54 protein-coding genes and 1 tRNA gene (1 of these 55 cut by a window edge) are annotated in these 57,535 nt (G+C 68.0%); 28 read left to right on the forward strand and 27 right to left on the reverse strand.

The annotated features are described in order from the left end of the window. Together OXQ95_RS02700 and OXQ95_RS02705 are read right to left on the reverse strand one after the other, a co-directional pair. The coding region (locus tag OXQ95_RS02700) for a PQQ-binding-like beta-propeller repeat protein (RefSeq protein WP_267379307.1) at positions 1-1,319 on the reverse strand (1,319 nt) is incomplete at its 3' end. Beyond that, on the reverse strand, positions 1,316-1,912 hold the full coding sequence (locus OXQ95_RS02705; RefSeq protein WP_346731967.1) for a tetratricopeptide repeat protein: 597 nt from the start codon (positions 1,910-1,912) through the stop codon (positions 1,316-1,318). The genes OXQ95_RS02705 and OXQ95_RS02700, both read right to left, overlap by 4 nt. On the opposite strand from OXQ95_RS02705, the gene OXQ95_RS18780 reads away from it, so the two are divergent. Next, positions 1,853-2,023, forward strand: a complete 171-nt coding sequence (locus OXQ95_RS18780) for a hypothetical protein (RefSeq protein ID WP_346731969.1) — start codon at positions 1,853-1,855, stop codon at positions 2,021-2,023. The two genes, OXQ95_RS02705 and OXQ95_RS18780, sit on opposite strands and share 60 nt — an antisense overlap. Positions 2,024-2,091: 68 nt before the next feature. On the opposite strand, the gene panB is transcribed toward OXQ95_RS18780, so the two are convergent. Genes panB through OXQ95_RS02720 form a run of 3 tightly spaced genes read right to left on the reverse strand, consistent with a single transcriptional unit; the run spans position 2,092 to position 3,821 of the window. Then, a complete protein-coding gene (gene panB, locus OXQ95_RS02710; protein WP_267379313.1) occupies positions 2,092-2,952 on the reverse strand; it encodes a 3-methyl-2-oxobutanoate hydroxymethyltransferase in 861 nt (286 codons plus the stop codon). 24 nt (positions 2,953-2,976) lie between these two features. Then, on the reverse strand, positions 2,977-3,414 hold the full coding sequence (locus OXQ95_RS02715; protein WP_267379316.1) for a hypothetical protein: 438 nt from the start codon (positions 3,412-3,414) through the stop codon (positions 2,977-2,979). Positions 3,415-3,473: 59 nt separating this feature from the next. Next, a complete protein-coding gene (locus OXQ95_RS02720; RefSeq protein WP_242096245.1) occupies positions 3,474-3,821 on the reverse strand; it encodes an ArsC family reductase in 348 nt (115 codons plus the stop codon). Between the two features lie 120 nt (positions 3,822-3,941). On the opposite strand from OXQ95_RS02720, the gene OXQ95_RS02725 reads away from it, so the two are divergent. From OXQ95_RS02725 to OXQ95_RS02740, 4 genes are read left to right on the forward strand one after another with little or no spacing between them, the layout of a single operon-like run. Then, complete coding sequence (locus OXQ95_RS02725; protein WP_267379320.1) at positions 3,942-6,002, forward strand: NAD(+) synthase; 2,061 nt, start codon at positions 3,942-3,944, stop codon at positions 6,000-6,002. A gap of 44 nt (positions 6,003-6,046) precedes the next feature. After that, on the forward strand, positions 6,047-6,928 hold the full coding sequence (locus OXQ95_RS02730; protein WP_267379323.1) for a CDP-alcohol phosphatidyltransferase family protein: 882 nt from the start codon (positions 6,047-6,049) through the stop codon (positions 6,926-6,928). Continuing rightward, on the forward strand, positions 6,928-8,019 hold the full coding sequence (locus tag OXQ95_RS02735; RefSeq protein WP_242096242.1) for an inositol-3-phosphate synthase: 1,092 nt from the start codon (positions 6,928-6,930) through the stop codon (positions 8,017-8,019). Before OXQ95_RS02730 ends, OXQ95_RS02735 begins: the two co-directional genes overlap by 1 nt. A gap of 3 nt (positions 8,020-8,022) precedes the next feature. Continuing rightward, positions 8,023-8,748 (forward strand): NTP transferase domain-containing protein, encoded by a 726-nt coding sequence (locus OXQ95_RS02740; RefSeq protein WP_267379325.1) that lies wholly within the window; start codon positions 8,023-8,025, stop codon positions 8,746-8,748. Here the strand turns inward: OXQ95_RS02740 and OXQ95_RS02745 are convergent. The 16 genes from OXQ95_RS02745 to rpiA form a co-directional block, all read right to left on the reverse strand. Then, positions 8,719-9,177 carry a winged helix DNA-binding protein gene (locus tag OXQ95_RS02745; RefSeq protein WP_242096240.1) on the reverse strand — a complete coding sequence of 153 codons (459 nt, stop codon included), beginning with the start codon at positions 9,175-9,177 and terminating at the stop codon, positions 8,719-8,721. The genes OXQ95_RS02740 and OXQ95_RS02745 overlap by 30 nt on opposite strands. Positions 9,178-9,200: 23 nt before the next feature. After that, positions 9,201-9,656, reverse strand: coding sequence for a hypothetical protein (locus tag OXQ95_RS02750; protein WP_267379328.1), 456 nt, complete (start codon positions 9,654-9,656; stop codon positions 9,201-9,203). A 14-nt stretch (positions 9,657-9,670) separates the two neighbouring features. Next, positions 9,671-10,024, reverse strand: coding sequence for a hypothetical protein (locus OXQ95_RS02755; protein ID WP_267379331.1), 354 nt, complete (start codon positions 10,022-10,024; stop codon positions 9,671-9,673). 59 nt (positions 10,025-10,083) lie between these two features. Continuing rightward, complete coding sequence (locus tag OXQ95_RS02760) at positions 10,084-10,560, reverse strand: helix-turn-helix transcriptional regulator (RefSeq protein WP_242096237.1); 477 nt, start codon at positions 10,558-10,560, stop codon at positions 10,084-10,086. Positions 10,561-10,648: 88 nt separating this feature from the next. Next, the gene (locus OXQ95_RS02765; protein ID WP_242096236.1) at positions 10,649-10,999 is read right to left on the reverse strand and encodes a DUF6481 family protein; all 351 of its coding nucleotides are present in this window, start codon (positions 10,997-10,999) and stop codon (positions 10,649-10,651) included. A 65-nt stretch (positions 11,000-11,064) separates the two neighbouring features. Further along, entirely contained in the window at positions 11,065-12,462 is a 1,398-nt protein-coding gene (locus OXQ95_RS02770; RefSeq protein ID WP_267379334.1) for an APC family permease, read from the reverse strand. A gap of 119 nt (positions 12,463-12,581) precedes the next feature. Then, a complete protein-coding gene (locus OXQ95_RS02775; protein WP_242096234.1) occupies positions 12,582-12,788 on the reverse strand; it encodes a TOBE domain-containing protein in 207 nt (68 codons plus the stop codon). Then, positions 12,785-14,704, reverse strand: coding sequence for a biotin carboxylase N-terminal domain-containing protein (locus tag OXQ95_RS02780; protein ID WP_267379337.1), 1,920 nt, complete (start codon positions 14,702-14,704; stop codon positions 12,785-12,787). The genes OXQ95_RS02775 and OXQ95_RS02780 overlap by 4 nt, the downstream gene beginning before the upstream one ends. A gap of 148 nt (positions 14,705-14,852) precedes the next feature. Next, positions 14,853-16,451, reverse strand: a complete 1,599-nt coding sequence (locus tag OXQ95_RS02785) for a carboxyl transferase domain-containing protein (RefSeq protein ID WP_267379339.1) — start codon at positions 16,449-16,451, stop codon at positions 14,853-14,855. Between the two features lie 22 nt (positions 16,452-16,473). Then, the gene (locus OXQ95_RS02790) at positions 16,474-17,640 is read right to left on the reverse strand and encodes an isovaleryl-CoA dehydrogenase (RefSeq protein WP_267379342.1); all 1,167 of its coding nucleotides are present in this window, start codon (positions 17,638-17,640) and stop codon (positions 16,474-16,476) included. 50 nt (positions 17,641-17,690) lie between these two features. Next, positions 17,691-18,437, reverse strand: coding sequence for an HAD-IIB family hydrolase (locus OXQ95_RS02795; RefSeq protein ID WP_242096230.1), 747 nt, complete (start codon positions 18,435-18,437; stop codon positions 17,691-17,693). After that, the gene (locus OXQ95_RS02800) at positions 18,434-19,246 is read right to left on the reverse strand and encodes a Cof-type HAD-IIB family hydrolase (RefSeq protein WP_267379349.1); all 813 of its coding nucleotides are present in this window, start codon (positions 19,244-19,246) and stop codon (positions 18,434-18,436) included. The genes OXQ95_RS02795 and OXQ95_RS02800 overlap by 4 nt, the downstream gene beginning before the upstream one ends. Continuing rightward, positions 19,243-20,226 carry a phosphogluconate dehydrogenase (NAD(+)-dependent, decarboxylating) gene (gene gnd, locus OXQ95_RS02805; protein ID WP_267379352.1) on the reverse strand — a complete coding sequence of 328 codons (984 nt, stop codon included), beginning with the start codon at positions 20,224-20,226 and terminating at the stop codon, positions 19,243-19,245. The genes OXQ95_RS02800 and gnd overlap by 4 nt, the downstream gene beginning before the upstream one ends. Before the next feature lie 97 nt (positions 20,227-20,323). Next, the gene (tal, locus tag OXQ95_RS02810) at positions 20,324-21,448 is read right to left on the reverse strand and encodes a transaldolase (RefSeq protein WP_267379356.1); all 1,125 of its coding nucleotides are present in this window, start codon (positions 21,446-21,448) and stop codon (positions 20,324-20,326) included. Next, positions 21,448-23,553: a transketolase gene (gene tkt / locus OXQ95_RS02815; RefSeq protein ID WP_267379359.1), complete on the reverse strand. Its 2,106-nt coding sequence runs from the start codon at positions 23,551-23,553 to the stop codon at positions 21,448-21,450. Before tkt ends, tal begins: the two co-directional genes overlap by 1 nt. Before the next feature lie 72 nt (positions 23,554-23,625). Further along, positions 23,626-24,312, reverse strand: coding sequence for a ribose-5-phosphate isomerase RpiA (gene rpiA, locus OXQ95_RS02820; RefSeq protein WP_267379362.1), 687 nt, complete (start codon positions 24,310-24,312; stop codon positions 23,626-23,628). A gap of 191 nt (positions 24,313-24,503) precedes the next feature. On the opposite strand from rpiA, the gene OXQ95_RS02825 reads away from it, so the two are divergent. From OXQ95_RS02825 to OXQ95_RS02835, 3 genes are read left to right on the forward strand one after another with little or no spacing between them, the layout of a single operon-like run. Further along, positions 24,504-25,694 carry an efflux RND transporter periplasmic adaptor subunit gene (locus tag OXQ95_RS02825; protein ID WP_267379365.1) on the forward strand — a complete coding sequence of 397 codons (1,191 nt, stop codon included), beginning with the start codon at positions 24,504-24,506 and terminating at the stop codon, positions 25,692-25,694. A gap of 7 nt (positions 25,695-25,701) precedes the next feature. Continuing rightward, on the forward strand, positions 25,702-29,025 hold the full coding sequence (locus tag OXQ95_RS02830; RefSeq protein WP_267379369.1) for a multidrug efflux RND transporter permease subunit: 3,324 nt from the start codon (positions 25,702-25,704) through the stop codon (positions 29,023-29,025). Beyond that, positions 29,025-30,689: an efflux transporter outer membrane subunit gene (locus OXQ95_RS02835; protein ID WP_267379372.1), complete on the forward strand. Its 1,665-nt coding sequence runs from the start codon at positions 29,025-29,027 to the stop codon at positions 30,687-30,689. Before OXQ95_RS02830 ends, OXQ95_RS02835 begins: the two co-directional genes overlap by 1 nt. 140 nt (positions 30,690-30,829) lie before the next feature. On the opposite strand, the gene OXQ95_RS02840 is transcribed toward OXQ95_RS02835, so the two are convergent. Continuing rightward, on the reverse strand, positions 30,830-31,930 hold the full coding sequence (locus OXQ95_RS02840; protein ID WP_267379375.1) for a DUF2332 family protein: 1,101 nt from the start codon (positions 31,928-31,930) through the stop codon (positions 30,830-30,832). Between the two features lie 63 nt (positions 31,931-31,993). Between OXQ95_RS02840 and hisG the strand changes: the two genes are divergently transcribed. From hisG to OXQ95_RS02905, 13 genes are all read left to right on the forward strand, one after another. After that, complete coding sequence (gene hisG / locus OXQ95_RS02845; protein WP_267379378.1) at positions 31,994-32,644, forward strand: ATP phosphoribosyltransferase; 651 nt, start codon at positions 31,994-31,996, stop codon at positions 32,642-32,644. After that, positions 32,641-33,936, forward strand: a complete 1,296-nt coding sequence (hisD, locus tag OXQ95_RS02850; protein ID WP_267379381.1) for a histidinol dehydrogenase — start codon at positions 32,641-32,643, stop codon at positions 33,934-33,936. Before hisG ends, hisD begins: the two co-directional genes overlap by 4 nt. 6 nt (positions 33,937-33,942) lie before the next feature. Further along, on the forward strand, positions 33,943-34,413 hold the full coding sequence (gene nusB, locus OXQ95_RS02855; RefSeq protein ID WP_242096219.1) for a transcription antitermination factor NusB: 471 nt from the start codon (positions 33,943-33,945) through the stop codon (positions 34,411-34,413). Next, the gene (locus OXQ95_RS02860) at positions 34,410-34,589 is read left to right on the forward strand and encodes a DUF4169 family protein (protein WP_267379385.1); all 180 of its coding nucleotides are present in this window, start codon (positions 34,410-34,412) and stop codon (positions 34,587-34,589) included. The genes nusB and OXQ95_RS02860 overlap by 4 nt, the downstream gene beginning before the upstream one ends. A gap of 37 nt (positions 34,590-34,626) precedes the next feature. Further along, positions 34,627-35,529 (forward strand): thiamine-phosphate kinase, encoded by a 903-nt coding sequence (gene thiL, locus OXQ95_RS02865; RefSeq protein WP_267379388.1) that lies wholly within the window; start codon positions 34,627-34,629, stop codon positions 35,527-35,529. Between the two features lie 87 nt (positions 35,530-35,616). Beyond that, positions 35,617-37,329 (forward strand): DNA methyltransferase, encoded by a 1,713-nt coding sequence (locus OXQ95_RS02870; RefSeq protein ID WP_267379391.1) that lies wholly within the window; start codon positions 35,617-35,619, stop codon positions 37,327-37,329. Between the two features lie 196 nt (positions 37,330-37,525). Beyond that, positions 37,526-37,744 carry a translation initiation factor IF-1 gene (infA, locus tag OXQ95_RS02875; RefSeq protein ID WP_003049127.1) on the forward strand — a complete coding sequence of 73 codons (219 nt, stop codon included), beginning with the start codon at positions 37,526-37,528 and terminating at the stop codon, positions 37,742-37,744. A 4-nt stretch (positions 37,745-37,748) separates the two neighbouring features. Then, positions 37,749-38,333 (forward strand): Maf family protein, encoded by a 585-nt coding sequence (locus tag OXQ95_RS02880; protein WP_267379429.1) that lies wholly within the window; start codon positions 37,749-37,751, stop codon positions 38,331-38,333. Beyond that, a complete protein-coding gene (locus OXQ95_RS02885) occupies positions 38,326-39,258 on the forward strand; it encodes a ribonuclease (protein ID WP_267379432.1) in 933 nt (310 codons plus the stop codon). The genes OXQ95_RS02880 and OXQ95_RS02885 overlap by 8 nt, the downstream gene beginning before the upstream one ends. After that, positions 39,255-39,428 carry a DNA gyrase inhibitor YacG gene (gene yacG / locus OXQ95_RS02890; protein WP_242096213.1) on the forward strand — a complete coding sequence of 58 codons (174 nt, stop codon included), beginning with the start codon at positions 39,255-39,257 and terminating at the stop codon, positions 39,426-39,428. The genes OXQ95_RS02885 and yacG overlap by 4 nt, the downstream gene beginning before the upstream one ends. A 30-nt stretch (positions 39,429-39,458) precedes the next feature. Further along, positions 39,459-39,534, forward strand: a tRNA-Phe gene (locus tag OXQ95_RS02895). Positions 39,535-39,914: 380 nt separating this feature from the next. Next, entirely contained in the window at positions 39,915-42,173 is a 2,259-nt protein-coding gene (locus tag OXQ95_RS02900) for a TonB-dependent receptor (RefSeq protein WP_267379439.1), read from the forward strand. 71 nt (positions 42,174-42,244) lie between these two features. Beyond that, on the forward strand, positions 42,245-43,831 hold the full coding sequence (locus tag OXQ95_RS02905) for an AMP-binding protein (RefSeq protein ID WP_267379442.1): 1,587 nt from the start codon (positions 42,245-42,247) through the stop codon (positions 43,829-43,831). A 10-nt stretch (positions 43,832-43,841) separates the two neighbouring features. Here the strand turns inward: OXQ95_RS02905 and OXQ95_RS02910 are convergent, their stop codons facing one another. Continuing rightward, the gene (locus OXQ95_RS02910) at positions 43,842-45,482 is read right to left on the reverse strand and encodes a carboxylesterase family protein (RefSeq protein ID WP_267379445.1); all 1,641 of its coding nucleotides are present in this window, start codon (positions 45,480-45,482) and stop codon (positions 43,842-43,844) included. Continuing rightward, the gene (locus tag OXQ95_RS02915) at positions 45,479-46,735 is read right to left on the reverse strand and encodes an MFS transporter (protein WP_267379448.1); all 1,257 of its coding nucleotides are present in this window, start codon (positions 46,733-46,735) and stop codon (positions 45,479-45,481) included. The genes OXQ95_RS02910 and OXQ95_RS02915 overlap by 4 nt, the downstream gene beginning before the upstream one ends. Before the next feature lie 256 nt (positions 46,736-46,991). On the opposite strand from OXQ95_RS02915, the gene OXQ95_RS02920 reads away from it, so the two are divergent. Together OXQ95_RS02920 and OXQ95_RS02925 are read left to right on the forward strand one after the other, a co-directional pair. Further along, positions 46,992-47,618 carry a TetR/AcrR family transcriptional regulator gene (locus tag OXQ95_RS02920; RefSeq protein ID WP_242096208.1) on the forward strand — a complete coding sequence of 209 codons (627 nt, stop codon included), beginning with the start codon at positions 46,992-46,994 and terminating at the stop codon, positions 47,616-47,618. A 71-nt stretch (positions 47,619-47,689) separates the two neighbouring features. Next, positions 47,690-48,559: an SDR family NAD(P)-dependent oxidoreductase gene (locus tag OXQ95_RS02925; RefSeq protein WP_267379452.1), complete on the forward strand. Its 870-nt coding sequence runs from the start codon at positions 47,690-47,692 to the stop codon at positions 48,557-48,559. A gap of 94 nt (positions 48,560-48,653) precedes the next feature. Here the strand turns inward: OXQ95_RS02925 and OXQ95_RS02930 are convergent, their stop codons facing one another. Beyond that, positions 48,654-50,834, reverse strand: coding sequence for a xanthine dehydrogenase family protein molybdopterin-binding subunit (locus tag OXQ95_RS02930; RefSeq protein ID WP_267379455.1), 2,181 nt, complete (start codon positions 50,832-50,834; stop codon positions 48,654-48,656). 214 nt (positions 50,835-51,048) lie between these two features. On the opposite strand from OXQ95_RS02930, the gene OXQ95_RS02935 reads away from it, so the two are divergent. From OXQ95_RS02935 to OXQ95_RS02950, 4 genes are all read left to right on the forward strand, one after another. Continuing rightward, positions 51,049-51,879 (forward strand): aldo/keto reductase, encoded by an 831-nt coding sequence (locus OXQ95_RS02935; protein ID WP_267379457.1) that lies wholly within the window; start codon positions 51,049-51,051, stop codon positions 51,877-51,879. 6 nt (positions 51,880-51,885) lie between these two features. Continuing rightward, entirely contained in the window at positions 51,886-52,401 is a 516-nt protein-coding gene (locus OXQ95_RS02940) for a metallophosphoesterase family protein (protein ID WP_267379459.1), read from the forward strand. Further along, a complete protein-coding gene (locus tag OXQ95_RS02945; protein WP_267379462.1) occupies positions 52,398-52,781 on the forward strand; it encodes a DUF1622 domain-containing protein in 384 nt (127 codons plus the stop codon). Before OXQ95_RS02940 ends, OXQ95_RS02945 begins: the two co-directional genes overlap by 4 nt. A gap of 97 nt (positions 52,782-52,878) precedes the next feature. After that, positions 52,879-53,622: a hypothetical protein gene (locus OXQ95_RS02950; RefSeq protein ID WP_267379464.1), complete on the forward strand. Its 744-nt coding sequence runs from the start codon at positions 52,879-52,881 to the stop codon at positions 53,620-53,622. A 15-nt stretch (positions 53,623-53,637) separates the two neighbouring features. Here the strand turns inward: OXQ95_RS02950 and OXQ95_RS02955 are convergent, their stop codons facing one another. After that, on the reverse strand, positions 53,638-54,456 hold the full coding sequence (locus tag OXQ95_RS02955) for a heavy metal-binding domain-containing protein (RefSeq protein WP_242096201.1): 819 nt from the start codon (positions 54,454-54,456) through the stop codon (positions 53,638-53,640). Next, entirely contained in the window at positions 54,456-55,397 is a 942-nt protein-coding gene (locus tag OXQ95_RS02960) for a heavy metal-binding domain-containing protein (RefSeq protein ID WP_242096200.1), read from the reverse strand. The genes OXQ95_RS02955 and OXQ95_RS02960 overlap by 1 nt, the downstream gene beginning before the upstream one ends. A gap of 260 nt (positions 55,398-55,657) precedes the next feature. Here OXQ95_RS02960 and OXQ95_RS02965 point away from each other — a divergent pair, with 260 nt between their 5' ends. Further along, on the forward strand, positions 55,658-57,535 hold the 5' portion of the coding sequence (locus tag OXQ95_RS02965) for a DegT/DnrJ/EryC1/StrS family aminotransferase (RefSeq protein WP_267379468.1). Its footprint extends 594 nt past the window's final position; only the first 1,878 of its 2,472 coding nucleotides appear in the window; its start codon is at positions 55,658-55,660; its stop codon lies off the right edge, out of view.

Raw genomic sequence — 57,535 nt, forward strand, 5'->3', positions numbered from 1 at the left:
CGATAGGCGGTCAGCCGCCCACGCTCGTCGATCACGTACAGCGTCGAATTGGCGACGACCGGCGGCAGCGTATAGCCACCCTTGGTCTCGATCGTATCCGCGATCGATCCGTCGCCCGGGTTCACGAAGGCGATGCCGCCATCCGAATTGGTGAGCACGAGGCGATTGCCGGCGAGCACCGGGCCGTACCAAGTGATCGGATCCTTCTTCTTCTTCACGTTGCGGAACGCGGGAAGCTGCGCGATCCAACGCGCCTTGCCCGTCGCGCGCGCGAGGCAGAGCAGGCGCGCATCGTCGGTGGCCACGAACAGCCATTCACCGGCGATCCAGGGCGTCGAGATGCCGGCGAGATTCTGTTCCCACAGCCGCTGCCCGGTGCCGAGATCCAGCGCGACCATGCGGCCACCCTGCCCGACCGCATAGACCTTGCCCTGATCGATCACCGGATCGGCATCGATATCGGCGAGGCTCGACACCGACGTGCTGATCGAGGTGCGCGACAGCGCGTCCTGCCACAGCACGCGGCCATTCTCGTAACGATAGGCGCTCAGTTCGCCGCTCGAAAAGCCGGTGACGACCGTGCCTTGGCTAGCGGCGGGCGCCGCCACGCCGAACACGCCCTGCGTCTCCAGCGTGCCCGATTGCGCCCATTGCACCTTGCCGTCCGCCTCCGACAGCGCGAACACCTGATTGTCCTGCGTCAGCACGTAGAGCGAACCGTTCGAAATGGTCGGCGCGCCGCGCAACGGACCACCGGGCTTCGCGCGCCACAATTCCTTGCCGTCCGCCGCGTTCAGCGCGACCACGTCGCCCAGACCGTCGCTCGCAAAGACCTTGCCGTCGTCATAGCTGACACCGCCGCCGAACCGCGCGTGACGGTTGCCCTCGGGCGAAGCGGTGGTCTTTTCCCACAGCACCGTGCCGGTGTCCGAGGCGAAGGCATGCACCGTCGATTCGACGTCCACGACGAACAGCTTCTTGTCGGCCACCACTGGCGTCGCGGCGAGCCGGGCGCGGTTCGAGCCGCCGTCGATCGTCGCCTCCCACAGCCGCTTGGGCTGGGTGGCGAGCGCCAACTGGCCCATCGATTTCTGCGCGTTGCCGCCCGATTGCGTCCAACTGTCGTTCACCGCGGCGACCGGCAGCAGCACCTGGACATCGGCCATCGTCTTGTCGGTATCGATGCCGTTTTCGGAAACGAGGATGGGGATCCGGTCGCCCAGCGTCGGCGTCTTCTTGTGGCCACCCTTGAAGATGCCGCAGGCGCTGAGCGCGAGCATGGCGCCGATCGCGATCGAGGCGCGGAGTTCGGTCTTCATTGCGCTTTCACATCCTCACTCTGGGCGACGGCATCGACGCCCAGTACGCCCGCCATCTGAACGCTGCGTTGACGAATCGACTGCGGCACATTGGCGTCGCGCGCGATCTGGCCGAACATCCGGCCCGCCAGGTCGCGACGGCCGCTGCGCAGATAGGCCACCGCGACCATCTCGCCTGCGCTGCCGAACCACGGATTGCCCGGCACCGCGAGCGGCCGGAGGCGATCGATCACCGCCTGCGGCTTCAGCGTGTCATATTCGGCCAAGGTCTGGCGGACGAGCGCCAGATCGCGGAACGGCTTGGCGGCAGCGGAATCATCGGCGATCGCCGCGAACATCGCCGCGGCGCCCTTCTCGTTCTTGTTCTGCAGCAGCAGATCGGCCTGGGTGAAGCGCGCCAGTGTCGCATAGCCCGGGCGCCCCGACGCTGCGAGCGGCGCCAGCGTCGACGACGCCACGTCCTTTTTGCCGTCGCTCAGCGCGTCATAGGCGGATTGGAGCTGTTCGCCGGCCAAGCCCGCAGTCTGCTCCTTATGGTGCTGCCAGTAGAAAAACCCTGCAAGCGCAATGAGGAACGCAACCCCAAGGCCGATCGCGAGTTTCCCGTAACGAGTCCAGAAGCCAACAAGCTGATCGCGGCGGAGTTCGTCATCGACCTCGCGCAGAAAGGCTTCGTTCGTTTTCGGCGGAAGGGCCAAGGATGAGCTCCGGGACATGATCGGGATCGCAAGGCGCAGTCCTTAGCCGCGACGGCGCGGAAACGGAAGCCGGGTCAGTCCCGGGCGGCGTAGGTCTGCGCCTCCCCCGGAAAACTGCGTGCACGCACCTCCTCGGCATAGCGCGTGGCGGCGTCCGAGATGCGGCCCGCGAGGTCATCGTACCGCTTCACGAAGCGCGCAGTCCGCTCGAACATCCCCAGCATGTCCTCGGCGACCAGCACCTGCCCGTCGCAGCGGGCGGAGGCGCCGATCCCGATCGTCGGGCAGGCGACCGCGTCGGTGATGGCGATCGCGATGCCCTCGACCACACCCTCCACGACGACCGCGAATGCGCCGGCGTCGGCCACCGCGACCGCGTCGGCGACGATCTTCTTCGCCTCAGCCTCGCTGCGCCCGCGCGCGCCATAGCCGCCGAGCATGTTCACCGCCTGAGGCGTGAGGCCGACATGCCCCATGACCGGAATGCCGCGCTCGGACAGGAAGCGCACGGTGGGCGCCATCGCCTCGCCCCCCTCCAGCTTCACCGCCGCCGCGCCGGTCTGTTTCAGGAGCCAGGACGCGCTCTCGAACGCTTTTTCGGGCGAAGCCTCATAGGCGCCGAACGGCATATCGATGACGACCAGCGCATGATAACTGCCCCGCACCACCGCGGCGCCGTGCGCAGCCATCATCTCGAGCGTGACGGGCACGGTCGAGGGCAAGCCGTAGACGACCTGGCCGAGGCTGTCGCCGACCAGCAGCATGTCGCAATGGGGATCGAGCAGTTGCGCGGTGCGCACCGTATAGGCGGTGAGCATCACCAGCGGCGTGCCACCCTTCTGCCGCCGGATCGCGGGGATGGTCAGCCGCTTCATCGGCGAAGGCGTCGGGTTCGCGCGGCTGGTGCCGGTGTCGATCGTGTACGTGGTGGACATGGCGCCGGTCCTAACCCGCCCGGCTCACCTGATCCAGCCACGTCGCCGCGCCCGGCCCGAAATCACGAAGCCGCCGATCGCGGTGGCGAGGATCAGGATCGGAAACGGGACAACCGCCAGCGCGCCTTTTACCGCGACGATGTCGGTGGCGGTGAACAGCCAGCCGAACTGCACGACGATGCCGAGGATCGACAGCGCATAGAGCGGTCGCGCCAGCTTGGCGCGCGAGACGAGCGCCAACGCCCCCAGCAACCCGCTGCCGACGGCGAAGGCATAGACCAGATCGTACCACGTCGGCAGCCGGGCGAACAGCGCGCGGTCATAACCGCTCGGCGTTCCCAGCGCCTCAGCGCCCAGCCGCCATTGTTGCGCACAGGCATAGCAGCCGGCGAGCGCCCAAATCAGCAGGGCAACCACCGTCACCTTGAACCAGAAGGGTGCTTCCTGCCTGACATAGCCCATTCGACGCTCCCATTCGCGGGGCGATTGTTGCGCCATTCACCGCCGAGGCGCAACATGGATCAAGCGTTCAGGGCGGCAGCGTAGCGCTGTGGATCGAACCCGACGAGCAGAGCGTCGCCCGAGACCACCACGGGACGGCGGATCGCCGACGGATTGGCGACCATGACGGCGAGTGCCCGATCGCGATCCAGCCCGACCTTGTCAGCATCGGGCAGCTTGCGAAACGTCGTGCCCGATCGGTTGAGCAACGCTTCCCAGCCCAGCCGGTCGATCCAGCCAGCCAGCGCATCGGCATCCACGCCCGCCGTCTTGTAATCGTGGAAATCATGGGCGACGCCGTGCGCGTCGAGCCAATGGCGGGCCTTTTTGACGGTGTCGCAATTGCGGATGCCGTAGAGCGTCGTCATCGGCCTCGTTCCTATGGTTGGCGGGCCGCCATGCCGCGCGCGGGCGAAGCTGCCAAGACGTGCCCCGCGTTTGGCGGATGCGGAACCGCGGCCTAAGGGCTTTGCGTCGAAGGAGTCGCCATGTCCACGCACCCGTTCCATGCGATCCATAGCCATGGGCTGATTCGCGTCGCCGCCGCGACTCCGGTGGCATCGGTCGGCGACACCATCGCAAACGCCGAAGCCGCCATCGCGCTGGCGCGGGAGGCGGATGCCGACGGTGTCGATCTCGTCGTCTATCCCGAACTGAACCTAACCAGTTACGCGATCGACGATCTTCATCTCCAGACCGCGCAACACCGCGCCACCGAAGCGGCGATCGCCGCCATCGCTGCGGCGAGCGCGGATCTCTGCCCGGTGCTGATCGTCGGCGCCGCCCTTTCGCAGGCCGGGCGCCTCTACAATTGCGCCGTCGCGATCGCCCGCGGACGGATCCTGGGGGTGGTGCCCAAGACGTTTCTGCCCAACTACCGAGAATATTATGAAAAGCGCTGGTTCTCGAGCGGTGCCGGCATCACGGGCGATCGTCACGTCACGCTGGCGGGGCAGGCCGTGCCATTCGGCACCGACCTGATCTTTGCGGCGACCGACCTCGAGCATTTCATCTTTCATGTCGAGATCTGCGAGGATTACTGGGCGCCCACGCCGCCTTCCACGATGGGCGCGCTGGCCGGCGCGGTGATCTGCTGCAACCTGTCCGCCTCCAACGTGGTGATCGGCAAGGCACGCGAGCGCGTGCTGCTGTCGGCGTCGCAAAGCGCCCGCGCGCTGTGCGCCTATGTCTATGCCGCGGCCGGATCGGGCGAGAGCACCACCGATCTGGCCTGGGACGGCCAGGGCATGGTCCACGAGCTGGGCGAGATGCTCGCCGAATCGCCGCGGTTCGCCGCCGGAAACGCGTTGACCGTCGCCGATGTCGATGCGGAGCGGATCGTGCAGGAGCGGATGCGCAACGGCAGTTTCGGCGATGCCGCGCGATTGGCGGGCAATCCCGAGACGCGCTTTCGCCGGATCGGCTTCGATCACCAAGCGCCTATCGTCGATCGCGGGCTTCGGCGCGACATGCGGCGCTTCCCGTTCGTGCCCAACGATCCCGGCAAGCGCGACGCGGACTGTTACGAAGCGTTCAACATCCAGGTCGAGGGGCTTGCCCGGCGAATCACCGCCTCGGGCGCGCAAACGCTCGTCATCGGCATCTCGGGCGGGCTCGACTCGACGCACGCCCTGATCGTGGCGGCCAAGGCGATGGACCGCCTCGGCCGGCCGCGCACCGACATTCTGGGCTTCACCATGCCGGGCTTCGCGACGGGCGATTCGACCAAAACCAATGCCTGGGCACTGATGCGCGCGATTGGCGTCACCGCCGCGGAAATCGACATCCGCCCCGCCGCCCGCCAAATGCTGGGCGACATGGACCACGCCTTCGCGCGCGGCGAGCCGGCCTATGATGTGACGTTCGAAAACGTCCAGGCGGGCCTGCGCACCGATTATCTCTTCCGCCTGGCCAATCAACGGGGCGGGCTGGTGGTCGGCACGGGCGACCTCTCCGAACTCGCGCTCGGCTGGTGCACCTATGGCGTCGGCGATCAGATGAGCCATTACGCGGTGAATGCGGGCGTGCCCAAGACGCTGATCCAGTTCCTGATTCGCTGGTGCGTTCGCCACGGCGAATTCGATGCCGCCACCGATGCGGTGCTCGAATCGATCCTTGCCACCGAAATCTCGCCCGAGCTGGTGCCGGTCGGCGCCGATGGCGCAATCCAGAGCACGGAGGCGAAGATCGGCCCCTATGCGCTCAACGATTTCTTCGCGCACTACGTGGTCCGCCACGGGCTCGCCCCCTCCAAGATCGCGTTCCTCGCCTGGCATGCCTGGCGCGACGCGGCGGCCGGGCGCTGGCCCGAGGACATGCCCGCCGACTCGCGCGTCGCCTATGACCTGCCGACGATCGTCATGTGGCTGGATCGTTTCCTCCAGCGCTTCTTCGCGACCAGCCAGTTCAAGCGGTCGGCGCTTCCCAACGGACCCAAGGTTTCGGCCGGTGGCGCGCTGTCTCCGCGTGGCGACTGGCGGGCGCCGTCCGATGGCACCGCGCGGGTGTGGCGCGACGAACTCCGTGCAAACGTGCCGGAAATGCCGTAGGCGAACTTGCAATAGAGGCCTTACAGGCGCATTGTGACCCACCTATGACATCCTCTTCACCGGATGGATCGCGCGACCCCCGGATCGAGGACCCATCCAATCTCAGGATCATCCACCCGGCGGCACGCGCCTTGCTGCCGTCGGCGCTTGCGCTCGGCCTGTCGGCCAATTTGGTCTCGCTGATCGGTCTGATGCTGGGGATCGGTGCGGCCGCGGCCTATGCGCGCTGGGAGAGTCCCTGGGCGGCAATGCTGGGCCTGATCCTGTCGGTCGGCTGGCTGATCGCCGACGGGCTGGACGGCATGGTCGCGCGCGCGACGGGCACGTCGAGCGCGATCGGGCGGATGCTCGACGGGCTGGTCGATCACGGCGTCTTCATCCTCATCTATGTCCGGATCGCGCTCGGCATCGGCACGGTGGAAGGCTGGATCCTCGCCATTTCGGCAGGCGTCGCGCACATGGTGCAATCGAGCCTCTATGAGGGCGAACGCGCGCGCTTCCACCGCAGGGTCCGTGGCGAGGCGCTGATCGCCCTGCCCCGGCTCAGCCGCATGCCGCTGGTGATGCTCTACGACTGGGTCTCCACCAGCTTCGATCGGCTGGCCCAGCCTTTCGAGCGGCTTCTGGCGCGCAGCCCCGATCCGCGGGCGCTCGGCCGCGCCTATGGCGATGCCGCGGTGCCCCCGATGCGGGCGATGGCCTGGCTCAGCGCGAACGTACGCGTGGCGGCGGTCTTCCTGGCCTGCCTCGTCGGCAATCCCCGTTATTTCTGGTGGTTCGAGATCGTGGTCCTCACCCCGATCGCGATCGCCACCATGATCCGTCACCGGCGCGTGGAGCATGGCTTCGTCCATGGTCCGGCAGCCGCCTTTGCAGGCGACGATCGTCTCGCGCCCGCCTTCTCTTCAAAGGAACACCGTCACTGATGTCTAGCATCCGGATCGCCGTCGTGGGTATCGGCAATTGTGCAAGCTCGCTCGTCCAGGGCCTCGAGCATTATCGCGAAGGCGCCAACGACACCGTCGGCCTGATGCACATGGAGATGGGCGGCTATCGGCCGAGCGACATCAAGGTGGTCGCGGCGTGGGACGTCGACAAGCGCAAGGTGGGCAAGGACGTCGCCGAGGCGATCTTCGCCAAGCCCAATTGCACCGCGGTGTTCGCGCCCAACGTGACCGCCACCGGAACCGTGGTGAAGATGGGCCGCAAGCTGGACGGCGTGGCCGACCACATGGCCGATTACAAGGACGACCGCACCTTCCTGCTCGCCGACATGGCCGAGCCGACCAAGGACGACGTGGTGCGCGAACTGCGCGAGAGCGGCACGGACGTCCTGATGAACTATCTGCCGGTGGGCAGCCAAGAGGCGACCGAATTCTATGCCGAATGCGCGCTGGAGGCCGGCGTCGCCTTCGTGAACAACATTCCCGTGTTCATCGCCTCCAACCCCGTCTGGGCCAAGAAGTTCGAGGATGCCGGCGTGGCGATCATCGGCGACGACATCAAGGCACAGCTCGGCGCGACCATCGTCCACCGCGTGCTGACCGACCTGTTCGCCAAGCGCGGCGTAAAGCTCGACCGGACGTACCAGCTCAACACCGGCGGCAACACCGACTTCCTCAACATGTCGAACCATCGCCGACTCGAATCGAAGAAGATCAGCAAGACCGAGGCGGTGCAGTCCGTGGCAGCCGAGCGGCTTGACGACGACAACGTGCATATCGGCCCGTCCGATTACGTGCCGTGGCAGAACGACAACAAGGTGTGCTTCCTGCGCATGGAAGGCCAGCTGTTCGGCGGCGTGCCGATGAATTTGGAGCTGCGCCTCTCGGTCGAGGATTCGCCCAATTCGGCCGGCGTCGCGATCGACATGATCCGCTGTGCCAAGATCGCGAAGGATCGTGGCATCAAGGGCGTGGTCGATCCCGCCTCCGCCTACTTCTGCAAACACCCCCGCGCGCAGATGACCGACGATCTGGCGCAGATCGCGGTCGAAGAGTTCATCAAGGCAGCCTGACGCGTGATCGACACCGCCGTGCTTCTCGCCGCCGGCCAGGGAAGCCGGTTGCGCGGCACCACGCCGTTCAAGCCGCTTTGCCCGGTCGGCGGCCGAGCGCTGATCGATCATGCGATCTATGGGCTGGCCGAGGCCGGTCTGTCGCGCGCGATCGTGACGCTCGGCTATGGCGCGGCCGCGATCCAGGCGCATCTCGCATCCAGACGGTGGCCGATCACCGTGGAAACGGTGGACGTCGCCGACTGGCTTGCGCCCAACGGCGTGTCCCTGCTGGCGGCCGCCGCGCGGCTGGGCAATGCGAGCGCGGTGCTGGCGATGTGCGATCATCTGGTCGACCCGGCGCTCTATGCGCGCCTCGCCCGGGCGGGAGCCGGCGAAGGGCTTCGGCTCGGGATCGACCGGCGGCTCGGCCATGCCTGGGTCGATCCCGACGACGTCACCTGCGTGGCGACGCGTGGCGACGCGATCGTCGCGATCGGCAAAGGTCTCGCACCGCACGACGCCTATGACACGGGTGTATTCGCGGTCGGACCCGCGCTCTTTGCGGCGCTGAAGCGGATTGCCGCACCCTCGCTGACCGAGGGCGTGCGCGCGGTCGCCGCAACCGGCGCCGCGCTCGCGATGGATTGCAGCGACCTCGACTGGATCGACGTCGACGATGCGCCGGCGCTGTTCAAGGCCGAGGCGTGGCTCGCCGATCTAGCGAGCCGCGCGGCCGCGGCGGCCTGAACGCTCCGCCTCGGCACCGCGTTCGCCGTCGAGAAGGTCGACCATGGCATTCCAGCCGCGATCGGTCAGCCGCACATAGGTGCGACGCTTGTCGACCGTATCGGCGATACGGTCCAGCAGTCCCCGGGCGCGCAGCAGCGCGATGTAGCGCAGTGCCGTCGCCGAGGACGCGCGCGCCCCCACGCACACCGAGGTGACGCAGAGCGGTCGCCCTTCACATTCCGAAAGGAACAGGTCGAGCATGATGTTCCAGGCGGGGTCGCCGAACAGCCCCTCGCCCATCAGGGCGGTGCGCCGCTCGTTCAGCGCATAGGCCCGCTGCGCGACGTCGATGATGCCGTCGGAGACGGACCGACGCGGCGCGGCCGAAGGCGTCGGGCGCCGTGGCGCGGGCGCCATGACGTAGGATGATATGGACAATGTGGTCACGGTGATGTTCCGATGAACGCGGCTCAGGCGCCCGGCTGGATGCTCCAGTCCGGATCGCGGCCATTCTGCAGAAGCCGCCGCCGATGTCGCACGGTGGCGACGATCAGGATGACGGTGATCGGATAGGCCCAGGCCTTGGTGAGAATAGCGTAGGCCAGACGCAGCACGGTCGGGTCGACCGCCTTGACGATATGGGCGGTGGTTCCGAGCGCATGAAGCGCCACGATCCAGAGCGGCCAAAATCGATCGGCGTAAAGCGCGAGCACCAGAAGCGCGACGAGCAGCGCGCCATCGACGGCCAGCACGCCCACGTCCGTGTGGACGAACGCCACGCTCGTGCTGGTCTCGACCACCCGTGTCATCAAGGCCGCCAGCAGCAGCAGGCCTCCCCCGATCCGCTCGGGCGCTCCGCCCCTGGCGAACGCGAACAGCGTTGCGCCAGTGGCGAAGACGTTGAAGATGATGACCCGGCTATCCACTCAGCATTCCCTGGTCATGCTACGGCGCTCAGGACCACGGGCTGGGGCGAACGCGCTTGCGCGGGTGGGCAATCGCTTTCGTCGCCATAGGCATAGAACGCGCCGAGACCGATATCGGACCGGACCGTCACCAGCGCCCGGTGCGCTTCCACCAGCCGGTGGCGGGCACGCACCAGATCGGCGGTCGCCTCGGACACTAATTGGATCGCGTCGAGCCCGGTGGCCACCGGCAGGCGTGCATCGGCGCGCTGGCGCAGCATCGTCGCCACGCAATCCGCCGCACAGGTGGCGGCTTCGTCGGCCGCCCGTTCGGCCTTCAGGAAATCGGCCGTCACGAGATCGGCAGCCTGGCGTCGTTCCTTCAACATCGATCATTCCCCCCGTCGCGGCAAGCCGCGTGTCGTTCGCAGAGCGGCGGGGACGTTCGCTAACGATAATGCGCGATCAGGCTGGACAGGGTGAGCGCCATGTTCAGCACGACCATCGACGATACCGCCACGAACAGGGTGAGCGCGACCATCATGCCAAGCCGCTGAAGCTTGGTGAGGTGGTTGCGCATCCTCCCGCCTTGGCGACCGCCGGGTGACAAGCCCAGCAGCCGTCGAGCGAGCCACCACGGCTCGTTCGACAGCGGGATTGGCGCGACATCGGCCGTGTTGGGAACGTCGATCGGCTCCCATGGCAGGCGATCGGACGTCGTACCGCCTTCATGCTCGACCAGCATCCGTGCCGCGGCGAAGCGCGAGCGCGCGTCGAGCATCTGCACCGCGCGCTCGATCCGCTTGTCGACGGCCGACGGCGACACGCCGAGCAACCCGGCGATCTCCTTCGAATTGTGATGGCTGGCTACGAGGCGGAGGCAGGCACGCTGCGGCTCGGTCAAATGCTCGATCGGCGGCGTCATGCAGCCGAACATAGGCGATCGGGCGTACCAAGCAATATTGCTGGCAAAATGAACCGAATTCGCCGCTCCGAAGGGCGGCGAAGATCGTTCAGCGGCGCGCCTTGCGCGCGGCGTAGCGGGCGTCGCGGAGGGCCTTCTTCTCGGCGTCGGTCAGTTCGGGCTTGGCGCTGGCCTTGCGCGCGGCCTCGGCGGCATCGGCCTCTTCCTGCGCCTTGCGCGCGGCTTCGGCCTTGGCATCCTGTTCGGCCTGGATCCGGGCGGCACGACGGGCGGACTGTTCGGCCTCGCGCTCGGCGCGACGCTCGGCGGCGGCGGCGCGTTCGGCGGCCACCGCCGGGTCGATCGGCGGCTTGGCCTTCAGCTTGTCCAGCGCCCGTTGCTTGGCGGCAGCGGCATTCGCGGCGCGTTCGCTGAAAGTCGGGGCCTTGTACGACGACATGCATGTTCCTCTGAGCGACCGGGATCGGACGCGGACCCTGCCGATGGCGCAAGCGCGCCCAATTTTCAACCCGTCGCGGGCTCCGCCGGGTCGCGCACCACCCAAGCGCCGCGGCGACGCAGCACCAGCCGGTAATAAAGCGCGGCGCCGACGATCTGCGCCGCCGTGGCGATCAGGCTGGGGCGCCCCTCATCGAGATCGAGCCAATTGGTATACACGACATAAGCCAGCGCGACCAGCGTCAGCACGGGCGCGGCCGGATAAAGCGGCATCCGGAACGGCGCGTGCGCGGTCGCGCCCGTCCGCCGCCCTACCATCGCCGCCACCGCAATCCCGGCATAGATCGCGATCAACCCCGCGCCGCTCAACACCAGCAACAGCGTCAGCGGGGCGAAGCACGCCGCGATCCCGACCGCGCCGGTGAACAGCGTGGCGAGCCATGGCGAGTCGAAGCGCGGGTGGATCGCCTGCATCCAGCGATCGACCGGCCGCCCCCACGCGCCGTCGCGCCCGGTGCTGTAGAAGAACCGCGCGCACGACAGGATGCACGCGATCGCGGCGTTGAGGATCGCGATCACGACGCCCACCGCGATCCATCCCGACAGCAAGGGGCCGCCCCGCGCCAGCACCAGCGTGCCGAACGGATCGTCGTCCACGAACGCCGCGTGAAGGTCGCGCGATCCCATCAGCAGCGCCACGATCGGCACGATCTCCAGCACCAACGTGGCGACGAGGGCGACGAGCACCGCCCGTCCGATCTGCCGCCCCGCCTCGTGCAGCTCCTCGCCGAAATACACCGCGGCGCCGTATCCGTTCAGCGCGAAGATCGCGACGGAGGTGGCCAGCCCGATCGCCGCCGGTGAAGCCGGGTGCAGCGTCGCGCCCAGCGGCATCACCGGATGAAGCACCAGCGCGCCGATCGGCTGGGTGGCATGCGCGAAGCCGAGCACCGCCACCACCACGAGCGCGAGCATCTCGATGGCGAGGAAGACGCCCGTCAGCACTGCGTTGACGCGGATGTTGAGCAGCCCGATCAGCGTCGACAGCGCGACGACCGCCACCGCCACGGGCACCTGCGGCAATCCCGGGATCACGGTCGAGAGCACCGCGCTCACCCCCAGCCCCAGGACGGGCGGAAAGAGCAGGTTGTTGAACACGTTGATGCCGAGCATCACGAACCCCGCCAGGGGCCCCAGCGTGCGCGCCACCATCACATATTCGCCGCCAGCGATCGGCCAGACCGAGGCGAGCTCGGCATAGACGAAGGCGGTGGCCACGCAGACGATGCCGGCGAGTACCAGCGCCCAGATCGTGCCGCTGCCCGCGGCGTGGAGCATCCCCGGCACGATGACGAACACCGACGAAGCGGGCGTCGCCACCGACAGCGTCAGGAACAGCACGCCGAGCAACCCGAGCGAACGCGTCAGCGGGGTGGCGTGCGGCACGCTCTTGATATCCGGCATCTTTCCCCCGTGGCCCATGGCCGTTAACCATGGCCATAGGCAGTAAATGCCGGCGTGCGAAGACCCGATGCGCGCCCGACCAACCGACCGTCAGCCGGCGCGTGGCGGGCCGGCGCGGCTCACTTGCCGATCAGCACGTCGCTGGCCTTCACGATCACCGTCACCGTGTCGCCCTTTGCCAGCCCCAGTTCCTCGATCGCCTCTTCGGTGATGCTGGCGGTGACGATGGTGCCGCCGCCGATATCCACCTTCACCGTGCCGTTCACGGCACCGGGCGTGATCGCGGTGACGGTGCCGGCGATCTGGTTGCGGGCGCTGATCTTCATGACGTTTCCTTCTCGATGGTCGCGAGCACGACGCCTTCGGCGACCTGACCGCCGACAACGGCGGAAAGGCGGGAAACGATCCCGTCGAACGGCGCGACGAGACTGTGTTCCATCTTCATCGCCTCGAGCGTCAGCAGCGTCCGGCCCTTGGCCACCGCCTCGCCCTCATGCACGCCGACCGCGATGATCCGGCCCGGCATGGGCGAGACGATCGCCCCGTCCGCCGCCGCGCCGCCGGCGGTGCCGCTCGCGCGGAACGGCTGGAAGAGATGCGCCCAGCCGCGATCGACGATGAGGACGCCGTCCGCCGTCTCGCGCAGCAGCGATCCCTCGTCCGGCACCCGCGCTCCGACGCATCCCTCGCGGCGCACGCCATCGGCCAGCATCGCGACGCGCTCGCGCCGGGGGGCGTTGAGGCGAAGGCCGAGCAGGTCGCGCCAGATTTCGCCCGACGCGTCGTCGCTGGCCGGATCGGCCGCATGGCGCGTGCCGCCACCGGCGCGCACGATCTCGACCGCCGCGGTGTCGAGCAGCGCCGCACCGATCGCCGCGCCCGCGGTCAGCGCCTCGCTTTCGTGCGCGATGAAACCCGTATCGATCGACGCGGCGGCGAAATCGGGGTGGCGCAGCAGCGCGGCGAGGAAGCCGGCATTGTTGCGCACCGGCCAGGTCAGCACGGTGTCGCAGGCGAGCGCCAGCTTCTCGCGCGCCTCGTCCCGCGTCACGCCGTGCACCACCAGCTTGGCGATCATCGGATCGTAGAAGGGCGACACCGCCGAGCCCCGGCCCACGCCGGTTTCGATCCGGGCGAGATCATCGTCGAGGAAGAATTCGCCCAACACGCCGGTACTCGGCAGGAAATCGGCCAGCGGATTTTCCGCATAGAGCCGCGCCTCCATCGCCCAGCCGCGAATGGCGAGTTCGTCCTGCCGCCGGGGCAGCGGCTCGCCGCTCGCGACGCGCAACTGCCATTCGACCAGATCGACGCCGGTGATCTCCTCGGTGACGGGATGTTCCACCTGGAGCCGGGTGTTCATCTCCATGAACCAGATGCGATCGGCGCGAAGACCCTCGCTTGCATCGGCGATGAACTCGATCGTGCCCGCGCCGACATAATCGACCGCGCGCGCCGCCTTCACCGCGGCCGCGCAGATCGCCGCGCGGGTGGCCGCATCCATGCCGGGCGCAGGCGCTTCCTCGATCACCTTCTGGTGGCGGCGCTGCAGCGAACAGTCGCGTTCGAACAGATGGACGACCTCGCCCTGCGTGTCGCCGAAGACCTGCACCTCGATGTGGCGCGGCGAGAGGATGTATTTCTCGATCAGCACGCGATCGTCGCCGAACGACGCCGCCGCCTCGCGCCGGCACGAGGCCAGAAGTTCGGCGAAATCGGCCGCGGCGTCGACGCGCCGCATGCCCTTGCCGCCGCCGCCCGCCACCGCCTTCACCAGCACGGGATAGCCGATTGCATCCGCCTCCGCGAGCAGCCGATCGGGGGACTGGTCCTCCCCCAGATAGCCCGGCGTCACCGGCACGCCCGCCGCGATCATCAGCGCCTTGGCGGCATCCTTCAGCCCCATCGCGCGGATCGCGGCGGGCGGCGCGCCGACCCAGATCAGCCCGGCCGCGATCACCGCATCGGCAAAACCGGCATTCTCGCTCAGGAAACCATAGCCGGGATGGATCGCCTCCGCGCCCGTCTCCAAAGCGGCGGCGATGATCCGTTCGCCGACCAGATAGCTTTCGCGCGCCGGGCTCGCGCCGATCGCCACCGCCTCGTCCGCCAGCTTCACATGGAGCGCGTCCGCATCGGCGTCCGAATGGACCGCGACCGTCCGGATCCCCATCGCCCGCGCGGTGCGGATGATCCGGCAGGCGATTTCACCGCGATTCGCGATCAGCAGCGATTTCAGCATGTTGGCCCTCCGAAGTGGAGGAAGTGGAGATGTACCATGGGTCTTTCCACTTCGCGCGTCTCGCCCGTCGCAGCGGAGGGTACGAAGAGGCGCAGACGCTCGATCATGGGCGCGAGGCTATGCCGAAACGGGGCGTGTAGGACAGACGTCACATCCGGAACACGCCGAAGCGCGGCTCCCCGATCGGCGCTTCCAGCGTGGCGGCGAGCGCCAGCCCCAGCACGTCGCGCGTCTGTGCGGGATCGACGATGCCGTCGTCCCACAGCCGCGCCGTCGCATACCAGGGATTGCCCTCATCCTCATATTTCTGCCGAACGGGGGCCTTGAACGCCTCCGCCTCCTCGGGCGTCCAGCGTTCGGCGTCGCGGTGGACGGTGGCCAGCACGCTCGCGGCCTGTTCGCCGCCCATCACGCTGATCCGGCTGTTGGGCCAGGTGAACAGGAAACGCGGCGAATAGGCCCGGCCGCACATGCCATAATTGCCCGCGCCGAAGCTGCCGCCGATCAGCAGGGTGATCTTGGGAACGCTGGCGGTCGCCACCGCGGTGACCAGCTTTGCGCCATGTTTCGCAATGCCTTCCGCCTCATATTTGCCACCGACCATGAAGCCCGAAATATTCTGGAGGAACAGCAGGGGGATCTTGCGCTGGCAGGCCAGCTCGATGAAGTGCGCGCCCTTTTGCGCGCTTTCGCTGAACAGCACGCCGTTGTTGGCGAGGATGGCGACGGGCATGCCCCAGATATGCGCGAAGCCGCAGACGAGGCTGGCGCCGTACAACGCCTTGAACTCGTGGAACTCGCTGCCGTCGACCAACCGCGCGATCACCTCGTGCACGTCATAGGGCGCGCGCACATCGGCGGGGACGATGCCATACAGCTCCTCCGCCGCATATCGGGGGGGCCGTGGCGCCGCGAGGTTGACGGGTGCGCGCGTCGCGGGCGGCAAAGTGGCAACGATGTCGCGCACGATCGTCAGCGCATGGTCGTCATTCTCGGCGACATGGTCGACGACGCCCGATCGGCGGCCATGCGTATCGGCACCGCCCAGTTCCTCGGCCGAGATCACCTCGCCCGTCGCCGCCTTCACCAGCGGCGGCCCGGCGAGGAAGATCGTCCCCTGCCCGCGCACGATGATCGTCTCGTCCGACATGGCGGGCACATAGGCGCCCCCCGCGGTGCACGATCCCATCACGCACGCGATCTGCGGAATGCCGAGCGCGGACATCTGCGCCTGGTTGAAGAAGATCCGGCCGAAATGCTCGCGATCGGGAAACACCTCGGCCTGGTGCGGCAGGTTCGCGCCGCCGCTGTCGACCAGATAGATGCAGGGCAGCCGGTTTTCCTGCGCGATTTCCTGCGCACGCAGATGCTTTTTCACGGTCAGCGGGAAATAGGTGCCGCCCTTCACCGTGGCGTCGTTGCACAGGATCATGCATGGCCGCCCCGACACCCGGCCGATCCCGCAGATCAGCCCCGCGCCCGGCACCGCGTCGTCATAGAGACCATTCGCCGCGAGTTGCCCGATCTCGAGGAATGCGCTGCCGGGATCGAGCAGATGCTCGACTCGGTCGCGCGGCAGCAGCTTGCCGCGCGCGGTGTGGCGCTCGCGCGACGCGGCGCCGCCGCCCAATGCGGTGCGCGCGACATCCGCACGCAGGCTCTCGGCGAGCGCGCGGTTGTGCGCGGCGTTGGCGCGGAAGGTCTCGCTGTCGGGCGACACCGCGCTGGCGAGGACGGGCGCGCTCATCGATCCGGACCGGCGCGATCGCTCACTGCGCCACCCGGGGCGCCGCGCCGATCAGCTCGCGCCCGATCAGCATCCGACGGATCTCGTTCGTGCCGGCGCCGATGTCGAGCAGCTTGGCGTCGCGCATATAGCGCTCGACCGGCCAGTCCTTGGTATAGCCGGCGCCCCCCAGCGCCTGGATCGCCTCAAGGCTGACGCGCACCGCATTCTCGCTGGCCAGCAGGATCGCGCCCGCCGCGTCGAACCGCGTGGTCTTGCCCGCATCGCAGCTGCGCGCCACCGCATAGACATAGGCGCGCGCCGAATTGAGCGCGACATACATGTCCGCCACCTTCGCCTGGATGAGCTGGAACTGACCGATCGGCTGGCCGAACTGGCGCCGTTCGCGCACATAGGGGATCACGACGTCGAGACACGCCTGCATGATGCCGAGCTGGATCCCCGCGAGCACCGCGCGCTCGTAATCCAGCCCCGACATCAGCACGCCGACGCCGCCATTTTCCGGGCCCATCACGTTTTCGGCCGGCACATGGCAATCGTCGAACACCAGCTCGGCGGTGGGCGATCCGCGCATGCCCATCTTGTCGATCTTTTGCCCGATCGAGAATCCGGCGAAATCCTTCTCGATCAGGAAGGCGGTGATGCCGCGGCTGCCCTCGCCGGTCTTGGCATAGACGACCAGCGTGTCGGCATAGGCCGCGTTGGTGATCCAGAATTTGGTGCCGTTCAGCACATAGCCGTCATCGGTCTTCGCCGCCTTCAGCTTCATGCTGACCACGTCCGATCCCGCGCCTGCCTCGGACATGGCGAGGCTGCCGACATGTTCGCCCGACACGAGCTTGGGCAGATATTTCGCCTTCTGCTCGGGCGAGCCCCAGCGGCGGATCTGGTTCACGCACAGATTGGAATGCGCGCCATAGCTGAGGCCGACCGACGCGCTGGCGCGGCTCACCTCTTCCACCGCGATCACATGTTCGAGATAGCCGAGGCCTAGCCCGCCATACTCCTCCTCCACGGTGATGCCGTGAAGGCCGAGCTCGCCCATCGCCGGCCAGAGTTCGCGCGGGAACCAGTCCTCCGCGTCGATCCGTGCGGCGAGCGGGGCGATCGCCTTGTCCGCGAAGGCGCGTGTGGATTCGCGGATCATGTCCGCGGTCTCGCCGAGCGCGAAGTCGAAATCGATGGTCATGGCCTCTCCGTTTCAGATGTTACTATCACGGGAGGCCATGGGTTCAAGCGTCACTTCAGGCAGGCGACGATCCCGGCGATGGCGGCAAGCGTGCCGTCCGGGTCCTTCACCCGCACCGTCTCCAGCCCGAGCTCCTTGGCGGGATAATCATTGCCGCCCGGGAAGATCGCATCGCCGATGAACATCATCTGCTCCAGCGGGATGCCGCTCGCGTCGCGCAGCTTCTTGAGGCCGTACGCCTTGTCGACGCCCTTCTGCGTAATGTCGATCGAGGTGGCCCCGCCCATGTTGATCGACAGTTCGGGCAGGCGCGTGCGCAGATCGGCCTGGATCACCTTACGCTTGGCGAAATCGGGATCCCAATGCTCCTTCTCGGCGATCGGCGCCTCCTGGCCCAGCGCCGAGAAGGTGATCTGGCTGCCGCGATCCTCGATCCGCTCGCCCCAGGTCTTTTCGGGCTTGAAGCCGGTCGCTTCGAGCGACGCATCGAACGCCTCCAGGATCTTCGTCTTCTCGTCGTCGGAGAACAGTTCGGCATAGACGACCTGCCAGTCGCTGCCCTTGTGCGTGTAGAGCTTGGTGCCCGTGGTCGGCATCAGCCACAGCTTCTTCAAGTCCGCGCGCGCGGGCAGGCGCGAGGCGACCTGCTTCTGGAACTGCGGCCAGTCGCCACCCGAGATCACCGCGACGTTCGCCACCGCCAGCAGATCGGCCAGCGCCTCGCCCATCGTGTCTTTCAGCGGCTGCTTGCTCTCGGCCAGCGTGCCGTCGAGGTCGAACGCGATCAGCGAAATCATGCGGTGGCTCCATTACGGGGAAGAATGATGGTGTCGATGGCATGCGCGACGCCGTCGGCGTCGTTGGCGGTGGTGTGTTCGTGCGCCTTGGCCTTCACCGCGTCGGGCGCGTTGCCCATCGCGATCGAAAGCCCCGCGCGTTCGAGCATCGGCACGTCGTTGGCCTGATCGCCGATCGCCGCCGTCTCCTCGATCGACACGCCGAACGCCTTGCAGAGCGCCACGATCCCGTCGCCCTTGTTGCCGCCCTTGGCGGTGACGTCGAGATAATAGGTCTGGCTCTGCACGATCGTCGCCCGGTCGCCATAAGCCTTGGCATCGGCGTGGAGCCGGCGCAGCAGCGGCTCGTCGTCGCTGACGAAGGTGATCTTGTCCGCCTTCGCCAGCAGCGCGTCGAAATCCTGCGTGACGACCGGCGCCTGGTTGGAAGCGATCCGCTCATGCTCGACATGCACGCCCTGATCGGTGCTCGCATACCAGCGATCGTCGGCGAAGACCCAGAGATCGACCGCCTCCTTGCGCGCCAGGTCCATCACGCCGCGCGCGACATCCTCAGCGATCGTCTCGTGGCTGTCGATCGTGCCGTCGCGGCGAAAGACGAGGCCGCCGTTGAACGCGCCCATCGGCTCGTCCAGCCTGAGCGCGTCGGCGATCGGCATCATCCCCGAACGCGGCCGTGCGCTGACGATCGTGAAGCCGATCCCGGCTGCCTCCAGTCGGCGAACTGCCGCGATCGTCCCATCCGTCAGCTTCTTCGCCTTGTCGACCAACGTGCCGTCGACATCGGATACCAGCAGCTTCACGCTCACTGCGGCATCTCGACATGGCCACCGAAGCCAAAGCGCATCGCCGACAGCAATTTGTCGCCGAACGTATGCTCGACGCGGCTGCGATAGCGCGCGAAGAGCGCGGCGGTCAGCACATTGGCCGGCACCTTCTCCTCCATCGCCGCGTCGATCGTCCACTGGCCCTCGCCCGAATCGGCGACGTTGCCGGTGAATTGTTCGAGTTGCTGGTCCTTGGCGAGGCCGATAGCGGTTAGGTCGAGCAGCCAGGACGAGATGACGCTGCCGCGGCGCCAGACTTCGGCGATGTCGGTGAGGTTGAGGTCGAACCGCTCATCTTCGGGAAGCTTGTCCGATTTCTTGCTCTTCAGGATGTCGAAGCCCTCGGCATAGGCCTGCATCAGGCCATATTCGATGCCGTTGTGCACCATCTTCACGAAATGGCCCGATCCCGCGGGGCCGGCGAAGATATAGCCCTTCTCGGCGCGCGGATCCTCGTCGCTGTCGATCCGGTCCGGGGTGCGCGGGATCGACCCCATGCCGGGCGCCAGCGCCTCGAAGATCGGCTCGATCGACTCGAGCGTCTCCTTCTCGCCGCCGATCATCATGCAATAGCCGCGCTCCAGCCCCCAGACGCCGCCCGAGGTGCCGACGTCGACATAATGGAGCCCCTTTTCGGCCAGCGCCTTGCCGCGGCGAATATCGTCCTTGTAGAAGCTGTTGCCGCCGTCGATCACGATGTCGCCGGGCTTGGCCCCGTTGCAGATCTCGGTGATCGTGCCTTCGGTGATCTCGCCGGCGGGCAGCATCACCCACCAGATCGCCGGGCTGTCGAGCTTGCCGCGCGCGTCGTCGAGCGAAGTCGCCGCCTCGGCACCGTCCGCCGCGAGCGCCGCCACCGCCTTGTCGTCGCGATCGTAACCGACGACCTGATGGCCGGCCTTCATCAGGCGACGCGCCATGTTGGCACCCATGCGGCCGAGGCCGATCATTCCGATCTTCATGCGAAGTCTCCGCGCGTTTTGAGATGATGGCTTGAGATGATGGCGCTCGCCCGGCCACGCGCGCCTGGTGGCGCCGCCGGGCGAGCGGGAACGGGGTTCAGGCGGCGGTCGGCTGCTTGGCGGCGATCGCGCCCAGCAGATCGTCGAACGCCTTGGCGAACGCGGTGACGCCCTCGCCCACCAGCGTCTCGGTGACGCCGTCGAGCTGCAGGTCGAGCCGCTCGGCCTCGGCGAGGACATGGCGCGCCGCGTCGATGTCCTGAGTCAGCGTGGGTGCCGCGGTGCCGTGATCGCGAAACGCATCCATCGTCTTGGGCGGCATGGTGTTCACCGTGTCGCGCCCGATCACCGTATCGATATAGAGCGTGTCGGGATAGGACGGGTCCTTCGTGCCGGTCGAGGCCCAGAGCAGCCGCTGCGGCTGCGCACCCTTGGCGGCCAGCGCCTGCCAGCGATCGGTCTTCAGGAAATCGAGATACCATTGATACGCCATCTTGGCGTTGGCGATCGCCACCTTGCCGCGCACCGCCTTCAGCGCGTCGGCCTCGGCATCGCCGTCCTTCACGCGCTCGTCGATCGCCTTGTCGATCATCGCGTCGATCCGGCTGACGAAGAAGCTGGCCACGCTGGCGATCCGGTCGATCGGCTGGCCCTGCCGCACGCGCTCCTCGAGGCCCATCACATAGGCCTCGGCGACGCGCTTATAGGCCTCAAGCGCGAACAGCAAAGTCACGTTCACGTTGATGCCGGCGGCGATCGTCGCCGCGATCGCGGGGGCGCCGGCGAGCGTGCCGGGGATCTTTATCATGACGTTGGGCTTGTCGACCATCGTCCACAGCTTCTGCGCCTCGGCGATCGTAGCGTCGGTGTCGTCGGCGAGATAGGGCGACACCTCCAGGCTGACATAGCCATCCTTCGCGTCCAGCCGATCGTAGATCGGGCGCAGCGTATCCGCCGCGTGCCTGATGTCCTCGACGGCCAGATGCTCGTAGCGGTCCATCGTCGGCGCGTCGGGATGCGCCTGGTCATAGGCCTTCAGGCTCTCGTCATAGGCATCGCCATGCCCCATCGCCTTTTCGAAGATCGACGGGTTGGACGTGACGCCCGTCAGCCCGTCCTCGTCCACCAGCTTCTGCAACCCGCCGGCCGCCAGAAACTTGCGGTCGACGAAATCGAGCCAGACGGCCTGGCCCTGCGCTTCGAGGTCGTTGAGCTTGCCCATCACTTCGTCTCCACGAGTTCGCGGGCGACCTTGACGACATTGTCGACGGTGAACCCGTATTTATCCTGCAGTTTGGCGATCGGGGCGGACGCGCCGAAGGTGGACATGGTGATCGTCTTGCCCTCCATGCCGACATAGCGGTCCCAACCGATCTCGCCGCCCATCTCGACCGCAAGCCGGGCCTTCACCGCCTTGGGCAGGACACTTTCCTTATAGTCGTCGTCCTGCACCTCGTAGCGGTGCCAGCTCGGCATCGACACGACACGGCTCTTCACGCCCTGGCTCTTCAGCGTCTCGTGCGCCTCCACCACCAGCGCCACTTCGCTTCCCGTGGCGATCAGGATCACGTCGGGCGTGCCGTCACTGTCGGCCAGCACGTAGCCGCCTTTCATCAGCCCTTCGGCCGAGGCGTATTTCCCGCGGTCGAGCGTCGGCAGCGCCTGGCGCGAGAAGATCAGCGCGGTGGGCGAATCGCCGGCGAGGATCGCTGCCTTCCATGCCCAGGCCGTCTCGTTCGCGTCGCACGGGCGGATCGTGTCGAGCCCGGGGATCGCGCGCAGCGTGGCGAGCTGTTCGATCGGCTGGTGCGTGGGGCCGTCCTCGCCGACGCCGATCGAGTCATGCGTGAAGACGAAGGCGACGCCCAGTTCCATGATCGAGGCGAGCCGCACCGGCGGCCGCATGTAATCGGAAAAGACGAGGAAGGTGGCGGTGTAGGAGCGCAGGTGCGACAGCGCCATGCCGTTCGCGACCGAACCCATGCCGTGTTCGCGCACGCCGAAATGCAGGTTGCGCCCGTCATAGGAGGCCGCCTGGAACGACCCGCCATCGTCGATCGCGGTCTTGGTCGACGGCGCGAGATCGGCCGACCCCCCGACCAGCCAGGGCAGCTTCCGAGCGATCGCGTTCAGCACCTTGCCACCGGCATCGCGCGAGGCGATCCCCTTGGCATCCGCCTCGAACACGGGAATGTCCGCATCCCAGCCCTCGGGCAGCGTGTCCGACAGCATGGCGTCGAGTTCGGCGGCGAGACCGGGCTGTGCGGTGCGATACCGCTCCAGCAGCGCCTCCCATGCCTCGCGCAGCGGGCGGCCCCGCTCCGCCACCGCGGAATGCAAATGCTCCGCCACGCCATCGGGCACCAGAAACGCCGAGTCCTCGGGCCAGCCATAGGCCTTCTTGGTGTCGCGGATCTGATCCGCGGTCATCGCTTCGCCATGCGCCTTGGCGGTGCCCTGGATCGCACTGCCGTAACCGATCACCGAATGGACGACGATGAAGGTCGGCTTGTCCTTGGTCGCGCGAAACGTCTCGATCGCCTTGGCGACGGCGACGGTGTCGTTGGCGTCGTTCACATGGACGACGTTCCAGCCATAGGCCTCGAACCGCTTGCCCACATCCTCGTCGAACGCAAGATCGGTGCCGCCCTCGATCGAGATATGGTTGGAATCATAGATCCAGCAGAGGTTGGAGAGCTTCAGATGCCCGGCCAGGCTTGCCGCCTCGCTCGCCACGCCCTCCATCATGTCGCCATCGCCGCACAGCACATAGGTGTCGTTGTCGAACAGCGTGAAATCGGCCGTGTTGTAGCGCGCCGCGAGCCAGCGCTCGGCGAGCGCCATGCCGACCGAATTGCCGCAGCCCTGGCCGAGCGGACCGGTCGTCGTCTCGACGCCGGTGGTGTGGCGATATTCGGGATGACCCGGCGTCTTGGACGAGAGCTGGCGGAACTGCTTGATGTCGTCCAGGCTCACGGCCGGCTCACCGCTCGGCTTGCCGTCCTTGTCGATCTCCTTGACGCCCGCGAGGTGGAGCAGCGAATAGAGCAGCATCGACGCATGGCCGACCGACAGCACGAAGCGGTCGCGATTGGCCCAGTCGGGCCGGTCGGGATCGGTGCGCAGGAACTTGGCCCAGACGGTATAGCCGACCGGCGCCAGCGCCATCGGCGTGCCGATATGGCCCGACTTCGCTTTCGCCACCGCATCCATCGAGAGGGTGCGGATCGTGTCCACCGTCAGCCGCTCCAGCGTGCCGTCCTCGTGGAGCGCGGTCGATTCGGGGGCATCGGCCGCATTGGTGGCGGACGTGGCGGTATCGGTCATGAACAGGAACCCCTTGGGTGGCGTGAACGAACAAACGCGTGCGCAGCCCATCCGGTTGCGCATGCCGACGCTTTAACCGGGCGGCTGGCGCCGTTCCAGCCGCGAAACGATGCCGTGCTCGGCGACATAGGCGGCATCCACCTGATCGAGGAACAGCCCGTGCCCCAGAACGCCGGGGATCGAATCCAGTTGCGCGGCGAGCGCCAGCGGCTCGGGAAACACGGCGAAGCGCAAGTCGATCACGACATTGCCCTGATCGGTCCGATAGGGCGCATCGCCCGCCTGCCGCAGCACCGCGTCCGCGCCGAGCGCCGCCAGTTCGCGGGTCGCGAACGCCTGCGCGAAGGGCAGCACCTCGACCGGCAGCTTCGCCGCACCGATCGCCGCCACCCGCTTCGACCCGTCGGCGATCACGATCATCCGTGCAGCGGCGGCGGCGACCACCTTCTCGCGCAGCATCGCGCCGCCTGCGCCCTTGATCGCGAACAGCCGCGGATCGATCTCGTCGGCGCCGTCGATCGTCAGATCCACCCGCGCGACCCCGGCGAACGCGCGAACCGTAATCCCGCCCGTTCGCGCCAGACGGGCGCTCGCCTCCGAGGTGGCGACCGCCTCGATGCGCAGCCCCTGGCGCACCCGCTCGGCGAGGCGCGCGATCGCGAACGCCGCGGTCGATCCGGTGCCGAGCCCCACGAGCATGCCGCCCTGCACCTCGTCCACCGCGGCCTCGGCCGCCGCCTTCTTGTCGTCGTCGATCATCGCCGCCCGCTAGCATAGGGCTGGACGCCGCGCGCGCCTTGATGCAGAGGCGCGAGCGATTGCACAAAGTCTTGCGGGGCCCGCAACCAAGTTGCCCGCCTGCGGATTGTGCGCGGAACCGGGCGCGCGCTTGGTTCCATCAAGCGGGCGGACAGGCGCATTTGACTTCGAACATCGCAACATCACGACGGATGGCCCTGGGCGTGACTGCCCTCGCCACCGCGTTGACGCTGGCCGCCTGCTCGGGCGGCGACAAGGACAAGGGCGCCGGTGCCAAGGGCGCGGCACCCGGCCGGGGCACGCCGCAGGTCGGCTATGTCGTCGTGCAGCCATCGAGCGTGGCGATGACGACCGAATTGAGCGGCCGCACTGCCGCGTTCGAAAGCTCGGACGTGCGCCCGCAGGTGACCGGGCTGATCCGCCGCCGCCTCTTCACCGAGGGCGCATTGGTCACCAAGGGGCAGCCGCTCTACGAGATCGATCCGCGCCTCTATCGCGCCAGCGCCAACCAGGCGCGCGCCAATGTCGAGAGCGCGCAGGCCAACGCCGAGTCGACGCGCATCCTGGCGGATCGTTACAAGCCGCTCGCCGCGATGGAGGCGATCAGCAAGCAGGACTATACCAACGCCGTCTCGTCCGCGCGCCAGGCGCAGGCGACCGTGGCGCAGAACCAGGCCGCGCTCGACACTGCGCGGATCAACCTGAAGTTCACCCGCGTGCCGGCACCCATCTCGGGGCGGATCGGGCGATCGCTGTTCACCGTGGGCGCGCTCGTCTCGGCCACGCAGACCGATCCGCTCGCGCAGATCCAGCGGCTCGATCCGATGTTCGTCGACATCCAGCAATCCGCGGGCGACATCGTCCGGCTGCGCCAGTCGCTCGGCAAGGGCGGCGTGGTGGCCACCGCGGCACAGGTGCATCTGAAGCTCGACGACGGCAGCGACTATCCGCTGACCGGTACCGTGGAATTCTCGGAAGCCCTGGTCGACCAGACGACGGGCACCGTCACGCTGCGCGCGAAATTCGCCAATCCGCAGGGGCTGCTGCTGCCCGGCATGTTCGTGCACGCGAGCTTCGCGCAGGCGATCGACAACGGCGCGTTCCTCGTGCCGCAGGCGGGCGTCAGCCGCGATGCCAAGGGCAACGCGACCGTCATCCTGGTCGGCCCGGGCGACAAGGCGGTGCTGAAGGACGTGACCGCCGCGCGCACCCAGGGCCCCTATTGGGTCGTCACCAAGGGGCTGAACCCGGGTGACAAGGTGATCGTCCAGGGCCTGTCCAAGCTGAAACCGGGCCAGGGCATCAAGCCCGTGCCGGCCAATACCCCGCAGAAGGTGGAGGTGCCCAAGGGCGCCGACACCACCCCCAAAAAGGCCGGCTGACCCCCTCATGCTCAGTCGCGTCTTCATCGATCGGCCCATCTTCGCCTGGGTCATCGCCATCATCATCATGCTTGCGGGCGTGGGCGCGATCCTGGGGCTGCCGATCGCGCAATATCCCGACGTCGCACCGCCGCAGGTGACGATCCAGGCGACCTATCCGGGCGCCAACGCGCAGACGATCCAGAATGCGGTGACACAGGTGATCGAGCAGCAGCTGACCGGCATCGACGGGCTGATCTATTTCCAGTCCGCCTCGTCCAGCCGCGGCTCGCTGACGATCACCGTCACCTTCGAGAAGGGCACCAATCCCGACATCGCGCAGGTGCAGGTGCAGAACCAGGTGCAGCAGGCGGTCAGCCGCCTGCCCACCCAGGTCCAGCAGCAGGGCCTGGTCGTCAAGAAGTCCAATCCCGACTTCCTGCTCGTCGCCGCGGTGTATGACGAGAGCGACCGCACGACCAACCAGGACGTGTCCGACTATCTCGTCTCCAACCTCCAGGATCCGCTCGGCCGCACGCCGGGCGTCGGCAACACCAATGTGTTCGGCGCGCAATATGCGATGCGCATCTGGCTGAACCCCTATCAGCTCAACAGCTTCCAGCTGATGCCGTCCGACGTCATCACCGCGGTGACCAACCAGAATGCCGAGGTCGCAGCGGGCGAGCTGGGCGCGCAGCCCTCGCCCCCCACCCAGTATCTCGACGCCACCGTCACCGCGCAGACCCGCCTCCAGACGCCCGAGCAGTTCGGCAACATCGTGCTGAAGACGACGACCGCGGGCGCCACGGTGCGGCTGAAGGATGTCGCGCGGATCGAGCTGGGGTCCGAGACGTACAATGTCGTCAGCCGCGTGAACGGCCATCCGGGCGCAGGCATCGCGGTGCTGCTGGCGCCGGGCGCCGACGCGCTGAAGACCGCCGAGCTGGTGAAGGGCCAGATCACCGCCGCGGCCAAGAGCTTCCCGCAGGGCTATAAATACGCGTTCGTCAACGACTCGACCGACTTCATCAAGCTGTCGATCGAAGAGGTGGTGAAGACGCTGATCGAGGCGATCATCCTCGTCGTCATCGTCATGTTCGTGTTTCTGCAAAGCTGGCGCGCGACGCTGATCCCGACGATCGCGGTGCCCGTCGTGCTGCTCGGCACGTTCGGCGTCTTCTACGTCGCGGGCTTCTCGATCAACACACTGACGCTCTTCGGGCTGGTGCTCGCGATCGGCCTGCTCGTCGACGATGCGATCGTCGTGGTCGAGAATGTCGAGCGGCTCATGGAGGAAAATCCCGACATGAGCCCGCGCGACGCGACGATCGCGTCGATGGACGAGATCACCGTCGCGCTGGTCGCGATCGCGCTCGTCCTGTCCGCGGTGTTCCTGCCGATGGCGTTCTTCGGCGGGTCGACCGGCGTGATCTATCGCCAGTTCTCGCTGACGATCGTGTCGGCGATGATCCTGTCGGTGCTCGTCGCGCTGATCCTCACTCCCGCGCTCACCTCGCATCTGCTGAAGCAGAAGCAGAAGAACGCCGAGGGCGATCCCGTCGAGGGCAGCTGGGCCGGCCGGCGCTTTCCGCGCGCCGCGCATTTCGTGGCGCGCGGGCGCGACAAGTTCAACGACGGGTTCGACTGGACCACGGCGAAATATGTCGCGGTGGTGAAGACGGTGGTCGACCGCAAATGGCTCGCGCTGCTCATCTATGCCGGCATCGTCGCCTTGCTCGCCATCCTGTTCCTGCGCCTGCCGACCGGGTTCCTGCCGACCGAGGACCAGGGCATCGGCATCGTCCAGTTCCAGCTTCCGCCGGGCGCCACGCAGAACCGCACGCAAGAGGTGCAGACCGCAGTCGAGAATTATTTCCTGAAGAACGAGAGCAAGAACATCGCCACCGTCTTCTCCGCGAGCGGCATCAGCGGCGGCGGCGCACCGGGCGGGCAGAATACCGGCCTGGGTTTCACCGCGCTCAAGAACTGGGACCAGCGCAGCGGCAAGGAGAACACCGCCGACGCGATCAGCGCGCGCGCGTCCGCCGCCTTTTCCAACCTGCGCGACGCGCAGGTCTATGCGCTGGTGCCGCCGTCCGTCCGCGGACTCGGCCAGTCGAACGGCTTCACGATGGAGCTGCAGAACAGCAGCGGCATGAGCCTCGACAAGTTCGAGGCCGCGCGCGACAAGCTGCTGGCGAGCGCGGCAGGCGATCCGAGCCTGGTCGGCGTGCGCCTCACCGAATTGCCCGACGTGCCGACCGTGCATGTCGACGTCGATCCGCAGACGCTCGCGGTGCTGGGGCTCAGCCAGTCGACCGTGAACTCGACGCTGTCGACCGCCTGGGGCGGCCAATATGTCAACGACTTCCTCGATCGCGGCCGCGTCAAGCGCGTCTATGTGCAGGGCGATGCGCCCTATCGCTCCAGCCCGTCGGACCTATCGCAATGGTATGTCCGCGGGTCCACGGGGTCGATGGCGCCCTTCTCGTCCTTCGCCACCACCAGCTGGCAGACCGCGCCGGTGTCGCTGTCGCGCTTCAACGGCATCCAGTCGTTCGAATTCCAGGGCCAGGCCGCGCCGGGCAAATCCTCGGGCCAGGCGCTCGAGCGGATGCGCCAGCTCGCCGCGCAGATTCCGGGGACGAGCATCGCGCTGGCGGGCCTGTCCTATCAGGAGAATCTGTCGTCGGGCCAGGCCTCGACGCTTTACGGCCTGTCGCTGCTCGTCGTCTTCCTGTGCCTCGCCGCGCTCTATGAAAGCTGGTCGATCCCGGTCGCGGTGCTGCTCATCATCCCGCTTGGGCTGGTCGGCGCGATCGTGCTGGTCACGCTGCGTGGCCTGACGAACGACGTCTATCTCCAGATCGGGCTGCTCACGACGATGGGGCTCGCGGCCAAGAACGCGATCCTGATGATCGAATTCGCCGAACAGGAAGAGAAGAAGGGCAAGGGCTTTCTGGAGGCCGCCTTGTCCGCCGCCAAGATCCGGCTTCGCCCGATCCTGATGACGTCGTTCGCGTTCATCTTCGGCGTGCTGCCGCTCGCCATCTCGACGGGCGCCGGTGCGAACAGCCGGATCGCGATCGGCACCGCGGTGATCGGCGGGATGCTCACCGCGACGCTGCTGGCGATCTTCTACATCCCGCTGTTCTTCGTGCTCATCAGCCGCGGCACGCGTGATCTCAAACGGCGCTTCGGCGGCGGCAAGGGTGGCGACGACACCCCGCAGGGCGATGGCGGCACCCCCGCCCCGCCCTATGGCCCGCCACCCGCCCCGCCGCACGCGCAGCCGTTGCTCACCGGCCCCGACGAGCATCTCCCCGCCCTTCCCGCGCCGGAACCCGCCTGATGCGACGCGCCATTCCCCTTCTCGCCGCGGGCCTGCTCGCCGGCTGTTCGCTCGCGCCGCATTATGCGCGGCCCGAACTGCCCGTCCCGCCGTCCTGGCCGATCGGCGACGCGTATCTGGCGCAATCCGAGGCGACGCTGCCGACGATCACCTATCGCGACATCTTCACCGATCCGCGGTTGCAGGCGATCATCGGCCAGGCGCTGGCGAACAACCGCGACCTGCGCGCGGCGGTGGCCAACATCGCCGCGGCGCGCGCGCAATACCGCATCCAGCGCGCCAGCCTGCTGCCCGAGATCGATGCGAGCGGTCGCTACACCTATTCGCATTACGGCAATGGCGTGAGCAGCACCGCCAGCAGCAGCACGGGGACGGGCGCGACGGGCACCACGGGAACCGGCACGACCGGTACGACGACCGGCACCGGCACGACGGGCACGGGAACCGGCGCCACGGGTACGGGCACTACCAGTACCGGAACCACGGGAACGGGAACCGGCACCACCGGCACGGGCAGCGGCAGCGTCATCAGCAGTTCGAGTGCGGGCAGCGCCTTCTCGGTCGATCTGGGCACCACCGCCTTCGAGCTCGATCTGTTCGGCCGCGTGCGCTCGCTCACCCAGGCCTCGCTCGCGCGCTATTTCGAGCAGGAGGCTTCGGCCCGCGCGACGCGGCTCACGCTGGTCGGCGAGATCGCGACCGCGTGGCTCACCTATGCCTCCGACAAGAGCCTGCTCGCCATCGCGCAGAACACCGCGAAAAGCGCCGGGCAGAGCGTGCGCATCACGCGCGCGCGGCTGGAGGGCGGGATCGCGCCGCGCACCGATCTGCGCCAGGCCGAACAGGTCGAGGCGGTGGCAGAGGCCGATCTGGCGCTGCAACGCACCCTGCTGGCGCAGGACGCGAACGCGCTCCAGCTGCTCGTGGGCGCGCCGGTCGCGGGTTCGCTGCTGCCGAATTCGATCGACGAGGCCGCCGCCACCATCGCCACGCTGCCCGCCGGGCTCGATTCGACCATCCTGCTACGCCGGCCCGACGTGGTGCAGGCCGAATATGAGCTGCGCGCCGCCAATGCCGAGATCGGCGCAGCGCGCGCGGCGCTGTTCCCGCGCATCTCGCTCACCGGCATCTTCGGCTTCGCCAGCACCGGCCTGTCGTCGCTCTTCACCGGCGGCGCGTTCAACTTTTCGGTCGCGCCGAGCGTCAGCTATCCGATCTTCCGCGCCGGCGCCGGTCGCGCCGGGGTCGCCTATTCCAAGGCCGAGCGCGACGTGGCGCTCGCCACCTACGAAAAGTCGATCCAGTCCGCGTTCCGCGAAACCGCCGATGCGCTGGCGCGCCAGGGCACGATCGCCGCACAGCTCCGCGCCAACCAGAAGAACCTCGCCGCCGCGCTCGACACGGTGCAACTGACCGATGCGAGCTATCGCGGCGGCATCGGCACCTTCCTCAACAGCCTGGATGCGCAGCGCACGCTCTATGCCGCGCAGCAGACTTTGGTGTCGACCAAGCTGACCGGCGCGACCAATCTGGTGACGCTGTATCAGGTGCTGGGCGGCGATTCCTCGCTCGAGGCGACCGCGGCGGGCCCCCGCCCCGTCGGCCTCTCGGGCGCGCCCCGCACCGAGGCGCCGCTCACGGGGACGAACCCGCCGGCGCGTTAGGGTCTGTTGATCCTAGGCCAATCCGACTTTCCACCGTTCGCGCTGGGCCTATCGAAACACGCTCTCCGCAGGCGCGCTTTCACACGCGGTCACAGGCCCTTGGACAGGCTCCGGGCAAACGGAGCACGGGAACGCCGCCCTCACACCGAAACGCGTGCACCTTCGGGCAGCGCGATCCCGGCATCCGCCGCATCGGGCGCGCGCGAGTCGATCCAGGCGGCATGGGCGTGCGCGGTGCCGAGCACCTGCCAGCCCGGCGCGCCCGGCCAGCCCTGCATGCGGATCACCTGGTGGCCGAGCGAGCGATCGGGCTCCATCGTCACCCAGGCGAGCGGCCGCTCGGCGGTGGCACGCGCGCCCGCCGCCTGCATCGCCGCGCGGATCCGCTCGGCCACGGGGGCGGGCAGATATTGCCACACCACCGAGTGCATCAGCACGCGCGTCGCGCCCGCCGCCTGCGGCTCGGCCAGCCGCGCCTCGACCCAATCGGCGGCATCGGCGCGGACGAGATCGACCGGCGCCGCGCGCAGCATCGCGATCGCGCGCCGCACCCGTTCCAGCCGCTCGGGCGCTTCGGCCCAGATGAACGCGGCGAGCCGCGCCTCGACCGCCGGGTCGGTCGCGTCCATCGGGTTCACGTCGCAGCCGCGCACCGATGCGATGGCGACCGGGGCTGGCTCGGGCGGAGGCCCGCGCCAGTCGTGCACGATCGTCACTCGGGCATCTGCGGGGCCGACGGCCGTTCCGCCCAGATCGATCCGGTAGCGATCGATCAGCAGGTTGAGCCCCGCGCTCGATCCGATCTCCAGCACCTCCAGCGTCGGTCCGTAGCGGCGCGCGACCGCCAGCAGCCCCAGCATCAACGCGGCCGAACGGCCCGGCTCGTTGGTCTGCGGCGGCCCGTCGAGCCATGGCAGCAGCGCGGCATCGTGACGGCGGACCGCGCCGTCCACCGCCGCCGCGATCGCTGCCGCGCCCTGCATCCGCCCCGCGAACACCGCTGCCAGATCCGGATCGGCACCCGCCAGCACCAGCGCGTGCAACCCGCCGACCAGCCGCAGCGGCACCGCGTCGCGTGTCGGCTCCCCCGGCCAGTCCAGCACGCGGGCGCCGGTGTGCGTGTCACGGCTCAGCCCCTCGGCCAATGCCGCGCACACCTCCGCATAGATCGGCGCGGCGTTCGCGCGACAATAATGTTCCTGGATCCGGAACGCCTGCCGAACCACCGCTTCGCCCGTCATCGGCACCTCCACATGGCCACGCATGTTGCACGCTGCGCCCCCCCCACGTAAAGCCCGGCGCCTGTGACCGATCCGATCATCATCGCCGTCCCCAAGGGGCGCATCCTGGGCGAGGCGCTGCCGCTGCTCGCCGCCGCCGGTATCCGCCCCGAGCCCGCCTTCTCGGACGAAGACAGCCGCGCGCTGCGCTTCGCCACCGACGTGCCGCATATCGCGCTGATCCGGGTGCGCGCGTTCGACGTCGCCACCTTCGTCGCGCACGGCGCGGCGCAGATCGGCATCGTCGGATCGGACGTGCTCGCCGAATTCGCCTATTCGGAGCTGTACGCGCCGGTCGATCTCGGCATCGGCCATTGCCGCCTCTCGGTCGCCGAGCCGGCGGACATGGCGGCCGAGGACGATCCGCGCGGCTGGAGCCATGTGCGCGTCGCGACCAAATATCCGCACGTCACCCAGGCGCATTTCGCCGCGCGCGGGGTGCAGGCGGAATGCGTCAAGCTGAACGGCGCGATGGAGCTGGCGCCGACGCTGGGCCTTGCGCCGCGGATCGTCGATCTCGTCTCGTCGGGCCGCACGCTGAAGGAGAACGGGCTGGTCGAGGTGGAGACGATCATGGAGGTCACCTCGCGGCTGATCGTCAACCGCGCCGCGATGAAGACGCGCGAGAGCGTCGTGCCGCTGGTCGAGGCGTTCCGCCGGGCGGTGGCGGCGTGATCCAGCTTCACACCGCCGACGCCGATTTCGCCGAACGCTTCGCCGCGCTGGTCGACGATCGCCGCGAATCCGATGCCGGGCTCGCCCGCGACGTCAGCGCGATCATCGCGTCGGTGCGCCGCGACGGCGAGGCCGCGATCCGCGACCTCACGCAGCGCCACGACCGCCACGATCTCGAGCGGACCGGCTGGCGGATCGACGCCGCCGATTGCGCCGCCGCCTTCGCCGCGCTCGATCCCGATCTGCGCGCGGCGCTCGAACTCGCCGCCACGCGGATCCGCGCCTATCACGAGAAACAGCGCCCCACCGACAGCGACTTCACCGACGAGGCCGGCGTCCGCCTCGGCGCGCGCTGGCTGCCGGTCGATGCGGCGGGCATCTATGTGCCGGGCGGGCGCGCCGCCTATCCCTCGTCGCTGCTGATGAACGCGATCCCCGCCAAGGTGGCGGGCGTCGGCCGGCTGGCGATGGTGACGCCCACGCCCGACGGGCAGATCAACCCGCTCGTCCTCGCCGCCGCGCATCTGGCAGGCGTGGACGAGGTGTGGCGGATCGGCGGCGCGCAGGCGATCGCCGCGCTGGCATACGGCGCGGGCCGGATCGTGCCCGTCGACGTGGTCACCGGCCCGGGCAACGCCTGGGTCGCGGAGGCCAAGCGCCAGGTCTACGGCGTGGTCGGCATCGACATGGTGGCGGGGCCGTCCGAGATCGTCGTCGTGGCCGATGCGAAGAACGATCCCGAATGGACCGCGGCCGACCTGCTGAGCCAGGCCGAACACGACACCACCACCCAGTCGATCCTCTTCACCGACGATCGCGATTTCGCGCGGCGCGTGGCCGAAGCGGTCGAGCGCCAGATCGCCACGATGGCCACCGCCGCCGTCGCGCGCGCGGCCTGGGACGCGAACGGCGCGGTGATCGTCACCGACACGCTGGAGGCGGCAATGCCGCTGGTCGACCGGCTGGCGCCCGAGCATCTGCAACTGGCGGTGGACGACCCGCAGCCGCTGTTCGCGCGCGTCCGCCACGCCGGCTCGGTGTTCCTCGGCCGCTACACGCCCGAGGCGATCGGCGATTATGTCGCCGGGCCCAACCACGTCCTGCCGACGGGGCGCCGCGCGCGCTTCGCCAGCGGGCTGTCGGTGCTCGATTTCATGAAGCGCACCAGCTTCCTCGCGCTCGACGAGCCGGCGCTGCGCACGCTCGGCCCCGCCACCGTCGCGCTCGCCCATGCCGAGGGCCTGCCCGCCCATGCCCGTTCGGTGGCACTCCGCCTCCGGCTCAACAGTTAGACCGTCATGACCCGTATCGCCCCCCGCACCCAGGCGCGCGCCGCCGCCCGCCTCGCCGCCGTCCAGGCGCTCTACCAGCACGACATGGAGGGCACCGCCGTCACCGCCTTGCTCCACGAATTCCACCAGCACCGGCTGGGCGCGACGATCGAGGAGGTGGAATATGCCGATGCCGAGATCGATTTCTTCGACGACATCGTCCGCGGCGCGACCACGCGGAGCGGCGAGATCGACCTGCTGATCGAGGGCAAGCTCGCCAAGGGCTGGAGCCTCGCACGGCTCGACAAGCCGATGAAGGCGATCCTGCGCGCGGGCACCTACGAGCTGATCGCCCGCGCCGACGTGCCGGTGGGCGTCGTCATCAGCGAATATGTCGATGTCGCCAAGGCGTTCTACGAGCGGCGCGAATCGGGCTTCGTCAACGGCCTGCTCGACGCCATCGCCAAGGGCGTCCGCGCCGAGCCGCCGCGGGAATGACCGCAGAAGTCGTCAGCCTGCGCCGCGCCCGCAAGGCGAAGGCACGGGGCGCCGCCGAGGCGAAGGCCGCCGCGAACCGCATGGCGTACGGGCGCACCAAGGCGGAGAAAGAGGCCGAGACCGCCGAGGCCGGCCGCCGGGAGCGCGCGCTCGACGGCGCCCGCCGCGAGCCATAAGCGCCGCTCGCGTCCCCGCGGGGAACGGAGCCGATCGGTGACCGAAGCCGATTTTCTCGAAGCGCTCAGGCGCTTGCCGCTCCACCCCGGCGCACGCGGGCTGCGCGACGACACGGCGGTGCTGGCCGGCCTGGTCGTCACCACCGACACGCTCGTCGAGGGCGTGCATTTCCTTGACGACGATCCGCCGGGCGACGTGGCGTGGAAGCTCGTCGCGACCAACCTGTCCGATCTGGCGGCAACGGGCGCCGCGGTGGAGGGCGTCACGCTCAACTATCCGCTATCCGGCGCGGAATGGGACGCCGCGTTCGTCGCCGGATTCGACGAGGCGCTGGCGGCGATGGGCGCGCGGCTGATCGGTGGCGACACGGTGACGCTGCCGCCGGGTGCCCCGCGCATCCTGACGCTCACCGCCTTCGGCCGCGACGCCGTCGCCCCGCCCCGCAGCGGCGCGCGCGCGGGCGACGGCCTGTGGGTGACGGGCACGATCGGCGATGCGGGCGCGGGGCTCGCGGTGGCACTGGCCTGCACTGGGGATGCCGCACTGCTCGCCGCCTATCGCCGCCCGCAACCCCGCCTCGCCGAAGGCCGCGCACTCGCCCCCCATGTCCACGCGATGATGGACATATCGGACGGCCTGCTGATCGACGCGCAGCGGATGGCGGCGGCGAGCGGCCTGGCGGTGACGATCGACATGGCCGCGGTGCCGCTCTCGGCGGCCTACCGCGCGACCGGCGGCACCGCACTGGCGGCGGCGACCGCGGGCGACGATTACGAACTGCTGTTCGCTGCCCCCGCGGGGTTCGTGCCGGCCGTGGCGGCGACGCGGATCGGGGCCTTTGAGGCGGGCAGCGGATTGGCGTTGCGGGCGGACGGCGCGGCGGTGCCGCTGCCGGATCGCCTGGGGTTCGAACATGGGGTGGACGCGCCGGAACGGTGATCGGCGCCGAAACGGATGTGTTGGACGGCACGCGGCAGGAAGACGCCTCCATTCCCGACCCGACCCCGGCATCCAAGCCGCGTGGCGATGGGCAGACTGGCCCTCATGCGAAGCGCCAAACCCAACCGCCTCTATTACGGCGACAATCTCGACGTTCTGCGAAGCAAGATCGCGGACGAGAGCGTCGATCTTTGTTACATCGATCCGCCGTTCAATTCGAAGCGCAACTATTTTCAGATCTACAACAACCAGGGCGGCGACGATCGCGCGCAGGCCCAGGCCTTCGTCGACACCTGGGAATGGGGTCCCGAAGCCGATGCCGGCATCGCCTGGATCACCGACATCGCGCGACTGCAATCGGGCCGATTGACCGAGCAGACGGTGGAATTGATCCGCGGGCTCGAAAAGGTGCTGCAGCACGGTAGCCTCTTCGCATATATCGTGCACATGACGCTCCGGATCATCGAGATCCACCGCGTGTTGAAACCGACGGGAAGCTTTTATCTCCACTGCGACCCGACCGCTTCGCATTATCTGAAGCTGGTGCTCGACACGGTGTTTTGCCGACAAGGCGGCGATTTCATCAACGAAATCGTCTGGAAGCGATCGTCCGCTCATGGCGACGGAAAACAGGGCGCAAAACATTTCGGCCGTATCTCGGATACGATATTGTTCTACGTTAAGGATGCCCGATCATATCATTTTATAGCCGCCTATGCTCCTTACTCGGACGAGGCGGTTGCGCGCGATTACCGGTATGTCGAAGAAAATACCGGGCGCAGATACCGGCTGGCCCCCTTGGACGGGCCAGGCGGCGCCGCCAACGGCAACCCGTTTTATGACGTGATCGGCGTATCGGGATATTGGCGCTTCAAACGAGAGAAGATGCAACAGCTTATTGAGCAGGGTCGCATTGTTCGATCCAAGACGGGAAAGTCGGTCAGCCAGATCATGTATCTGGATGAGGCAAAAGGTCGACCGATCGACAATATCTGGACCGATATCTCCAAAATTTCTCCGACGTCCAAAGAACGGTTGGGATACCCGACCCAGAAGCCGGAATTGTTGCTCGAACGTATTATCAAGACCTCTTGCCCCGATGATGGCGTCGTTTTGGATGCCTATTGCGGCTGCGGTACGACCATCGCCGTGGCGCAGCGTCTTCATCGGCAATGGATCGGCATCGATATCACCTATCAATCGATCTCATTGATCCTGAAACGGCTAGAGGATCGATATCCCGATCTTTGGCCCGACATCGAAGCGGATATCGTTCTTGATGGCGTTCCCCGCGACCTTGCCTCTGCCGTCGCCCTCGCCAATCGCAAGGACGACAAGACGCGCAAGGAATTCGAGAAATGGGCGGTGCTCACCTATTCGCGCAATCAGGCCCGGATCAATGAGAAGAAAGGGGCGGATGCGGGGATAGACGGAGTCGCCTTCTTCCTGATCGACCGGAACACCAACGGCAAGGCGATCTTCCAGGTCAAATCCGGCGGCGCCAACCGGGCGACGCTTGCAACGCTCAACTCCGATCGGCAGCGCGAAAAGGCCGAATTCGGCATCCTCATCACCATGGCGCCGGCCACCAAGGCGATGCGCGAGGAGGTTGCCGCGGCAGGCAAATACAAGCATCCGATGCTGGACCGCGAGGACGACAGGCTGATCGTGGTGACCGTCGCCGATGTCCTCGCGGGCCACCGGCTCGATCTGCCGATGGCGCGAACGGATGCCGTTCGTTCGGCCCAGCCCATTGAGGACTCGTCAAAGGCCGCCGCCCGTCAGGACCGGCTGTTGTAACCCCGTCCTACACGCCCCCTTTCGACCATGAGGCCACCGCCCCCCGCGTCGGCCCGGCGCTTTGACATCGCGGCATCGGCGCCCCATTTGCCACGATGCGTGGAACCTTCGTCAACTTTGCCCCGCGCTTCCCTTTTTCGCGGGCAGGCGCTAAGGGCGCGGCACGCAAAAATCCCCTGTTATTGAAAGACTGTATTTGGCCAAGGAAGAACTCCTCGAAATGCGCGGCCAGGTGGTGGAGCTTCTGCCCAACGCCATGTTCCGCGTCCGGCTCGAGAACGACCATGAGATCCTCGGGCACACCGCGGGCAAGATGCGCAAGAACCGCATCCGCGTGCTCGTGGGCGACGAGGTGCTCGTCGAACTGACGCCCTATGATCTGACCAAGGGGCGGATCACCTATCGCTTCAAGTGACGGCGTGACCGGCGCCGCACCGCGCCTCGTCCTCGCCTCGTCGTCGCCGCGCCGCCGCGAGCTGCTCGCGCGGATCGGGGTCGTGCCCGCGCGGATCGCCGCACCCGATATCGACGAAGCGCCGCTGAAGGCGGAGGATCCGCGCGCCTATGCGCTGCGCATCGCGCTCGCCAAGGCCGCCGCGGTTCCGCGCGACGCGGACGAGGTGATCCTGGCGGGCGACACCACCGTCGCCGCGGGCCGCCGCATCCTGGGCAAGCCCGCCGACGAGAACGATCTGCGCCGCATGCTCGGCCTGTTGTCGGGCCGTCGTCATCATGTCTTCTCCACGGTCGCGGTGATCGACCGGGCGGGCGTCGTGCGCCACCGCGTGTCGGATACGGTCGTCGCGTTCAAGCCGCTCTCGCCGGCCGAGATCGACGCCTATGTCGCTTGTGGCGAGGGGATGGGCAAGGCCGGCGGCTATGCGATCCAGGGCCGCGCCGAGGCGTTCGTGCGCTATCTGGCGGGCAGTCATTCGGGCGTGGTCGGCCTGCCGCTGTTCGAAACGCGCGCGCTGCTGGCCACCGCCGGCGTGACGCTTGGCTGAGTGGCTCTACGAGGCCGGGATCGGCGAATCCCGCGCCGCGCTCGTCGCCGACGATCGCATCGTGGAGGCGATCGTGGAGCGGCTTGGCCTGCGGCTCGGCACCGTCGCCCCCGCGCGCCTCACCGATGTGGCGCAGGCCCGGGCGACGTTCGCGGACGGCACCGAGGTCCAGCTTGCCGCCGCGCCGCACGGCGTGACGCAGGGTGCCGCGATCATGCTCCGGGTGACGCGCGAGGCGATTCCCGAAACCGGGCGCCTGAAGCTGCCCCGCGCCCGCCTCACCGACGAAGCGCCTGGACCGGGCGCCGATCTGCTCGCCCGGATCACCGCCTCGGGGCATCCCGTCCGCATACTGCGCGCGCATGAGCCCGATGCGCTGGAGGCGGCGGGCTGGTCCGAGATTCTCGACGAGGCGACGGGCGGCGACATCGCGTTTCCCGGTGGCGCACTGCGGATGAGCCCCACGCCGGCGATGACGCTGTTCGACGTCGACGGCGGCGGCGCGCTCGAGCCGCTGGCGGTTGCGGCGGCCACGGCGGTGGCGCAGGCGATCGTGCGGCACGGCGTCGGCGGCTCGATCGGAATCGATTTCCCGACGCTCGCGGGGAAGGCGCCGCGCCACGCCGTCGCGCTGGCGATCGACGCTGCGCTGCCGCTGCCGTTCGAGCGGACCGCGGTCAACGGCTTCGGCTTTCTCCAGATCGTCCGCGCCCGCCCTCGCGCCTCGCTGCCGGAAATGCTGCGCGCGGATCCGGTCGGTGCGGCGGCGCGTGCGGCGCTGCGCCATCTGGAACGCACGCCGCCCGGCGCCCCGCGCCGCCATGCGCTTCCCGCGGCGGTGCACGCGCGGTTGCGGGCGAATCCCGAATGGCTGGCCGAACTCGCGCGTCGCACCGGCACCGTTCACGAACTGGAGAGCCGATGACCGCCACCCCCTGCCCGCTCTGCGACAAGCCCGCCTCGGCCGCACACCGCCCGTTCTGCGGCCCCGCCTGTCGCGACCGCGACCTGCTGCAATGGTTCGGCGAAGGCTATCGTATTCCCGGCCCCGAGATCGCGCCGGATGGGCTGGACAGCACCGCCGAGCCCGACTAAAGGCCCGCTTCCACATCGTTTCGGCGGTGCGCCCGGGTAGCTCAGTTGGTAGAGCATGCGACTGAAAATCGCAGTGTCGGCGGTTCGAATCCGTCCCCGGGCACCATGGCTTCGTGATCGGACCCGTGAGAAACGGCGACGCGACCCGCTGACGTATCGGTAAGACCATTTGATCGTCACATTGAGGATCGGCCCTTCCATCCTGGCCGATGGACCGGAGATGCGCGCTCCCGGCACGCCATGTCTGGGGATCGATCCGGCCGCGCCTGGCGCCCTGCCGTGACGCGCCAGCGCCTTCTTAGCGAAAATGCATCCTGCCTCCTTGCCCCTCATCTCCGGGACGTCGCGCTCGCGCATCTCGCCCTCGTGATACCCGTTCGTTTCACTATCGCGTGAGAGAGGGTTGATTTCGGCTTGGCTTCGGGTAGTTTGGCCCCAACGCGTCCGGAAGTGTGCGCGGTTGGTCAGATGGAGAGGAGTCCCGCTATGAAGGCTCGTGCAATCCGCTTCGGCGTGTCGGCGTTCGCCCTTGTCTGGTGCGGGAGCGCCGTTGCGCAAACCGCACCGTCGTCCACCGATTCGGCGCAATCTGGTGCGCCACAAACGGACACCACCGCTGCGGCGGAAAGCAGCCAGAGCGATCCCGGTCACGACATCGTCGTGACGGCGCTGCGCCGCAATGAAAACCTGATGACCACGCCCGTTGCCGCCTCGGTATTGTCGGGCGCCGATCTCGCCAACAAGGGCGTCGTCGCGGTCGATGCGCTGCAGTTCGCGATGCCGTCGGTCGTGGTGAACAATTTCGGGCAAGGCCTGGAGTTCAACATACGCGGCATCGGCAAGGGTGAGCACAACACCCAGACAACCACCGGCGTCATCACCTATCGCGACGGAGCGCCGACCTTTCCGGGCTATTTCCAGGAGGAGCCCTATTTCGATATCGCCGACGTTCAGGTCCTTCGCGGGCCGCAGGGGACCGTCGTCGGCCAGAATTCCACCGGCGGCGCGGTGTTCGTCAACACGGCCGATCCGATCGTCGGCGGTGGTTACCACGGCTATTTCAATGCCAATTATGGCAACTACAACGATCTTGGCGGCCAGGGCGCGGTCAACATCCCCATCAGCGACACGCTGGCCGCCCGTGCCGCCTTCTACGGCGAACGGCGCGATTCCTTCTACACCATCACCGGGCCGAACGGCGGCGCGTACAACGGCAACAAGGGTGACGTGCGCGAGATCGCCGGCCGTTTCAGCCTGTTGTGGAAGCCGACCGCGAACCTGTCGGTCCTGTCGAAAACCGACATCGACTATCTCGACATGGGCGCCTATCCGGCCGATCCCTATACCGACCGGTTCGCGGTCCTGCCGGGCACGACCACGCCGAACCCCAATGCCCGCGATCTGTTCAACATCACGGCGAATTCGCCGCAAGGCGCCCGCGACAAGTTCGTGCGTTCCATTCTGCGGATCGATTACCAGTTCGACAGCGGCCTGAAGCTCCGCTCGGTCAGCGGCTTTTCGAACGGCAATACCCAGTATATGGCCGATCTGGACGGTACCGCGACCGGCAATTCCTACTTCTTCGACAGCGTGACGGAGACGCAGTTCAGCCAGGAATTCAACCTGATCTCCCCCGATGATCGGCGGCTGACCTATCTGGCCGGCGTGTTCGGCCTGTGGAACAGCTATTTCTTCCTCTCTCCCTATCAGTTCGTGATCGGTGCGCCGCTCGGGGCGCCGAAGACGGAATACCGCTTGCAGGGCCGCAACCCCGAGCGGTCGCTCGCCGTCTATGGTCAGGTCGGCTTCAAGATCACGCCGACGCTGAAGCTGGAACTCGGCGGGCGCTACACCGCCAGCCGGTCGACGAATACGGTCGATATCCTGCAATATGGCGTTTATCTGCCGGACCAGCAGACCGTCACGTCGAACAACTTCTCGTACAAGGCCTCGCTCGGTTGGCAGGTCGACCGTAACAATTACCTCTACGGGTTCGTGGCGACGGGGTTCAAACCCGGCGGTCTCAACACGCCCGTCGGGCTCGGCATCCCGGCGCCGTTCGGGTCCGAGCGCGTCCAGTCCTACGAGGCCGGCTGGAAGGCCAATTTCGCGGGCGGGCATATCCGCACCACGGTCGATGGCTTCTACAATGACTTCAAGGGATTCCAGGTCATCATCGGCTATCCGACGATTCCCGTGTTCGGGATCGAGGTCAATGTGCCCAATTCGACCAAGATCTACGGCGCCGAAGCGGACGCCGACGTCAAGTTCGGCCACTTCTCGTTCGATTTCGGCGTCAACGTCCTGCACAGCAGCCTCGGCCAGTTCTTCGCGACCGACTCCCGTCTGCCCGCACCAACGGCGTGCAGCATCGCCGCCGGTCCTGCCAGCGCTTCTTGCATCGATCTGAAGGGGCGCGAACAGACCTATGCGCCCAACTTCACCATCAACGCCGGGGCGCAATATGACTTCGAGTTCGGCAATGGCGACAAGCTGACGCCGCGCGTGAACTTCGGGCACATCGCGCCACAATGGGCGACCTTGTTCGAGAACCCGCAGCTCGGCGACCGTTTAGGTGAACGCAACATCCTCGCGGCACAGCTGGCGTTGACGCATGGCAGCTTCACCGTCACCGGCTATGCAACCAACCTGACCAACCAGCATTATGTCGCCGCGCTGAACAGCAGCCTCGACTTCGCGGGACCGCCGCGCCAGTACGGTGTCAAGATCCTGAAGACCTTCTGATCTCCCCGGTCTCCGGCCGCGATATCCTTTTGCGGCCGGTCTTTTCAACGGGATCTCATGCGACAATATCTATGCAACCCTATTCTCTGACCGTTGATAAATTCCTCGATCACGCGGCGAAATGGTTCGGTGATCGGGAGGTCGTCGAGGCCGCCCATGGCACCGGCGTTCGGCGGATCGGCTATGCCGCGATGCACGAGCGAAGCAATCGCCTGTCGGGCGCGCTCGGCCATATGGGATTGAGGCCGGGCGATCGGGTGGCGACGCTTGCCTGGAATACGCTGCACCATCTCGAACTCTATTATGCCGTCATGGGCGCGGGGATGGTGTGCCACACCCTCAACCCGCGCCTGTCGACGGCGCATCTGGTCGGCATGATCCGCGAAGCCGAGGATCGGATGATCGCGGTCGCCGCAGACCTGATGCCCCTGTGGCGCGAACTGGCGCCGCACTGCCCGTCGGTCGAGCGGGTCATCGTGCTCGACTCCCGCGACGACGCGCCCGCCCCGGAGGGGGCGATCGCGTATGAGGCGCTGCTGCGCGAACATGGCGCGCCCCGAGCCTGGGGTGGGTTCGACGAAGAGACGCCCGCGGGCCTCTGCTACACCTCGGGAACGACGGGGCCACCCAAGGGCGTCGTCTACACCCATCGGTCGAACTATCTGCACACGCTGCGCACGTTGCAGGCGGACTCGATCGCGTTGACCGCCAGCGACGTCCTGCTGCTCGGCGTTCCCATGTTTCACGCCAATGGCTGGGGCCTGCCGTTTGCGGCACCGGCGGCCGGAACCAAGCTGGTCCTGCCCGGCCGCGTTCTCGACGGGGCCAGCCTCGCCCGGCTGATCCGCGACGAGGGCGTGACGGTGGCGGTGGGCGTGCAGACCGTCTGGCTGGGCCTGACGGATCATGTCGAGGCGCATGGGATCGCCCTCCCCTCGCTGCGTCGCGTCGTGATCGGTGGCTCGAAATGCCCCGACGCGTTGATCCGCCATATGGAGAACATCCTCGGCGCCAGCGTGCAGACGAGCTGGGGCATGACCGAATTGTCGCCGACCGGCACGATCGCGCCCCCGGGCGACGTGCCCGGCGCATCGACGGGCTCGGGGCGGCCGATCATCGGCGTCGACCTGAAGCTGACCGATGCCGAAGGCGCGACCCTGGCCGAGCAGCGCGGCGTCGAGGGGCGGCTGTGGGTCAAGGGGCAGAGCGTCATCGACCGTTATTACAAGTCCGACGTGTCACTGCTCGACGCGGACGGCTATTTCGACACCGGCGACCTGGCCACGATCGATGCGGACGGCAACCTCACGATCAACGGGCGTGCCAAGGATCTGATCAAATCGGGTGGGGAGTGGATCAACCCCACCGAGATCGAGACGGTGATCGGCCGCCATCCGGCGATCCGCCACGTCGCGGTAATTGCCCGCGCCGATGCCAAATGGGGCGAGCGGCCGGTGCTGATCGTGGAAATGGCGGAGCGGCTGGACCCGGCCATGCTTCTCGGGCTGCTCCGCGGCGAGGTAGCGGATTGGTGGATCCCCGCCGAGATCGCCGAAGTCGCGCCCATGCCGCTCGCCGCAACCGGCAAGATCGACAAGGCGCGGCTCCGGGCCGACTATGCCGCCGGCCGGATCACCGGGGCGGTGATCGGCCGCTGATCCTTCCGGATCAGGAGCAGCGCGGGGTCGCCGGCGGCAGCTTGGGGGCGGCAAGCCCCGCATTCCAGTTCCATGGCTGTTTGCCGTCGGCGCGGCGGCGACACACCATCTGCTCGGTCAGCATGTACATGCCCGGCATCAGACCGGCTTCGGCCCGCGGTGTGTCGGTGACATGGAGGAAGCGGCCCTCGGTGCCATAAGCCGGCCACGCCGGCGCAGCGGACGCGCTCGGCCGGCCGTTGCGCGCGAAGCTGGTCCAATAGCCGACCATCGCGTCTGCCAGCGCATGTTCCCCGGCGGTGTCGGGGATGGCGGGCCAGCGCGGCGGCGTACGGTCGATATTGCCGAACACGAACGGCAGTTCGCTGGCGTGGAAGGCGTGCAGCCCGGCCCCGTCGGCAGCCGGATAGCCATGATCGAACAGGTAGAGATAGGCGGGCTCGCCGATCGCGGTCTGCTTGATCGCCATGCGCTGCGCGGTCCAGCCGTAAAGCGCGTCGCGCGTGGTCGCGTACACGCTCTCCTGCATCGTCGCCGACGGATACAGCCGCAGGAACGCATCGGCGAGTTCGCCATAGCGTTCATGGATCATCCGCTCATAGTCGGCCGGCGTTCCGGGCACCTTGGGCGCCAGCATCTTGAGCGACCGGATCTCCCCCTGGTTGAAGCCGACCAGCAGCGGCACCTTGGCCTGCCGACCGGCATCGAACGCGTCGACCATCTGTTCGGGCAACAGCTTGCCGTCGACCAGCCCCCAAGGCCCGAACCCGCCCTTCGCCGCCGCATCGGTCAGCGCCTGCGCATCGAGGGCGCGCAGTGCGGCGATGTCGGGGGCATGCAGCGCAGCGCCGAGCATCTGCCCCGCCGCTTCCCCCGAGGGCGCGCCATAGAGGCTGCGCTTGAGCGCGGGCATCGCAATCATATAGCCGCTTTCGGACACCGCCTTGGCGAAGAGGCCGTGCGCGGGGGGCGAACTCATCAGGTATAGGACGCTGAGCGCGCCCGCGGATTCGCCGGCGATCGTCACGTTGGCCGGATCGCCGCCAAACGCGGCGATGTTGCGCTTCACCCATTGCAGCGCGGCGATCTGGTCCATCAGGCCGTAATTGCCTGAAATATGCGCCGGAGACTCCGCGCTGAGCCCGGGATGCGCCATCCAGCCAAGCACGCCGAGCCGATAGTTGATCGACACCACCACCGCGCCGCGCTCGGCCAGGCGGCGGCCCTCGTAGAGCGGCTCGCGGCTCGATCCGGTCACCAGCGCGCCGCCATGGATCCAGAAGAACACCGGCGCGCGTTCCGCGTGCGCGGGCGCCCAGATGTTGAGCGTCAGGCAATCCTCGCTGACCGGCAGCGGCGCGGCCGGGGAATAGACCGACGGGGGGCCGCCCTGCGGCTGGACGCAGGCGGGACCGAAGGCGGTCGTCTGTCGCACGCCCTGCCAGCGCGTCATCGGCATCGGGGGCTTCCAGCGCAGCGCCCCCACCGGCGGTTGTGCGTAGGGTATCCCCTGGAACACGCGGAGATCGCCTTGCGTCATGCCGGCCACCCCGCCAGCGGGCGCCGTGACGACCGGGGCGCCGCTCTGGCCGAGCACGGGAGCGGGAAGCAGAAGACAGGAGGCGACGAGCAGGCGACGGAACGGAGTCATGCGACGACCTTTCGGGAATGGTTCGACCGGTGGAGAATGCGGGCAAGCCAGGCGAACAGCAGGATGGCCACGATGTAGCAGGGCGCGAGCGTGTAGAGGGCGAGCTGCAGCGCGTGGGCGTGGCCCTGCGCGGCGAACCAATCGCTCGCCCAGCCGACCCAGGTCGGGCCGAGCCCCAGCCCGATGAAGTTCATGATGAGCAGCAGCAACGCCCCCGACAGCACGCGTTGGTCGGGCCGCACCTCCTCCTGCACCAGCGTGACCGCGGCGGAGAGGTAGAAATAGTTGAGCAACATCGCCGCCGTCAGCAGCACCAGCGCCAGCGGCCAGCCCGGCGCCCAGACGAAACCGAGATAGAAGGGCAGCGCGCCCGCCAACGACACCGCCGGCACGGCCGCATAAGCCACGCGCGAGCGGCGGGTCAGCCGGTCGAGGATGCGGCCGGAGGCGAAGATGCCGGCGGCCATGCCCACCCCGACGACCAGCGCATACCAGATCGCGACCTGTTCGAGCCGCATCCCCTTTTCCCGCATGAGGAAGAGGACGGCGAAATTGCCGAGACCGTACGTGACGAACTGGGTCGCGCCGCTCGCCAGCGCGACCAGCATCAGCACCGGGCTGGTGACGAACATCCGCACCGTGCCCCAGAACACGCCGCCACTTTGCGGGTGCGCGGAGGATGCGTCGAGGCCGCCACGCACCGGTTCGCGCACCACGAGGCGGACGACGATCGCCGTGACCATGCCGACCAATCCGATGGCGACGAAGGCGCGGCGCCAGTCGAAGGTCGCCGCGATCCAGCCGCCGAAGGCGATGCCGAGCGCGGCGCCGATCGGCGGCCCCAGATTGTAAAGGCTCAGCGCGGTGGCGCGCCGTCCGGGCGGATAGGTGTCGGTGATGATCGCATAGGAGGGCGGCACGCCCCCCGCCTCGCCGAAACCGACGACCATCCGCGCCGCGACGAGTTGCGGATAGCTGGCAGCCAGGCCACAGGCGGTGGTCGCGCCGCTCCAGATCGCGCAGGCGAGCGACACGATCGCGACGCGATTGGTCTTGTCGGCGAACCAGCCTACCGGCACCGCGATGAAACAGTAGAACAGGGCGAAGTAGAAGCCGCCGATCAGTCCGAGCTGCCCATCGGTGATATGAAGCGAATCCTGGATCGGTTTGGCCAGGATGCCGAGCAACTGCCGATCGAGAAAATTGAGCACGTAAACGAAGGTCAGCATCGCCAGCACCAGCCAGCGACGCACGGGTCTTCCGGCGCGATCGGACGCGACCGTCCGTATGGCCCTGTCGGCTACCAAAATCCTCTCCTCGCGATGCTTTGCCGCTTTCCGCCATCATGAACGCCGCATCCGACTTGTCAATGGACGCTCTCTCGTGTGTGAATATTCGGCGGCACGACGGCGGCGGCTTGACGCACCGCCGGCGAGCTGGAAGGCGAAGGGCGTGACCGAAGCAGCCAAACCCGTCCGCCGATCGCGAAAAGCGGAGCAACGTGCCGCGATGACGGAGCAGATCCTCGACGCGGCCGAAGCGTTGTTCGCCGAACACGGGCTGTACGGCGTGACGTTGAAGGACGTGGCCAAGCAGGTCGGCGTCCACCACACGCTGCTCAACTATTATTATACGGACAAGAAAGCGCTGTTCGACGCGGTGTTCGCGCGCCGCGCGGTCGTGACCAGCGAACGGCGGATGCATGCGCTCGACGCCTATGAGCGCGAAGCGGGCGACGCGCCCACCGTGGAGGGTGCGCTGCGGGCGTTTCTCGACACCGATCTCGATCTCTACATCGAAGGCGACGAGGGCTGGCGCAATTACGCGAAGCTCGGCGCCCAGGTGGCGAACACACCGCATTGGGGCGCCGACCTGATGGACCAGCATTTCGATCCGGTGGTCCTCCGCCTTGTTCGCCTGCTGCGGCGCGCGTTGCCCGACTGCGCCGAAGCCGACATCTTCTGGGGCTATCACTTCGTCACCGGTGCGCTGATGCTGACGCTGGCGCGAACCGGGCGCATCGACAAGCTGTCGAACGGGATGAACCGCTCGGACGATTTCGTCGCCATCAAGCAGCGGATGGCGAGCTTCATGGCCGCAGGCTTCATCGAGATCTGCCGCCGCCCCACCGAATGATAGCCTGATATTCACTCTCTTGATAGTGTCCGTCGCCAGGGCTAAACGGCGGCAAATTCGAGGAGACGGGGATGTCGATACGGGGTCGGGTCGCGATCGTGACCGGAGCGGGAGGCGGACTGGGGCGCGCCCATGCGATGTATCTGGCGAGCAAGGGCGCGCGGCTGGTCGTCAACGATCTGTCGGGTGATGCCGCGGCCAAGGTCGTCGATGCCATCGTCACGGCAGGCGGCGAGGCGATCGCGGCGGCAGGATCGGTGACCGACGAGGCCGCGGTGTCAGAGATGGTGGCGGCGACGCTCGCCCGCTGGGGACGCGTCGATGTCCTCGTCAACAATGCCGGCATTCTGCGCGACAAAAGCTTTGCCAAGATGAGCATCGCCGACTTTCGCGCCGTGATCGACGTCCACCTGATGGGCGCGGCGATCTGCTGCAAGGCGGTGTGGGAGCCGATGCGCGAGGCGCGCTTCGGGCGCATCGTGATGACCACCTCCTCGTCCGGCCTGTACGGCAATTTCGGTCAGGCGAACTACGCCGCGGCGAAGATGGCGCTGGTGGGCCTGATGCAGACGCTGGCGATCGAAGGCGAAAAATACGGCATCCGCGTCAACTGCCTTGCGCCCACCGCGGCGACCGGAATGACGGAGGGCGTCCTTCCACCCGAAAGCCTCGCGCTGCTCGATCCGGCACTCGTCAGTCCGGCGTTGCTGGCGCTGGTCGAGGACGACGCGCCGACCCGCGCGATCCTGTGCGCCGGCGCCGGCCATTTCGCCGCAGCGCATGTCACGCTCACGGCGGGGTTGCAGGCGCCCCGCGACGATGCCGGCGAGCATGTCATCGCCCATTGGCCGGCGCTTGTCGATCGCACCGGCGAGATCGTTCCCGCCTATGGGTTCGTCCAGGCCGAACGGGAGGTCGCGGCAGCCTCTGCCCAGGCCTGACGATGGTGTCGTGCGTCATCGGCGCTCGGCACAGACCGTTCGCGGCGCCCAAAGCATGGCCCGTTCAACAATCGCGCGGTCCAGCCGACGCGACTCAATCGAGCAGCATCTCGCCCCGGATCGGCAGGTCGCGGACGCGCACGCCCGTCGCGTTGAAGACGGCGTTGGCCACCGCGGCGGCGACGCCGATGATGCCGATCTCGCCGAGCCCCTTGATGCCTTCGCGGTTCACCGTCGGATCGTCGTCCGGCACCATCACGACCACCTGTTCGGCGATGTCGGCCGCGGTGGGCACGAGATACTCCGCCAGGTCGCGGTTGAGATAGACGCCGGTCCGCGGATCGACCTCGGTCTTCTCCAGCAGCGCGGAGCTCAGCCCCCAGGCCATGCCGCCCAGATACTGACTGCGCGCCGTGAGGGGATTAAGCACGCGGCCCGCGGCAAACGCGCCGACATGGCGCGGGATGCGAATCTCGCCGGTCGCCGCATGGACGTGCGCCTCGATCATGTGCGCGCCGAACGCCCAGGCGAGCTGGTCCTTGGGCAATGTCAGCAGCTTGATGTGCCCTGCGCGAAGCTCGTCGAGCGCATCGCTGCCCGCGCCTGCCGGCACATAATCGAACGCCACCTCGCGCGCGCCGTCGGGTTGCCGCTTGAGCGCCGCGCACGCCTCGGCGAGCGCGTTCGCCAGGCTGGTGGTGGTCGAGGACCCGCCCGAGATGCCCGCGGGCGGCAGCCGCGTATCGCCCAGCGCGACCGTCACGGCGCCCAGCGGCACGCCCAGCCGCTCGGACGCGATCGTCGCCAGCAGCGTGTAGAGGCCGTTGCCGATTTCGTGATGCGCGGTCTCGATCCGCACCGCGCCCGTCGCGTCCTGCGCGACCCGGAGGCTCGCGGGCCCGATCTTCACCGGGCGCGCCGCCGCCGCGCAGCCATGGCCGATCCACCAGCCGTCCCGCAGCGTCGCCCGCGGCTGGGCGATCCGGCTCGACCAGCCGAACGCCTGGGCCGCCGCATCGAAGCACCGCATCAGCGGGCGCGTCGTGAAGCGCTTGCCCGTCACCGGATCGGTGAGCGTGTCGTTTCGGCGGCGCAGCTCTATGGGATCCATGGCGAGCGCATGCGCCAGTTCGTCCATCGCGCTTTCCATCGCGAAGAGGAACGGCACCTCGGGCGGCGCGCGCATCGGCCCCGGCGTGTTACGGTCGACCCGGCCCAACCGCTCGTGCCCCGCCACCGCCTCGGCGGCATAGAGCGCGGTGGAGACGTCGGTGCCCTCCATCGCGAAATCGTCGAAGCGCGAGGATGCGGTCGCCGCATCGTGGCCGACGCCGAGCAGCGTGCCGTCCCGTGTCGCGCCCAGGCGAACGCGGTGGCGGGTCTCGGTGCGGTGATTCGCCACGGTGAACTGGTCGCGCCGGCTCACCTCGAGTCGGACCGGCCGCCCGAGCTTCCGCGCTGCCAGCGCGCAGAGCGCGGTGTGCTGCGACAGCGCTAGTTTCGAGCCGAAATGCCCGCCGATGAAATGCGAGACGATGCGCACCTGCTCGGGCTTCAATCCGAATTGCGCCGCCAGACCATGCTGCGCCGCCCCGATATAGCGCGTGGGCTCCAGCACGGTCAGGGTGTCGCCCTCCCAGACGCACGTCGTGCTCGGCAGCTCGATCGGATTGTGGTGCTGGATCGGCGTCGTGTAGCGTGCGTCGATCCGCACCGCGGCGCGCGCCAATGCTGCGTCCAGATCGCCCTTGCGGCGGTCCATGTGCTCGGGATCGACCTCGGCCAGCGGCTGCGTCGTGCAGCGCGGGTCGGCGAGTGTCGCCACCGGCGGCTCGCCCGCATAGGCGAAGCGCATCGCCGCCGCTCCGGCTGCCGCGATCTCGGGCGTTTCCGCGACGACGAGCGCGACGATCTGCCCGGCATAGCGGATCGCGGGCGACGACAGCGGCCGCCAACTGCTGTTCGCCCATCCGCCCGCCATCAGATGTTTGATCGGGGCTATCGCCTCGCCGACATCCTCATGGGTCAGGACCAGCAGCACGCCCGGCATAGCGGTGGCGGCCTCCCGATAGATCTGGGTGATCCGCCCGCACGCGATCGCGCTGACCGCCAGCGCGGCGTGCGCCATGCCAGGCAGGATCGTGTCGCCCGGAAAATCGGCCACGCCGCAGACCTTGAGCGGCCCGTCGATACGCTCGTGCGGACGGCCCAGCGCCGCGACCTCGCGATCGGATCGCGCGCGCACGCCATCCATGATCTTCGTGACAGCGACCACGTCCACATCCTCTTCGGACCCATCCTTTCACGCTAACGCACTGATCGGGTTCGACGATCCGCCTTCATGGCAGCGCGATCTGGCGCGGCGGCTTCGATCCGCGCCGCGCTATGCGACCCTCGTTCATCATTTGGGCGCATGCGTCATCGACCGGCATGCACCGGACGGCGACGTCGTTCGTTTGTCCGCTGCAACAGGATAGCCGAGGCAGATCATGCGAACAGTGTCGTTACCGGGCGGCGAACAGGTGCCCGCGCTGGGCCAGGGCACGTGGATGATGGGGGAGCGACCCGATCGCCGGTCGGACGAGATCGCCGCGTTACGCCTGGGCGTGGATCTCGGCATGACGCTGATCGACACCGCGGAAATGTACGGCGAAGGCGCGGCCGAGGAACTCATCGGCGAAGCGCTGCGCGACGTTCGCGACACGCTTTTCCTCGTCAGCAAGGCCTATCCCGAGAATGCGTCGCGTGCGCGGCTGCGCGCGGCCTGCGAGGCGAGCTTGCGGCGGCTCGGAACGGACCGGCTCGATCTCTACCTGCTGCACTGGCGAGGGCCGGTGCCGCTCGGCGAGACGGCCGAGGCGATGGAGGCGTTGCGCACGGCCGGCAAGATCCGCCACTGGGGCGTCAGCAATCTCGACACGCGCGACATGGAGGAGCTGTTCGCCGCCGGCGGCGATGGCTGCGCCGTCGACCAGATCCTCTACAATCTCACGCGCCGGGGCCCCGAGCACGACCTGCTGCCGTGGCTGGAGGCCCGCGCCCTCCCGGCGATGGCGTACAGCCCGGTGGAGCAGGGCCGCCTCGTCGCCGACACGACGCTCCGCAGGATCGCCGAGGCGATCGGCGCCACCCCGGCGCAAGTCGCCCTCGCCTGGACGTTGCGACGGAGCGGCATGATCGCCATACCCAAGGCGGGCACCGCTGCGCATGTCCGCGAGAACCGCGCCGCCGTCGATCTGGCGCTGTCAGCCGAGGATATGGCCGCGCTCGAAGCCGCCTTCCCGCCCCCACGCGGCCGCCGGCCGCTCGAGATGCTTTGAGCGGCCATGGCGCTGTTCTTCACCGCCGACACCCATTTCGGCGATCATCGGACGCTGAACATTCATCGCCGGCCGTTCGCCACGGTCGGCGAGATGGACGAGGCGCTCGTCGCGGCATGGAATGCGGTCGTCGGGGCGGACGACGTCGTGTGGCACCTGGGGGACGTGGCGCGGCGACCGGCCGATGTGGCGGCGCTGCTCTCCCGTCTCAACGGCACCAAGCATCTGATCCGCGGCAACAACGATCCCGTGGCGACCGGCGAAGCGGCGGCCTGGGCAAGCGTCGGCGACTATGTCGAACTGACGGAGGACGGGCACCGACTGGTCCTCTGCCATTATCCGTTCAGGAGCTGGCACGGCCAGCACCGCCGCGCGATCAATCTGCACGGCCACAGCCATGGCAGGCTGAAGCCCATGCTCCGCCAGCATGACGTGGGCGTCGATGCCCGGAACTTCCGACCGGTCCGGCTGGCGGAGCTGCTCGCACGGCCCGATATGCCGTCGAGGCAGGAGGCACCATGATGACGAACGAAGCCTATTGGATCCACCTGGCGACGAGTGTCGTCGAGATCGTCGGCACGGCCATCATCGTCGTGGGCGCGTTCGGAACGCTGGCGGCCTTTCTGATCGGGCTGGCCAGAGGCGCGACGAGCCGGGCGACGCTTGTCGCCGACTTTCGCTCTGGCCTCGGCCGATCGATCCTGCTCGGCCTGGAGTTCCTGGTCGCCGCCGACATCATCAACACCGTGGCGGTGGAGCCGACGATCGAGAGCCTCCTCGTTCTGGCCGGCATCGTCATCATCAGGACCTTCCTGAGCTTCTCGCTCGAAGTCGAAATCGATGGGCGTTGGCCGTGGCAGAAGGGACGATCGGACGGGGGAAGCACCGCCCAAGGCGGGTAAGGTCGCTGCGCCCAGCGCGCCGGCTCATGTTCCTCCACCTGGAGAGAACCCGTCATGATCTACGCCATCACCCTGCCCTGCTCTCGCATCACCGATCTTGAGAACCGGCACCGAACTGGTGGATAAGGACGGCATGTCGGATCGATCCCCAATGCGCTCGCAGGCGGAAGCCATGATACACCGCGTCTCGCCCGAAGGCCGCGAGCAGGCGCGCATCGCGCACGAACGGCGTCGACGCAGGAACGTCCGAACCGGCGTCCGGATGGGATCGGCAACGGCCGCCATCCTGCTCGTTGCGACGTTGATCGACAGCGAGGTGGCGTCGCTGCACACGGCAGGCGTGATCGTCACCCTCATCGCGGTCATCATGGCATGCAGCATCGTCGCCATGCTCTCGCGGGATCGTCCCGTCTCGGCGGAGCAACTCGGGACGACAAGTCTCGATGCGCTTCCTCGGCAGACCGCGACCTGGCTCGATCGGCAGCAGCCATCGCTTCCGCACGCGGCGGCCGCGTCGATCGCCTCCATCTCCCTCCGTCTCGGCGACATGGCGCCGCAACTGCGCGCGCTCGACCCTGCCAGCCCTGCGGCCGATGCGGTAAGGCGCCTGCTGGCGACGGACATTCCGGCGCTCGTCGGCGGCTACCAGAGCGTGCCGTCAAGCATGCGAGCCTCCGCGCGAGATGGCGGAAGCAGCCCGGACGCGCAGCTCGCCGATGGCCTTCGCGTCATCGACGACGAGATCGGACGCATGACCGTGCAGCTCGCCCGCGGCGCCTTCGACGAGCTGGCGACACAGCGGCGGTTCCTCGAACTGAAATACGAGAGCGGCACGAACTGAGGCGACGACTTCGGATCAGCTATTCACGGAGAGCACCAGCGCGGGATCGGGAATCTCGGTCGCAGCATGCCCCTCGATCGGCAGCACGGCGGTGCCGATCGCGAAGAATTCGATGACATGGCTCGACCAGCCGTGGCTGCCCTCGTGCAGGTCCGCGCCGACCACGCCCTCGGCGCCGGCCTGCGTCGCCTCCAGTTGCATCCGCTCCATCGCGATCTCGCGCGCCTCGTAGAGGGCGATGCTGAAGTTGGTCAGTTCGACGTTGCGGCCGATGCTTCCCATCGAGGCGAACGGCCCTCGCCGCGCGACATGGTAGACGCAGCTGCCCATGACCATCTCGAGCGGACGATAACCCGCCTGCAGCAGCGTCCAGAAATCCTGGCCCGACAAAGCGGACGTGAACGGCTCGCCCCGCGGCCCCTTGAACCCCTTGTGCCCCTTGGCATGGACGATTCCGGTGCCGATCGCGACGAATTCGAGCACCTTGGTGTCCCATTCCAGCCGCTTGACCGTCAGGCGGACGCCGACGATGCCGTCGGCCCCCATGTTGGCCGCTTCCTGGCGCATGCGTTCCATCGCCAGCGCCCGCGCCTCATACATCGCCGTGCTCAGCACATCGAGTTCGACGCTCGTGCCCCATCCCGCCATCTGGAAACCGAGATGGTAGATGCACGACCCCACGCAGAGTCCGACGGGTTCGAAGCCTGCCTTGCGGACGAGGAGGAACTCGTTGACCGAGAAATCCGAGGTGAACACGCCGCCCGGATGGCCTTCGCGCCGCAGGCCCGCGAGACGCGCGAGCGCATGTTCCGGAATGCCCTGTTGATCGGCCATCAAATCCCACCCTCCTGATCCATCACGTCGTTCTCATAGGCCGACCGCTTCGGCCCGTCTGGACTGCGGAGCGGCGACAGGCCGTCGCGCATGTCGACGACCATCTCGATCGGATGCGGCACACGGGCCCCGGGCCTGGTATCCACCACCGTCCCCACCACGATGTGACGCCCGAGATAGGCGGGCGGCTGCTTGTCGCGCTCGCGGCGGAGCAACTGGCCGAAATGCGTGTGTGCAAGAACGCCGTTGCCCTGACGCGCCGCCTTCTGACGCAAATCGGCATGCGCCTCGCGCCGGATGCGCTCCCAGAAATCCGTAAGCGTCATGATGGGGATGCTGCGGAACGACCGCAGCTTGGCCTGGATGTCGGACAGCGCCGTCCAGTCTCCCCCGCCGGAATAGGGATTGCCCAGCCAGTCGTAGCGCGCGCCGACCGCGATCCCGACCGGCACGATATCCGCCTCCAGCAGACGCACGAATTCGAGCGCGGGGACGGTCGCGATCACCGGATGCGGGCTCGGCGCGAGCCCTTCGATCCGCACCGCCGTGCCGATGAGCGTATAGTCCATACTGGCGCCCATGGCATGGCGCAGCGTGCGCAGCCGGACATCTACGACGGCGTTGGCGCCCGCCGCCGCGGCTTCCCTCTGGATCCTCTCGAGCGCCTCGTGCCACCCCTGCGCGTGCCCTTCCGTCCAGCTCTGCCCATAGTAGAACCAGCACGTTCCCGACACCGTCGCGATCGGTCGGATGCCGTGGCTCCGCGCCAGCAGCAGTTCCGACGGCGTCATGGTCGCGACCCATGCCCCGCTCCCGGCCGCCGCGCCGCGCAGGCGTTCGGTGACGAAACCCGGCAAGCCGTCGCTATCAAGCGCGATCTCCCATGCCTTCAGCCTGTCTGTCCGGTCGTCGAACACCGTCCTCTGATCGATCGTCGCCAAGGGTCGGCCCTCCTGTCGCTGCAGGTTGGCATGATGCGTTCGGGATTGCCAGAGGCTGGCAGGCTGGTCGACAAAGTGCCCGGAAACGAACATGGCGAGTTCCGCTTCGGCTCCGCATCATGGCCGATTGTGCATCGTTCCAACGGGTCCGATTATCGCACGCACCCTCCTCAACCGTTCCGCGCGATCGGCCCTGCGTAACCGCTTCTTAGGAGGCGGCGCGACATAGCGGGGCGACGTGCCTCGCCGTGGATCCGCCTATGCCGCCCCTGCCCCTCATCGCCCCCAATCCGCCGCGGCTGAGCGAAGCGGGCGAGGCGTTGCGCCGCGTCGAGGCCTCGGGCCTGTTCAGCAACAACGGCCCCGAAGTGCGCGCGTTCGAGGCGGAGGTGACCGACGCGCTGTTCGACGGCCGCGGCGCGAGCCTGGCCGTCGCCAATGCCACGCTGGGGCTGATGATCGCGATCCGCCATGCCGCCGGGCTCGACCCGCAGCCCGGCACCTATGCGCTGATGCCCGCGCTCACCTTCGCCGCCACCGCGCAGGCGGCTTCCTGGGCGGGGCTGACGCCGCTGGTATGCGACGTCGGTCCGGACGACTGGAGCGCCTGCGCGCGCGCCGAGGACCGCTTGATCGCGGTCCACGGACGGCGGATCGGCGCGATCGTGCCCTATGCGACGTTCGGCAACGCGATCGATCTCGACCGCTATGCCTGGTTGCAGGCGCGCCACGGGATCGGCGTGGTCGTCGATGCGGCATCCTCGCTCGGCACGAGCGACGATGCCGGCATGGGTTTCGGTGCCGATGCGCCGTTCGCCGTGGTCCATTCGATGCAGGCCACCAAGACGTTCGCGGTGGCCGAAGGGGGGCTGATCCACAGCGGCGATGCGGGGCTGATCGCGCGGCTTCGCGCGATGGCGAATTTCGGCTTCGAGAGCGGCCGCAGCGCGACCTTGCCCGGCCTCAACGCCAAATTGCCCGAAGTGCTCGCGGTGATGGCCCGCGCCAAGCTGCGCGAAATCGATAGCGTGTGCGCCCACCGCGCGGGGCTGGAGGCGGCGTACCGCGCCGCGCTCGGCGATTTCACCCTTCAGCACGTCCGTGGCGCACGGCGCGCGATGCAGTTCATGCCCGTGCTGCTGCCCGAGCGGCTGGCCGGCGCGCGCGCCGCGATCGTCGCGGCGATGGCGGCCGAGGGGGTCGGCTGCGGCACCTATTTCAGCCCGCATCTGGGCGAGCAGCCCTGGATCCGCGCGACCGCCGCGATCGAGCCGACGCCGGTGGCGGACGCGCTGGCGGCGCGCATGCTGTCGCTGCCGATGAGCGATGCGATGAGCGTCGCCGATGCGGCGCGCGCCGCCGGGGCGCTCGCGCGCGCCTGCCGCCGCGCCGAACCCGCACGAATCGCACCGCCGCCCGTCGCCGACGTGCTGATCGTGGGCGGCGGCCCGGCCGGCACCGCGCTGCTGACCGCGGCGACCAAGCGGGGGCTGTTGCCCGCCTTTGCCGAGGGGCTGGTGCTGGTGGAGCGCGATGCGGGAATCGGCGGCGGCCAGCTCGGGCGATACGCGATCACCTCCGATTCCACCGCGGAGACGTTTCTCACCGCGGTGAGCGACACTATCCATCCCGAGATCGCCGCGCTGGCGGATCATCCGGCCGCGCGCGCAGTGGCGGCGCATGCCGGCGAGCTGGGCGTGCCGCTCGCCCAGGTGGGGCCGCTGCTGCGCGCCACGGGCCAGGCGCTCGCGGGGATCGTGCGCGCGGCGGGCGGCACCGTGCTGACGGGTCACGCCGCGATCGGCGCGCGGCAAGTGGGCAATGGATTGTGGAGCGTGCGGCTTCGGCGCCAGGCGGACGGGCATGAGTTCGACCGACTTACGCGCAACATCGTCGTCGCGACTGGTGGTCACCAGCCGCTCGACCGGCTGGCCGCGCAGCAGGTCGCCGGGGCGCGGCTCCTCGATCTGGCGGCGGGTCGCCTCGTCCAGTCCGACGAGGTGCTGACGCTCGGCGGGTTCGAAAAAATGAGCGATCTGCTTTCGGGCCGGCGCGCGCCGCGCATCGCAGTCATCGGCGGTTCGACCAGCGCGCTGACGACGGTGGCGCGCCTGTTGAAGGGGCAACCCGCGCTGCCG

It is taken from the genome of Sphingomonas sp. GC_Shp_6 (assembly GCF_026540835.1).
Taxonomy (GTDB): Bacteria; Pseudomonadota; Alphaproteobacteria; order Sphingomonadales; family Sphingomonadaceae; genus Sphingomonas.

Bases quoted from the DNA above. Each gene is read 5' to 3' on its own strand.
- OXQ95_RS02795 (WP_242096230.1), bottom strand. From the start codon at position 18,437: ATGATTTCGCTGATCGCGTTCGACCTCGACGGCACGCTGGCCGAGAGC.
- tal (WP_267379356.1), bottom strand. From the start codon at position 21,448: ATGGGCAAGCTCAACGACCTCGAAGCGCAGGGCCAGGCCGTCTGGCTC.
- nusB (WP_242096219.1), top strand. From the start codon at position 33,943: ATGACCCGTATCGCCCCCCGCACCCAGGCGCGCGCCGCCGCCCGCCTC.
- OXQ95_RS02870 (WP_267379391.1), top strand. From the start codon at position 35,617: ATGGGCAGACTGGCCCTCATGCGAAGCGCCAAACCCAACCGCCTCTAT.
- OXQ95_RS02840 (WP_267379375.1), bottom strand. From the start codon at position 31,930: ATGACGGGCGAAGCGGTGGTTCGGCAGGCGTTCCGGATCCAGGAACAT.
- OXQ95_RS02780 (WP_267379337.1), bottom strand. From the start codon at position 14,704: ATGCTGAAATCGCTGCTGATCGCGAATCGCGGTGAAATCGCCTGCCGG.
- OXQ95_RS02925 (WP_267379452.1), top strand. From the start codon at position 47,690: ATGTCGATACGGGGTCGGGTCGCGATCGTGACCGGAGCGGGAGGCGGA.
- OXQ95_RS02755 (WP_267379331.1), bottom strand. From the start codon at position 10,024: ATGTTGAAGGAACGACGCCAGGCTGCCGATCTCGTGACGGCCGATTTC.
- OXQ95_RS02940 (WP_267379459.1), top strand. From the start codon at position 51,886: ATGGCGCTGTTCTTCACCGCCGACACCCATTTCGGCGATCATCGGACG.
- rpiA (WP_267379362.1), bottom strand. From the start codon at position 24,312: ATGATCGACGACGACAAGAAGGCGGCGGCCGAGGCCGCGGTGGACGAG.
- OXQ95_RS02760 (WP_242096237.1), bottom strand. From the start codon at position 10,560: ATGACGCCGCCGATCGAGCATTTGACCGAGCCGCAGCGTGCCTGCCTC.
- OXQ95_RS02790 (WP_267379342.1), bottom strand. From the start codon at position 17,640: ATGACCATCGATTTCGACTTCGCGCTCGGCGAGACCGCGGACATGATC.
- OXQ95_RS02730 (WP_267379323.1), top strand. From the start codon at position 6,047: ATGACATCCTCTTCACCGGATGGATCGCGCGACCCCCGGATCGAGGAC.
- OXQ95_RS02955 (WP_242096201.1), bottom strand. From the start codon at position 54,456: ATGGCCGATCAACAGGGCATTCCGGAACATGCGCTCGCGCGTCTCGCG.
- OXQ95_RS02945 (WP_267379462.1), top strand. From the start codon at position 52,398: ATGATGACGAACGAAGCCTATTGGATCCACCTGGCGACGAGTGTCGTC.
- OXQ95_RS02765 (WP_242096236.1), bottom strand. From the start codon at position 10,999: ATGTCGTCGTACAAGGCCCCGACTTTCAGCGAACGCGCCGCGAATGCC.
- OXQ95_RS02720 (WP_242096245.1), bottom strand. From the start codon at position 3,821: ATGACGACGCTCTACGGCATCCGCAATTGCGACACCGTCAAAAAGGCC.
- OXQ95_RS02770 (WP_267379334.1), bottom strand. From the start codon at position 12,462: ATGCCGGATATCAAGAGCGTGCCGCACGCCACCCCGCTGACGCGTTCG.
- tkt (WP_267379359.1), bottom strand. From the start codon at position 23,553: ATGACCGATACCGCCACGTCCGCCACCAATGCGGCCGATGCCCCCGAA.
- OXQ95_RS02735 (WP_242096242.1), top strand. From the start codon at position 6,928: ATGTCTAGCATCCGGATCGCCGTCGTGGGTATCGGCAATTGTGCAAGC.
- OXQ95_RS02715 (WP_267379316.1), bottom strand. From the start codon at position 3,414: ATGGGCTATGTCAGGCAGGAAGCACCCTTCTGGTTCAAGGTGACGGTG.
- OXQ95_RS02825 (WP_267379365.1), top strand. From the start codon at position 24,504: ATGGCCCTGGGCGTGACTGCCCTCGCCACCGCGTTGACGCTGGCCGCC.
- OXQ95_RS02935 (WP_267379457.1), top strand. From the start codon at position 51,049: ATGCGAACAGTGTCGTTACCGGGCGGCGAACAGGTGCCCGCGCTGGGC.
- gnd (WP_267379352.1), bottom strand. From the start codon at position 20,226: ATGAAGATCGGAATGATCGGCCTCGGCCGCATGGGTGCCAACATGGCG.
- OXQ95_RS02905 (WP_267379442.1), top strand. From the start codon at position 42,245: ATGCAACCCTATTCTCTGACCGTTGATAAATTCCTCGATCACGCGGCG.
- OXQ95_RS02830 (WP_267379369.1), top strand. From the start codon at position 25,702: ATGCTCAGTCGCGTCTTCATCGATCGGCCCATCTTCGCCTGGGTCATC.
- OXQ95_RS02785 (WP_267379339.1), bottom strand. From the start codon at position 16,451: ATGAGCGCGCCCGTCCTCGCCAGCGCGGTGTCGCCCGACAGCGAGACC.
- OXQ95_RS02725 (WP_267379320.1), top strand. From the start codon at position 3,942: ATGTCCACGCACCCGTTCCATGCGATCCATAGCCATGGGCTGATTCGC.
- OXQ95_RS02900 (WP_267379439.1), top strand. From the start codon at position 39,915: ATGAAGGCTCGTGCAATCCGCTTCGGCGTGTCGGCGTTCGCCCTTGTC.
- OXQ95_RS02920 (WP_242096208.1), top strand. From the start codon at position 46,992: ATGACGGAGCAGATCCTCGACGCGGCCGAAGCGTTGTTCGCCGAACAC.
- yacG (WP_242096213.1), top strand. From the start codon at position 39,255: ATGACCGCCACCCCCTGCCCGCTCTGCGACAAGCCCGCCTCGGCCGCA.
- panB (WP_267379313.1), bottom strand. From the start codon at position 2,952: ATGTCCACCACGTACACGATCGACACCGGCACCAGCCGCGCGAACCCG.
- OXQ95_RS02775 (WP_242096234.1), bottom strand. From the start codon at position 12,788: ATGAAGATCAGCGCCCGCAACCAGATCGCCGGCACCGTCACCGCGATC.
- OXQ95_RS02860 (WP_267379385.1), top strand. From the start codon at position 34,410: ATGACCGCAGAAGTCGTCAGCCTGCGCCGCGCCCGCAAGGCGAAGGCA.
- OXQ95_RS18780 (WP_346731969.1), top strand. From the start codon at position 1,853: ATGGTGCTGCCAGTAGAAAAACCCTGCAAGCGCAATGAGGAACGCAAC.
- OXQ95_RS02910 (WP_267379445.1), bottom strand. From the start codon at position 45,482: ATGACTCCGTTCCGTCGCCTGCTCGTCGCCTCCTGTCTTCTGCTTCCC.
- OXQ95_RS02835 (WP_267379372.1), top strand. From the start codon at position 29,025: ATGCGACGCGCCATTCCCCTTCTCGCCGCGGGCCTGCTCGCCGGCTGT.